This window comes from Rhizobium sp. FG96, assembly GCF_057808655.1.
The window spans coordinates 1-56,309 of sequence record NZ_JBMDIL010000016.1; the positions used below are offsets into that span (position 1 = coordinate 1).

Here is a 56,309-nt window from a genome sequence, read left to right on the forward strand (position 1 = left end):
CCGTCCAGCAGATGGCCAAGGACTATGTCTCGCTCAACGTCGCCATCGGCGGTGGCTATGCGCCTGATGGTGCAAAGCCGGCTGCTGTAGCAAAGGTTGAGACCGTTTCGGTCAAGAAGAAGTAACGGTCGCTCCAAACGATCCGAGAAAAGCCCCGCTTTCGCGGGGCTTTTTTTATGTTCGCAACCTCTAATCCAGTGCGGAAAACCCGCATTGCGCTAAGATTCGATTCGACAACGCCACATGCTTCCTGTACACGCTGATTAAACGATTAATCAAACCGCACGGCAAACCATGGCTTCGTCACGCCCGGGACCGAATTTGAGCAGGATCGCGACGGCGCTCGGCGTCTCCGTAGCGACCGTTTCGAATGCCTTGTCGGGCAAGGGCCGCGTTTCCGAACAACTGGCGGAAAAGATCCGCGAACATGCCGCCGAGCTCGGCTATATCCCGAGCCAGGCGGGCCGCGCCCTGCGCACCGGCCGCAGCGGTGTCCTTGGCCTCGTGCTGCCCGATATCGCCAACCCGCTCTTTCCGAAGATCGCCCAGGCCATCGAATTTGCGGCAAAGTCCGCCGATTACGGCGTGCTGATCGCCGACTCCCGCGGCGACGTGACGGCGCAGACCGAAGCCATCAACCGGCTGATCGAGCGCGGCGTCGACGGCATGGTCGTGGTGCCGCGCCGCGCCACACGCATCTCCGCCTCCAGCTGCCCGGTCGCCGTCATCGACACGGCCTCCACCCCCGGCAATACCGTCGCCGCCGACCACTGGCAGGGCGGCCAGCAGATCGCCGCCCATCTCGCGAGCCTCGGCCACAAGCGCGTGCTCATCATCGGCAACAACCCGGAATCGAACGTCCAGAACGACCGCGCCGGCGGCATCCGCTCGGGTCTGACCGCAGGCATGAGCTCAGAAACGCTGTGGATCGAAAAGCTCGAGCAGACATCGGGAAGCGGCTGCCGGCTCGGCCTCGCCAAGAAGGCCGCCGAGGGCTTCACCGCCTTCGCCGCCCTCTCCGACCTCCAGGCGCTGCGTGCGCTCACCGAACTGCAGCAGGACGGCATCAATGTACCGGCCGACGTCAGCGTCACCGGCTTCGACGACCTGATCTGGTCGCCTGTTGTCACCCCGGCGCTGACCACGGCGCGCATGGACATGGACCGGATCGCCGAGATCGCCATTTCGGCGCTGCTGAAGGTGATCATGGAGAACGGCACCCGCGAGGGGATCATCGTGACTGCCGAGACCGATCGCGTGCCGATGCAATTGATCGTGCGCCAATCCTCTGGGCCTGTGAGCCCGGCAAAACAAAACCTGACAGATGGAGAACTCCTGACATGAAGACCCTCATCGCATCTGTAGCGCTGCTGGCGCTCTCCCCGCTCGCCGCCTCGGCGCAGGAACGTACGCTGACGATCTCCGTCTATGCCTTCGCTCAGGACGACTTCAAGACGATCGTCTACGATCCCTTCGAGAAGCAGTGCGGCTGTAAGCTGGTCGTCGAGACCGGCAACAGCGTCGAGCGCCTTGCCAAGATGGAAGCCAACAAGGCAAACCCCGTCGTCGACATGGCCGTCGTTTCGATGGCCGATGCGCTCTCCGCCACCCGCAAGGACCTGATCGAGAAGATCGACACCTCCAAGCTCACCAATTTCGCCAAGCTCTACGACATCGCCAAGGATCCGAACGGCGACGGCATGAGCGTCGGCTACACTTTCTATGCCACCTCGATCGCCTACCGTTCCGACAAGATGAAGATCGAGTCCTGGGCTGATCTCCTGAAGCCGGAATATGTCGGCCATCTCGCCTTCCCGAATGTCACGACCAACCAGGGCCCGCCGGCGCTCTTCATGCTTGGCCAGGCGCTCGGCAAGGATACGCCCGACCTGAAGGGCGCCATCGAAGCCGTCGGCGAGAAGAAGGACGACATCGTCACCTTCTACGAAAAGTCTTCGCAGCTCGTGCAGTTGATGCAGCAGGAAGAAATCTGGGCCGCCCCGATCGGCCGCTTCTCCTGGGCGGGCTTCACCAAGCTCGACGTTCCCGTTGCCTGGGCAACACCGAAGGAAGGCCAGACCGGCGGCATGAACGTCATGATCCTCACCAAGGGCTCGAAGAACCAGGACCTGGCGCTGCAGTTCATGGATTTCTGGCTCTCCACAGACATCCAGACCAAGCTTGCCGAAAAGCTGGTCGACAGCCCCGCCAACAAGGAAGTGAAGCTGTCGGAAGCCGCCGCCAACAATCTCACCTATGGCGAAGAGACGGCGAAAAGCCTGAAGCTCATTCCCTCGGCCGTGGCGCTCGACAACCGCGACACCTGGCTGAAGGAATGGAACAACACCGTCGGCCAGTAAGCCATCCATCGCCGGTCCCGGCCTGCCGGGACCGTTTCCTTCCCGCCTGAGAAAAGGCTCCCGATGTTTCAGAACAGAGCAGAATCTTTGGCGCTTGCGCTGCCGGCGGCGGTCTTCGCCGCCGTGGTCTTCCTGCTGCCCGTCGCCATTCTTCTCTCCGAAGGCTTTCATGCCGATGGCGCCTGGACGCTGTCGGCCTATACCGGCTTCTTCTCCGAGCAGCTGAACCGTACGGTCTTCATCCGCACCTTCAAGCTCGGGCTCGAAGTCACCGCCGTCTCCGCCGTCATCGGCTATGCCGCGGCCTTTGCGATCGTCAATCTGCCGCCGAAGGGCAAGGGCCGGATGATCGGCCTCGTCACGCTGCCGCTGATGATCTCGCCGGTCGCCCGCACCTATGCGTGGATCGTCATCCTTGGCCGCACCGGCATCGTCAACCAGGTGATCACCGGCCTTGGCTTCAGCGACGAACCGCTGCGCCTGCTCTTCACCGAGACCGCCGTCTTCATCGGCCTCCTGCAGCTCTTCCTGCCCTTGATGATCCTGTCGCTGATCAGCGCGCTCGAGAACATGCCGAAGGACGCGATCCCGGCAGCCCGCGTGCTCGGCGCCAACTGGTTCCAGGTGTTCTGGAAGGTGATCCTGCCGCTGACCAAGGAAGGTCTCGTCGTTGGCGGCACGCTCGTCTTCACCGGCTCGCTGACCGCTTACATCACGCCTGCCGTCCTCGGCGGCTCCAAGGTGCTGATGCTCGAGACCCTGCTCTATCAGCAGGTCTCTGTCTCCAACAATTTCGTCTCGGCCAGCGTCATCGCCTTCATGCTGATCGTCATGAGCTTTGCCGCCAACATCCTCTTGAAACGCCTGGCGACCGCGAGGAACAAGCGATGACATCCCGCCTCTTCCCGCTCATCGTCCTCGGATTGCTGCTGACCTTCCTGATCGGCCCATTCCTGATCATCATCGCCGCGTCGCTTTCGGCCGGCGATACGCTGGCCTTCCCGCCGCAGGGCCTGTCGCTGAAATGGGTCGCGAAGGTCTTCACCATCGACAGCTTCCGCGAGAGCTTCGCCATGTCGATGTTCCTCGCCGTCTTCGGCACGCTGTCGGCCCTCATCCTCGGCATTCCCGCCGCCTACGCCCTGTCGCGCTACAAGCTGCCTTTCGGCGAAACGGTCCGCACCATCGTTTCCCTGCCGATCATCGTCCCCGGCATCATCGTCGGCCTGGCGCTGCTGCGCTATCTTGTCGTGCCCTTCGGCTTCAACATCACGCTGGCGCTGTTCTTTGCGCATACGGCGCTGGTGCTGCCCTATGCCGTGCGCGTCGTTTCAGCGAGCCTCAACAATCTGCGCTCGGATATCGAGGAAGCGGCCGTGCTGCTCGGCTCCTCGCGCACCGGCGCCTTCTTCCGCGTCGTCATGCCGAATATCCGCGGCGGCATTCTCGCTGCCTTCATCCTCGGCTTCGTCACCAGCTTCAATCAGGTGCCGGTCTCGCTGTTCCTCTCCGGCCCCGGCGTGCGCACCCTGCCGATCGACATGCTGGGCTACATGGAAACCACCTACGATCCGTCGATCGCAGCGCTCTCCTCGCTGCTCGCCTTCCTGTCCATCGGCATCGTCTTCCTTGCCGAACGCTTCCTGGGATTCTCGCGTTATGTCTGATGCCTATCTTCAACTCGACAAGCTGACGCTGGCCTACGGCGATACGGTCGCAGTGAAGGACCTCGACCTCACGATCGAACAGGGCGAGCTCGTCGCCCTGCTCGGCCCCTCCGGCTGCGGCAAGACGACGACGATGCGCTCGATCGCCGGCCTGCTGACGCCCGCCTCCGGCCGCATCAATCTCGACGGCGACGACATCACCCGCGTTTCGGCCAACAAGCGCAATGTCGGCCTGGTCTTCCAGTCCTACGCCCTCTTCCCGCATCTGACGGTTTACGAAAACGTCGCCTTCGGCCTGCGCCTCAAGGGCGTCTCCGGTCAGGATCTCGACAAGCGGGTCACCGCGGGCCTGAAATCGGTCGGCCTTTCGAGCTTCGCGAGCCGCAAGCCCGCCGAACTCTCCGGCGGCCAGCAGCAGCGCGTGGCGCTTGCCCGCTCGATGGTGATGGAGCCGAAGGTACTGCTGCTCGACGAACCGCTGTCGAACCTTGACGCCCGCCTGCGCCTGGAAATGCGCGCCGAACTGCAGCGCGTCCAGAAGGAGACCGGCGTGACGATGATCTTCGTCACCCATGATCAGGTGGAAGCGCTGGCGCTTGCCGACCGGATCGTCGTGATGCTGAACGGCGGCATCGAGCAGATCGGCACGCCCGAAGATATCTACAACCGCCCCGTCTCCGCCTTCGTCGCCGATTTCGTCGGCTTCGAGAACGTCTTCAAGCTCGAAGGCGGCAAGCTCGTTACACCAAACGGTCCAGTCGATTTGCCGGCTCCTGCGCCTCAGGCGGCAGGGCTGGTCTGGCGGCCGCGCACGGTCATCCTTGGTTCCGGTCCTTTCCAGGGAACTGTGCGCGGCACCTCCTATGCCGGCAACACGCGGGAATACCTGCTGGACACGCCGCTCGGGCCGATCAAGGCGGAGGTCGATGCAGGCCTCGCGGCCCATGCGATCGGCACCGCACTTTCCTTCGACCTGCCGCTCGCCGCGGCAGCCAGCCTCTCGCGTTTCGGGTGATATGATGGGTGTCTGGATCGATACCGACATGGGCTTCGACGATATCGCCGCCATTCTGGTGGTGGCACGGTCGAAGCTTGACATAGACGGCATTTCGCTGGTCTTCGGCAACACGCCGCTGCCGCAGGTGAAGGTCAATGCGGCAGGCGCCACACAGGCTTTCGGCTGGACTTTCCCCATCCACAGCGGCCGCGCCAATCCGGTGATCGGCAAGATCGAGACCGCCCAGGCGATCCTCGGCGATACCGGCATCCCGACTGCAGGCAAGAGCCTCCCGGCCGCAGCACCTCTCCCAGAAAGCGACGCCTTCCTGGCGCTCTGCCGCTGGCTGGAAGGGGATGGCCCGCACCGCATTCTGGCGCTCGGACCGCTGACGAATATCGCCGCCCTCGCGCTGGCCCGCCCCGATCTCGCCGCCCGCATCACCGAGCTCACCTGGATGGGTGGTGGGGTAACGATCGGCAATCACACGGCCTCCGCCGAGTTCAACGCTCTTGCAGACCCCGAAGCGCTGGCGATCGTCATCAGCCACGGCCTGCCGCTGAAGATGATCGATCTCGATCTCTGCCGCAAAGTCCTGGCCCGCCCGGATGACGTCGCGCCGATCCGCCAGGCGGGCGGCGCCAACGCGGCGCTGATCGCCGACATGCTGGCTGGCTATATCGATATCGGCGTCAGCCGCGGCCGCGCGGCGATGGCGATCTACGATCCCTCCGCCGCCGTCGCCTTCGTGGCGCCGGAGCTCGTGACCTTCCGCGCCGCGCGCATCGATGTCGAGCTTGCCGGCCAGTTCACCCGCGGCCGCACCGTCGTCGAGACCCGCGCCACGCATGCCGCGCCCAATGCCGAATTCGCCGTCGATATCGACGTCGAGGCCGCGCGTGCGCTCATCCTCGGCGCGCTCGCAAGCGAGGCCGGCAGATGAGCTCTCCATTGCGACCGGAACCCGCCGACCTCAACGATCCCCAACTGCGCGCCCGCGCCGTGGCCGCCGCCCGCGGCGACCTGCCGTTCGACGTGCTGATCTCAGGCGGAAAGCTGCTCGATGCGGTCACCGGCCTGATCCGCGAAGCCGACATCGGCCTCACGGGACCGCTGATCGCCAGCGTCCACGCGCCGGGAAGCCGCGCTGACGCGCTTGAGATGATCGACGCCACGGGCGCCATCATCACGCCGGGCCTGATCGATACGCATATGCATGTCGAAAGCTCGATGGTCACGCCTGCTGAATATGCCCGGGCAGTGCTACCGCGCGGCGTAACGACGATCCTCTGGGATCCGCATGAATTCGGCAATGTCCACGGCCTCGACGGCGTGCGCTGGGCGATCGAGGCATCCTCCGGCCTGCCGCTCAGGATGATCCTGCTGGCGCCCTCCTGCGTCCCCTCCGCACCCGGCCTCGAACGAGCCGGTGCGGATTTCGATGCATCCGTGATCACCGAAATGCTGCGCTCGCCCGCCGTCGGCGGCGTTGCCGAAGTCATGAACATGCGCGGCGTCATCGAAGGCGATCCGCGCATGACGGCGATCGTCAATGCCGGGCTCGCATCCGGCAAGCTCGTCTGCGGCCATGCCCGCGGCCTCGAAGGCGCCGATCTCAAGGCCTTCATGGCCTCCGGCATCACCTCCGACCACGAACTGACCTCCGGCGCCGACCTCCTGCAGAAGCTTGCGGCCGGAATGACGATCGAGCTGCGCGGCTCGCATGATCACCTGCTGCGCGAATTCGTCGAGGCGCTGGATGGCATCGGCCACCTGCCGCCGACCGTGACGCTCTGCACCGACGACGTCTTCCCCGACGAACTGCTCGATAGCGGCGGCCTCGACGACGTGATCCGCCGCCTGGTGCGCTACGGCATGAAGCCGGAATGGGCGCTCCGCGCCGCCACCTTCAACGCCGCCCAGCGCCTGAAGCGCAGCGATCTCGGCCTCATCGCCGCAGGACGGCGCGCCGATATCGTGCTCTTCGACGACCTCACCGATTTCAGGGCACGGCTGGTGATCGCCAATGGCCGCACGATCGCGCGGGATGGCGCCATGACCGTGCCGCTGAAGCCGCTCGACACTGCGCCGCTGATGAACTCGGTCAAGCTTCCAGCGCTCGGCGAAGACGATTTCAAGGTCCGCTCCGAGGGCAACCGCGTCCGCGTCGCCACCATCGACCGCCCGCGCTTCACGCAATGGGGCGAAGCGGAAACCACCGTCGAGCATGGCTTCGTCGTGCCGCCTCAGGGCAGCACGATGATCTCCGTCGCCCACCGGCATGGCCTTGCCGCCCCTCGCCCGCGCACCGGCTTCCTGACCGGCTGGGGCGAATGGCACGGCGCCTTCTGCACCACGGTTTCGCATGACAGCCACAACCTCACCGTCTTCGGCGGCAATACCGCCGACATGGCCACAGCCGCAAATGCCGTGATCGCAGCAGGCGGCGGCATGGCGGTCGCGAGCGATGGCGTCATTCTGGCGCTGTTGCCGCTGCCGCTCTCAGGATTGGTGACCGAGGCCTCGCTTGCCGAGACGGCAAAGGGTTTCCGCGATATCCGCCAGGCGATGGAAAAGATTGTCACCTGGCAGCCGCCCTACCTCGTCTTCAAGGCCTGCTTCGGCGCCACGCTCGCCTGCAACATCGGCCCGCATCAGACGGATATGGGGATTGCGGATGTGCTGACTGGGAAGGTGATGGAGACGCCGGTGCTGGAGATAGTGTCGTAGGCTTGGAGGGTGTGGCCCCCTCATCCGCCTGCCGGCACCTTCTCCCCGCTGGGGAGAAGGGAAACCCGGAGCGGGCCGCACGTCCCTTCTCCCCTCGGGGAGAAGGTGCCCGAAGGGCGGATGCGGGGGCCGAGCCCGCAAACCTCACCCAGCCAGCTCCCGCTCCACCAGCTTCACCCAGTAGGCCGCGCCAAATCCCAGCGCCCCATCGTTGAAATCATAAGCCGTATTGTGGTGCAGCGCCCCATGCACGGCCGGCCCGTTCCCGAGCCACACATAGCACCCCGGCGCATTCTGCCCGAAGAAGGCAAAATCATCGCCCGCTGTCGACGGCGGAAAGCTGGTGCGGACCTTCGCGCCAAACACCTCGCCTGCAGCGCCAAGCGCCCGCGCCGTCGCATCGGCATCGTTGACCACAGGCGGAATACGCCGCTCGAAGCCGTAGTCTGCAGCAATGCCGAACATCTGCGCCGTGCCCTGCGCCAGTCGGCCGATCTCTTTTTCCAGCTGATCGCGCACCTCGGGTGAATAGGCCCGCGCCGTGCCGCCGATCTCGACCGTATCGGGGATGACGTTCAGCGCCTTCGGATCCCCCGCCTGCAGCGAGCAGGCGCTGACGACGGCCGGCTGCAGCGGATCGACGACACGGCCGACGATGGTCTGCAGCGATGAAAGAAAGGTGCCCGCCGCGGTGATCGGGTCGCGCCCGAGATGCGGCTTGGCGCCATGCGTGCCGGTGCCGCGGAAGGTGACACGCCAGCTGTCTGATGAGGCAAGCTGCGGCCCCTCGACGACGGCGATCTCATCGACATCGAGCCCCGGCATATTGTGCAGTCCATAGACGGCATCGCAGGGGAAGAGCTTGAACAGCCCCTCCTCGACCATCCGCCGCGCGCCGCCGCGTCCCTCTTCGGCCGGCTGGAAGATGAAATGCACCGTGCCCGAAAATCCCTTGGTTTCAGCCAGATAGCGCGCGGCACCGAGCAGCATCGTCGTGTGCCCGTCATGACCGCAGGCATGCATCTTTCCTGGGATCGTCGATTTGTAGGAGCGCTCGGCAATCTCCGGCATCGCCAGCGCATCCATATCGGCGCGCAGGCCGATGCTGCGCGTGCCATTGCCGACCTGCAGTGTACCGACGACGCCGCTGGTGCCAAGCCCGCGGTGAACCTTGATACCGGCCTCCTCCAGCAGCTTGGCGACGATGCCGCTGGTGCGCTCCTCTTCGAAGCCGAGCTCGGGATGCGCGTGAAGATCACGGCGAAGCGAGGTGAGGAAGGGTAGATCGTCCTTGATCCGGGCGGGAATGGTCATGAGCCGGGATGTCCTGTGCATGCGAAAACGGGCGCCAGAACGGCGCCCGTCTCAGGTATCCCTTTGTTCTACAAAGAGGCAGTGAGTTCAACCCCTCACGTTTCCTCGACGAAGACCTCCTCGCGCTTCTTCTTCACGCTCGGCAGGAAGACGATGATGAGAACGGCAAGCGCGATGGCGAGCAGCGTGGCGCTGATCGGCCGGGTGACGAAGGTCGTCGGATCGCCGCGCGACAGGATCATTGCGCGCCGCAGGTTCTCTTCGAGCAACGGCCCGAGCACGAAGCCGAGCAGCAGCGGCGCCGGCTCGCAGCGCAGCTTCGCCAGCACGTAACCGATCAGGCCGAAGAAGGCGACGGCATAGAGGTCGTAGACGTTGGAATTGACGCTGTAGACCCCGATCGAGCAGAAGGCCATGATGACGGGGAAGAGCACGTAATAGGGCACCGTCAGCAGCTTCACCCAGAGGCCGATCAGCGGCAGGTTCAGGATGACGAGCATCAGGTTGCCGATCCACATCGAGGCGATGATGCCCCAGAACAGCGCCGGCTGTTCGGTCGCGACATTCGGCCCGGGCACGATGCCCTGGATGATCATCGCGCCGACCATCAGCGCCATGACCGGGTTGGCCGGAATGCCGAGGGTCAGGAGCGGAATGAACGAGGTCTGTGCGCCTGCATTGTTGGCCGATTCAGGACCGGCAACGCCTGCGACCGCACCATGCCCGAATTCCTCCGGCTTCTTCGACGAACGCTTCTCCACCGTATAGGAGGCGAAGGATGCGAGGATCGCGCCGCCGCCCGGCAGGATGCCGAGCGCCGAGCCGATCGCCGTGCCGCGAAGGACCGGCGCGATCATCTCCCTGAATTCCTGCTTCGAAGGCAGAAGACCGGTCACCTTGTTCATCAGCACCGTGCGCGTCGACTCGCCTTCGAGATTGCGCAGGATTTCGGCGACGCCGAAGACACCGACCGCAAGCGCCACGAAGTTCAGCCCGTCGGCATATTCACGGATACCGAGCGTGAAGCGCGGGGTGCCGGTATAGATATCGGTGCCGACGAGGCCGAGCAGCAGGCCGAGCGCCACCATCGCCAGCGCCTTGATGACGGAGCCATGGGCCAGCGCGATCGACGAGACGAGGCCGACGATCATCAGCGAGAAATATTCCGGCGCGCCGAATTTCAGGGCGATCTCGGTCAGCGGCGGAGCGAAGATGGCGACGAGGAACGTTGAGACCGTACCGGCGAAGAAGGAGCCGAGTGCTGCGATCGCAAGTGCGGCCCCGGCCCTCCCCTTGCGGGCCATCTGGTATCCGTCGATCGCCGTCACCGCCGAGGAGGACTCACCCGGCATGTTGATGAGGATCGCCGTGGTCGAACCGCCATATTGCGCACCGTAATAGATGCCGGCGAGCATGATCAGCGAGGAGACCGGCTCCAGCTGGAAGGTGATCGGCAGCAGCATGGCGATCGTCGCCGTGGCGCCGATGCCGGGGAGAACGCCGATGAGCGTGCCGAGAAGGACGCCGATAAGGCAGAAGAGCAGATTTGCCGGCGTCGCCGCCGTTGCGAAACCGAGCGCGAGATTGCTGAAAAGTTCCATCGCCGTCTCCTTAGAACCGGGTCCACGGACCGAAGCGCTCGAACGGCAGGCCGAGGCCATAGCTGAACACCGCAACCGAGAACACCGTGAGCCCAAGCGACAGGATCAGCGCGTAGAAGACATTCATCTTCTGCGAGGCGAAACAGGCGACGAAGGCGGCGAGGAACAGCGACGGCGCAAAGCCGAGGCCGCGAACCGTGAGCCCAAACAGGACGGGTGCCGGAAGAATGAAGAGCATCCCGCGCCAGGCAAAGGGATCGATCGGCTCGCCCTCGACGCGCAGCGCCTGGATGAAGACGATACCGCCGAGGATGACCAGCACCGCCGAAAGCACCAGCGGGAAATAGCCCGGCCCCATGCGCAGCGCGGTGCCGAGCTCGAGCGTGAGGGACTGATAGGCGAAGAATGCGCCGGTCGCGACCAGAAGCGCGCCGCAGATCGCATTTGTGGTGTCGAATGTGACAGATTTCATGGTGTCTCCGTGGGGTTGGAGAGAGTTGGCGTCGAAGCGAGTAGCCCCCTCATCCGCCCTGACGGGCACCTTCTCCCCAAGGGGAGAAGGGAAGCCGCGTCCCCTCTCCCCAGCGGGGAGAGGGTTAGGGTGAGGGGGGCTCCGCACTCGACGTTGGCGGCCAATCAGTCGGCGTATTCGCCGGCAGCCTCGATCACCGGCTTCCAGCGGGCGATTTCGGTCTCGAGCTTGGTCTTCAGCGCAGCCGGCGTCGCGTCGGCATCCGGCGACGGCGCGGTGCCGAGTTCGGCGAAGCGCTTGACGACGTTCTCGTCCTTCAGCGCCACCTGCAGCGACTTCGACAGGCGCTCGTTGATTTCGGCAGGCGTGCCCTTCGGCGTGTAGACGCCGTGCCAGATACCGACCTCGAAGCCCGGCAGACCGCCCTCGACAGCGGTCGGAACGTCCTTGAGGACATCGAGGCGCTTCGGCGAGGTCACGGCATAGGCCTTGATCGTGCCGCCCTGGATCTGCTTCGTCGTGTTGGTGGTCTGGTCGCACATGATATCGACCTGGCCGCCGAGCAGATCCGTCATCGCCGGACCGGTGCCCTTGTAGGGAACGGTCGTCAGCGGCGTCTGGATGGCGCTCATGAACATCATGCCGCAGAGATGCGAGGCAGCGCCGATACCGGCATTGGCGTAGGTAACCTTGTCCTTGTTCGCCTTGACGTATTCGACGAGGCTCTTGAGGTCTGCCGGTTCGAAATCCTTGCGGGCAACGATCGTCATCGGAACGTCGGTGACGAGACCGACATATTCGAAGGCGTTCAACGTGTCATAGGCGAGCTTGCGGTAGAGCGTGGCCGATGTCGCCATGCCGATGTGATGCAGCAGGATGGTGTAGCCATCCGGATCGGCAGCGGCAACGCGGCCGGCGCCGAGCGTGCCACCGGCGCCGCCGACGTTCTCGACGACGATCTGCTGGCCGAGATCCTTCGACATGGATTCGGCTACGAGGCGCGCGACTGTGTCCGTCGGGCCACCGGCCGCGAAGGGCACGACCATGGTGATGGTGCGTTCAGGATAGCCCTGTGCGGATGCACCGGCAGCGAAAAGAGAGACGGCAGCGGCCGCCGTCATGCCAAGCATGGCCTTGAAGAGTTTCATCGTTTTCCTCCCTGATGAAAACAGGCTCCGCCGGCGCTTCCCATGCGCCGGTGAGATGCGGCCATTAACAGGTGGTAAACGCGCCGGCGGCAATCGGCTGGGCATGCCGCGAGGCATAGATTTCGCCTGCGTGCGATGCAGCATGGGTCGATTTGGAAACAAAGGCGGATAGCGATGGGTGGAAATCCACCCATCTGGCTATTCAGAAACCAGCAGCTTCTTGTCGAGCCCGTATTTCTGCATCTTCTCGTACAGCGTCTTGCGGGAGATCTGCAGCGACTCGTAGACCGGCTTGAGACTGCCGCCATGGGCAACCAACGCGCTGGCGATGACGCCGCGCTCGAATTCCGCGACACGATCGGCGAGCCCCGTCGCCTCGCCATTCGGCCGCTCGCCGCCATCGAGACCGAGCACGAAACGGTCGGCGGCATTGCGCAGTTCGCGGACGTTGCCCGGCCAGTCGCGCTGGGCGATATCGGAGATCAGATCCGGCGAAACCGGCATGTCGTCCCGCCCGTATCGCGCTGCCGCCTCGCGCACCAGCTGGAGGAAAAGCAGCGGAATATCCGGCCGCCGCTGCACCAGCGCCGGCACATGCAGTGTCGCGACATTCAGCCGGTAGAAGAGATCGGCGCGGAACCGTCCGGCGGCAACCTCCTCCTCCAAGTCCACCTTGCTGGTGGCGATGAAGCGCACGTCGAGCGGCACGATCTCGTTGGAGCCGAGGCGCGAGATCACCCGCTCCTGCAGCACCCGCAGAAACTTCGCCTGCAGATCGAAGGGCATCGAGCCGATCTCGTCGAGGAGGATCGTGCCGCCGCGGCCATGCTCGAACTTGCCGTAGCGTGGACGCACGGCACCTGGAAAAGCGCCCGCTTCATGGCCGAAAAGCTCGCTCTCGATCAGGTTCGCGGGAAGTGCCGCGCAATTGATGGCGATGAAGGGGCGGCTTGCCCGGGCGCTGATATCGTGCAGCGCCCGCGCCACCACTTCCTTGCCGGCGCCGGTCTCGCCGACGATCAGCGTATCGGCATCGCTCGCCCCGATCGCCCGGATGCGATAGCGCAGGTCGACCATCACCTGCGTGCGGCCCGGCAGCCGCGCCTCGATATCGTCTCGCTTGCCCGCGACCGCCTTCAGCAGCCGGTTTTCGAGCACGAGGCTCCGCCGCTCGAAGGCGCGCTTGATGACGCCCGCCAGCATCTGCGGCGTGAACGGCTTCTCGATGAAATCATAGGCGCCCTCGCGCATCGCCTTCACGGCGAGCTGCACGTCGCCATGGCCGGTGACGAGGATGACGGGCACTTCGGCGTCGATCTCGCGGATCCGGCTCATCAGCGTCATGCCGTCGGTGCCGGGCATGCGGATATCGCTGACGACGACGCCTGGAAAACTGTAGCCGATCAGCTCCAGCACATGATCGGCATTGGAGAAGGTCTCGACACTGAACCCCGAGAGCTCCAGCGCCTGCGCCGTCGAGCGGCGCAGTTCCTCCTCGTCGTCAACGAGCAGGATCTTCTGTTCACTCATTCCGCCGCCTCCGGCATGGCGCCTGCGGCCGATTGCAGCTCGATGCGGAACTCCGCCCCGCCATCCGGGTGATTGGCGACGGTCAGGCTTCCGCCGAAATCCTTGATGATATTGTAGGAGATCGAAAGCCCGAGACCGAGCCCCTTGCCGACGCCCTTGGTGGTGAAGAACGGGTCGAAGATGCGCTCGGCAATGGCGGCGGGTACGCCGGGACCGAAGTCGCGAACCGTCAGCACCACCTTGCCGCCCTCCTGCGAGGCGCGCACCTCGATCCGCCGGTCATCCAGCCCCTCGACGGCATCCGCCGCATTTGAGATGACGTTGACAAGCACCTGCTGCAGACGCACGGAGCCTGCCCGGACGACAGGCGGATGCAGGCCGAGATCGAGCCGCAGATCGGCGTCAGCCGCCTTCAGCCTCCAGGCGATGATTTCCAGCGTATCGCGGATCGCCTCGTCGAGCGGCACCGGGCCGAGCTTCTCGTTGGGCTTGCGAGCAAAGTTGCGCAGATGCTTGCTGATCGACGCCATCCGATCGATCAGACCGCCGATCCGGCGGATATTGTCCTGCGCCTCGTCCGTGCGCCCGCGATCGAGCAGAACGGTGGCGCTATCGGTATAGGTCTTGGCGGCCGCCAGCGGCTGGTTGAACTCGTGGGAGAGCGCGGCCGACATCTGGCCGAGACCGGCAAGCTTGCCGGCCTGAATGAGATCGGCCTGCGTCTGGCGCAGCTGCTTTTCCGTCAGCCGGCGTTCGGCGATCTCCTCCTCGATGCGGCTGTTGACGCGGGCGAGATCGGCGGTGCGCTCCTCGACGCGCCGCTCCAGCTCGTTGCGCGCTTCGGCCTGCAGATGCATGCGCTCGTTCAGCCGCATGCGCCGCTGGCGCAGCACCGCGAAGGCAAGCCCGGCAATGCAGAGGAACAGGAAGACCGCGGCAAGCGCCGTGCGCGCTTGCGCGCGGACGGAGCCGGTGTCGAGCAGCACGTTGACCGTCCAGTCCTCGGCCGTCATGTAGCTGGAAAGCACCAGATATTCCTTCTCGACGCCCTCCTCGACCAGCCCCATCAGATTGTGATCCTCGAAGCGGCTGCGGCTCAGCGGCAATGCAGCGAGCGTCGCATTGGCATAGCGCCGCGATGCCTCGGTGCGTTGCAGGCGATCGGTGGTCAGCGGCAGGATGCTGTTATAGAGCCATTCCGGCTTGCCGGACATGAAGATGATGCCCTCGGGGTCGGAGACGAAAATCCGGTATTCGCCGCCCGTCCACGAGGATTCGATCATGTCTATATCGACCTTGAAGACGATCACCCCGCGGATGTCATCGCCCACCCTGATCGGCGAACCGAAATAATAGCCGCGCTTCAGCGATGTCGTGCCGAGCGCGTAGAACCGCGATTGCTTGCCGGCGACCGCCTCCTGGAAATAGGGCCGGTAGCTGAAATTCTCGCCGACGAAACTGTCGGGCAGATCGAAATTGCTGGCCGCGATCGTCTCGCCGTCAGGAGTGATCACATAGATGTCGGAGGATTTCAGGAGATGGTTGATCTCCTTGAGATAGAGGTTGGCGGCATCCCGCAACCTCTTGTCTTCGGGGCGGGCGACCAGTTCCTTGATATCGTCGTGATCGGCAATCAGCGCCGGCAGCGCCTCATAGCGGTTGAGATGGCCGCTGAGCGCCGAGACGGCAAGACGCAGCGCCGTTCCCGCCTGGGCCGAAGCCTCGCCCATATAGGCGCGCGTCGCCACCGATCCGCCGTAGTAGAAAAAGGCGAAAACGACGAAAGGCACTGAAAACAGCGCGAATATAAGCCTGTGCCTCTGAGACACGACGGCTCCTCCCATTCTGCCTTCCTCCCCAGGAAGGCATCCCCGACAGCCTCATTCTAATGAGCCCGAAGAAGGATTCCAAGAGGTGTGGCCGCCTTGACAGCTGCGGCTCCCGATTGTCCTATCGCCGCACTGCGAGAGGACGAGTGCCATGACCGACGAGCAGACCCCCGACGACAGCAAATTGACCGCCTCCAAGCGCCGCTGGGCGGCCGAAGGCAAGTTCCTGACCGGCCGCATCGCCCGCCCGGAAACCGACCGCCTGCCGCCCGGCCAGCATCTGGTGAAGAACTGGCCGGTGCTCGATCTCGGCCAGCAGCCGTCGATAGCGCTCGACACATGGAAGCTGGAGGTCCGCGGCCTGGTCGAAACGCCGCTGACGCTTTCCTGGCGCGACTTCCAGGCGCTGGAGCAGAGCACCTTCGTCTCCGACATCCACTGCGTCACGACATGGTCGCGCTATGACAACAAATGGAAGGGCGTTTCGACCCGCGACCTGCTCGACCGCGCCATGCCGAAGGCGGAAGCGCACTATGTGATGCTGACGAGCTATGACGGCTACACCACCAACCTGCCGCTCGCCGATTTCGCCGCCGAGGACGCGATCCTGGCGACCGCCTGGGAAGGCCAGCCGCTGACGGCCGATCACGGCGGCCCGATGCGCCTCATCGTTCCGCATCTCTATTTCTGGAAAAGCGCCAAATGGCTGCGCCGCATCGACCTGATGCCCGCCGATAAAGCGGGATTCTGGGAAATGAACGGCTATCACATGTTTGGCGATCCCTGGCGGGAACAGCGCTACTCCGAAGACTGAACCTTCAGCCACCGGCGCCCGGCAAGGAAGACGCCGAAGATTGCGGCGAAGAACCCGGTCAGCGACGCCATGCTCGCCGTATGGAGCGGTATCTCGCTCCAGCGCGGCCGGATGATATCGGCCGTATTGAACGCCTCGCCGCTGAAGCGGCAGGTGATCAGCGACAGCCCGCGCCTGATCATATCGGCATCCGCCTCCGAAACGATCGCACTCGCCGCTTCGGCCTCCCGCGGCATTTCCCGCAGGGACATCAGCACCGCCTTCGTCGCCGCCAGATAGGCATGGGCGCACTCGTTGAACGGACTTTCCTCATCCGTCACGCTGCCGGGCATGCGGCCCCAGAGACAGTAGGAATACTGGATCTGCGCATAGTTCAGCACCCGGCGGAACGGCTCGTCGGTATCCGTGGCGGTGGATGCAAGCGCGATGATCCGGTCACGATAATCGGCCATCACGGCCATTTCGCCGTGGGAGATTTCGGGGACAGGGATGCCGGTGTGGTTGGCAGCGGATGTGCGGCTGTGGGCCATGGCACCGCCGCTCGACAGAGCGAGCGCAGCCATGCAGGTCATCAAATGGAACAGAGGCCTGTTCATCGCAGCCTTCACCAATCCCTCATTCCTGTGCTTGTCACAGGAATCCAGTGCGTCCATGTCCATGGACGCGGGAAACTGTAGAGTCATTCACCGCGCCGACGCGCGGTGGCTGGATTCCTGTGACAAGCACAGGAATGAGGGAAGCGTTTGGCTCCCCTCACCCAATATTCACCGAAACGCCGGACGCCCGACCGCACCCTGCGAGGCCAGCCGCTTCTCGGCCAGCATCCCGAAGACGACAGCCAGCACCGACCACAGCACGACATGCATGCCGAGCGAGGTGATGCGGAAGCGCCAGAGGACGATCGCGGAATAGTTTTCCGGCACCTCGTTGATCGGCGGCAGCAGATACTGCACGAGGCCGATGAAGACGATGTAGGCAATGCCGGCGATGATCGCGCCGTTCCAGATGCCGAAGCGGTGAGCGAGGCTGCGCGCAAAGGCGATCGCCGCGATCAGCGCCGCGACGGAGACGACGATCATCAAGAAGAACAGCTCGGTGCGAACGCCGATCGTATCGCCATTGCCGACAGCCGGCGGATTGGCCGGGTACTTGATGCCGGGAACGAGGATGATGGCAACGAAAGCGGCAAGCGCGATGACGGCAGCGGTGCCGCGGGCGCTAAGCGTGCTGAACCGGCCATGCACGAAGGCAAAGGTCAGCGCGAAGAGACCGCCGACGGCGATGCCATAGGCCATGGCGCCGGTGAAGAGACCGATGCCGGCCTGCGTGGCGCGGCTGACGATCTCGGGCTCTGCGGCTTCGCCGGCTGCCTGTGCCGCGGCTTCCTCGAAAGCGATCGCCTGGTCGACGAGCGGCTCACCGAAGAAGTGGGCGAAGACAAACACCAGGACGCCAGCAATCGCCCCCGCGATCATGCCGCGAAGTAGAAGATTTCCAACCATGTCAGTCGTCCTTTAGTGGCAGGGGAAGCCGAGAAGGTGGCGGGCGTCATGCACGAATTCGTGGACGTAGCCGCCGGAGAACAGCGCCATGGCGCCCTCTTCCGTGCCGACGAAATAGATGGCGATGATCATTAGCAAGCCGCCGAAGATCGCCCAGGGCAGGATCTCGCCAACCGGAATCGGCTGCGGTGCTGCGATGGGCTTGAAAGTGATGTCAGACATGTATTCCTCCGGGAATGACGCGTTCAGTCGAAAGAGTGTTACGGCAAGGTCTGACTTCCAGTTCGCTTTCGCATCCTGGTCACAGTGGCGCGACCGCGCCGGATTTACACCGGCTTCCAAACCCGCAACGTGACCGTTATATCTCTAGGCTTCGAACTGTCAACGAAACTTCATCTGCCGAAGAGGCAGGCCAGAGGCTCACCTGTGCATACCCGGCTGACCTGGATCTGCCACGGCCCGACAAGCGCCAACCGCGAAGGCCGTTTTCCGCTGAACGAGCCGCTCGAACAGAGCGCCGTCGCTGATACCGCAGCTCTCGCGGAAAGGCTTCAGCGTGCCGATCACGTCAAAAGCAGCCCGGCGCTCGCCGCGCTGCAGACCGCCGAAATCCTGAACCTGACGGCCGCGGCCGATCCGAAGCTCGCCGATATGGATTACGGTCGCTGGAAGGGCCGCCCGCTTGCCGACCTGCAAGCCAAGGAGCCGGATGCGCTGATCCAGTGGATGACCGATCCGGACGCCGCCCCGCATGGCGGCGAGAGCCTGTCGAAATTTCAGGCCCGCATCTCCGGCTGGATGGAAGAACAGCAGACATTCGACGGCCATATCGTCGCCATCGCCAACGCCACCGTTATCCGGGCCGCGATCCTGCATGTGATGAAGGCGCCATCGAGCTCCTTCTGGCTGGCGGATATCGAGCCGCTGGCCCTGCTGCGGATGAGTTTCGACGGCCGTCGATGGGCGTTGCGCTTCAGCCGCTGATTGCAGCAAGCGTCTGTTTTCACCGCATAATTTAGATAAGCCTTACGCAAGCAAGTTGCGCCATACCTATTGAACCCGGCATGCCGGGCTCTAAGTGCATGCCCCGTGGAGACCAACCATGACGTATGATTGGAGTGGGGAGCGGACGCGGCGTGTGCGCCTTCTGAAGGTCGCAACCGCCATTGTTCTCATAGCTATCGTCATCGGCATTCCGCTGCTGATGCGCTGAACGAAGGGCGAGCAGGATGACTGCTCGCCTTTTCTCGTTACTGCTGCGGAATCTGGATCACCGCGAAAAACAGGCCAAGCTGGCGGATCGCATGGGCGAAGCCGTCGTAATCGACGGGCTTGGTGATGTAGACATTGGCGCCGAGATCGTAGCAGCGCTGGATTTCGCGCTCGTCATCGGTGGTCGTCAGGATGACGACAGGCATGCGCTTGGTATGCTCGTTGTTCTTGATCTGCTCGAGAATATCGATGCCCGACGTATCCGGCAGATTGAGATCGAGCAGCATCAGCAGATAGCGGTCCTTGCTGACGGTGCCGCTGCGGTCGGGGCCGAGGATGAAGTCGAGTGCGCTCTTGCCGTTGGTGAAGGGCACGATCTCGTTGTTGACGCCGGCCCGGCGCACGTTCTTCTCGATGAGGCGGGCATGCCCCTCGTCGTCCTCGATCATGACGATCGTGACTTCCTGGCCTGTGGCTTTCATGACTCTGTACCCTTTACGATGGTGGTGAGATCCGACGGCAGAAGCAGCGTGAAGGTGCTACCGGTGCCCTCTGTCGAAGCGACAGTAATGTCACCTCCCAAATTTCGTATTAACGATCGCACATATGCGAGGCCGATGCCTTCACCCGGCTGATCCTGTTCGCCGGCACGGCGGAAGAGTTCGAAGACGCGCTCGCGATCGGCAACTGCGATGCCGCGGCCATTGTCCTCGACATCAATCCTGATCCGGCCCTTGCCGGCCGGCATGGCCCGCACGGCGATCCTGACAGGACGGCCAAGATAGCGGTATTTGACCGCGTTGTCGAAAAGGTTGCCGAAGATCTGGTCCAGCGAGAAGCGGTCAGTGATCAGTCCGGGAACGCGGATATCCATCTCCACTTCCCCATCGGCCTCGGCGACCTGATGATGCACGTTCGCCGCAGCCGTCTCGAGCATGGCCTTGAGGTCGATCCTCTCCGGCACCAGCTTGCGGCGTCCGTCGCGGGAAATCTTCAGGATGGCGTTGATCAGCGAATCCATCTTGCGGGTCGACGAGCGGATGAAGCTCATCGCCTCCGGCAGGTCTTCCTCGACTGCGAGGCGCGCTTCCTTGATCTCATCCTCGCTCGGCTTCTTCTCGTCAGCCATGACATAGGCCGTGACCGCCGTCAGGCTGGCCTCGAGCTCGCTGAGGAAGCCCATGATATTGACGAGCGGCGCCCTGAGATCGTGGGTGACGATATAGGCGAAGCGCTGGATTTCCTGGTTGGCCTGCATCAGGTCTTCGGTGCGCTCGTTGACGCGCTCCTCCAGGCCGAAATTCAGCGATTGCAGCTCCTCGCGCGCCCGCGACAGGTCGCGCACGTGCTGGACGATAATGAGGATTGCCCCGCCGACGACGATGGCAATCGCCAATGCGCCGCCGATCGTCACCCATTGCAGATTGCTTGCCGCGGTGAGCTGTTCGCCGACGATCACCCGCAGGCGGTCGTCGGTCTGGCTGATGAAGCCGACGAGAACGCCGCGGGCGTCGTCCATCAGCGCCTTGCCGCTGTCGTTGCGAACGATCGCCAGCGCTTCCTGCATCCGGCCGGCCTTGGCAAGCGCGACCGTATTGTCGATTTCCGCCATCTTGCCATCGACCGCCTGATCCAGCACCGGCAGCCGCTCAGCATAGTCAGGATAGTTCTGCAGCACGTCTGCCAGCCGCTTGCGCCGCTCGGGCAAGTTCTTCACCGCTTGAAAGTAGGGTGCCAGATAGCTCTCGTCATTGGTCAGCAGAAAGCCGCGCTGCCCGGTTTCGGCATCCTGGAGCGCGGTCAGCAGATCGACCGAACCGGTGCGGATGCGGCGCATCTCGGCAACCGTATCGGAATAGATGCGGTTCGCGCTCGTCAGCCAGAGCGACGTTCCGACGATACCGGCCAGAAGCAGCACGCCGAGCCCGAGCATGAAAAGCGTCGAGCGGACAAAGACGGCGTTGGAAGAGGACATGAGGATTCTCTGAAAAGGATTTTCTTAAATACAAGTGACGGAAAAGATCCCTGCGATCAACCCAATGACCGCGGGGAACCACACGATCCCACGACTATAAATGGGATTTGCGTCAATGCTTGGTCGGCTCGCCGGGAACCGAGCTTCGCGTCACCGACACCGGATCGCTGGCCGGAAAGCTGTCCTCCAGCCCCTGGTCGAGCTGCTCTTCGAGCGCCGCACGATCACCGGAAGCACGCGCGCTGAGATGCACGCTCATATCGCCGCCTTCGCTCGCGTCGACGGATGCCATCGCGCTCATCAGCGACTGCGCCTTCATGATGGCGTTCTGCCGGTTCAGCCCTTCTTCGCCGCGCATCTGTACCGAAACGACGGCGCCGTCATCGCTCACGAATTCCACGGTAAACCCGTCCTTGCCGCCTCTCGCGGCAATGATCTGCGTGCCAACGACCTGCATCAGCCTTCCTCCGTTTTCATCTCTTCATGATTTGAAACGAGACTGCCGCCGCTTGGTTCCCGCTCAGTTGCGCGCCTGCGGCAGATAGGAAATCTTCAGTTCCAGCTGCAAGCTGACGATCGGCAGCCGCTCGGAATTCTGAACCTCAATCGACAACCGCCGCTCCGGCGCCGACGGCAGCCCATCGAGCGCCATCTCCGCCAGCACATGCTTGGCCTCCTCGATTGCCGAAAACAGATCCGGAAATTCAAACGGCAGATCGGCCGCGGCCGTGCCGTCATTGTCTTGCGTCTTGAAATAAAAAGCGGACATCAGTTCCCACTCGCCTTTTGATGCATAAAGCGGGAAGTGCACTAATGGTTTCAATGCACACGGAAAAACTTGGGAGGGAGGTCAGGCGACGGCGAACCCTCTGTACGATAGCGGACCGAGGATTGCAGCAAACAATCACTACCCGTTTTCAACGAACATTTCAGACTTCGATGATATTGCTATGTCTTATCAGGGGTGAGGAAATGTGAATGCCGGGGTTCTTTCGCAGCCGTGCCGGACGGCAGTGTCTATCGGTCATGATGCTCGGGGGGCTCCTCTGGCTGCTGGGAATCCTGTTGGAATTCGGCGATGGGCTCTCGGCCTTCGTTCAGATGTTCGATGATTACGGCGCCGAGAAACTGGTGTTCGCCTTCGTCATCGCTGGTGCCATGAGCTTCATCTATTCGATCCTGCGCATTGCCGATCTGCGCCGCGAGATGGAGCTGCGCGCCGCCGCGCAGTTCAAGGCCGACTGGACCGCCACCCACGATCACCTGACCAAACTGCCGAACCGCTATGCCTTCGAGCGCAAGAAGCTCGCCCGCCCGGACGCTTCCGACGAGGAGCATAACGCGGCAGCTCGCAACGTCACGGTCTTCTCGGTCGATCTCGACGGCTTCAAGAAGGTCAATGATCTCGTCGGCCACAAGGGCGGCGATATCCTGCTGATCGAGGTAGCGCGGCGCATCTGTTCGCTCGGCAATGCCGATTGCGTCTATCGCTTCGGCGGCGACGAGTTCGTCATCATCGGTGCCGGCATGACCGAGGAGCGCGAGAAGCATTTCGCCCGCGTGCTGATCCAGGCCGTCACAAGACCGATCAGCATCGAAGGCTTTGCCGTCGAAGTCGGCGCCAGTGTCGGCTACGAGCGCTGGACCGAAGGCAGCGAACCGCTTGAGAACGCCGCCCACCGCGCCGATCTGGCGATGTATGAGGCGAAGTCACGCGGCCCGAACCATGCGCTCGCCTTCGAGGCATCGATGCAGGACAAGGTGGCCGAGCGCGCCTCTCTGGAGACGAAGCTGCGCACCGCCATCCAGCAGAAGGCCATCCGTCCCTTCTATCAGCCGCTGATCGATCTGAAGACCGGCGATATCTGTGGCTTCGAGGCGCTGGCCCGCTGGTCCGACGATACCGGCGTCAATATCCCTCCCCCCGTCTTCATCGGCATTGCCGAGGAAACCGGGATGATTACCGAGCTCTTTGAGAACCTGCTGTCGCAGGCCTGCCGCGACGCGCTCGGCTGGCACGCCCATATCGTCCTCTCCTTCAACATCTCTCCGGTGCAGATGGAAGACCGGTTGCTCGCCTCGCGCATCCTGAAAGTGCTCGCCGCCTCCGGCCTGCCGCCCGAGAGGCTCGAGATCGAGATCACCGAGAATGCCCTCATCCAGGATCCGGCGATCGCCGCCGTCATCCTCGACGAACTGCATGCGGCAGGCGTCCAGATCGCCCTCGACGATTTCGGCACCGGCTATTCGAGCCTCGCCCAGCTTGCCCGCTACCGCTTCGACAAGATCAAGATCGACAAGAGCTTCGTTGCCACTTACCAGGAAGACGAACGCCAGGAAAAGATCGTCCGCGCCATGCTCGGTCTCGGCCACAGCCTGAATATTAAGACGACCGCAGAAGGCATCGAGGAACACAGCCAGCTCGGCTACCTGACCCGCCTCGGCTGCGACATCGGCCAGGGCTACCTCTTCGGCAAGGCGATGCCGGCGAATGAGGCGGCGGCGTTTATCGAAGAGCGGATGCAGACGCTGTCGGCGGCGGGTTGAGGCTGGCGAACTCTTGGAAACACAACCTTAACTTTAAGTTTAATCATCCGGCCTCAAGGCTTCGATGAGGGTAAAAACCCCCTCTGCTGTTTCCATAATTTGTAGGCTGTCGCCGATAGTTTGCCACTTGAGCAACACATCAACGAGCCTCTGTTCCATGAAAACGATCGCCCTCACCTCGACCGCGCTAGCCTCTTTGCTGGTATTGTCTGCAAATGCGTCTCTTGCGCAATCATCATCCTCGAACGCGAATTTGGTCTCGGCTCAAGCTAGTCCAACCACAGCTGCCGATCTGATCCCCCAGCCACCTATCGATGAGAAACTCGCGATTGCAGCCAAAGCGGCTTATGCGACGATCTTCGAATGGTCCGATTTCGGAGGAGCTAAAGCCCACGCCTCCGCCCGGGTCACCCGGGACGACGCAAAAGAATGGTGTGGAGCATGGCAGCCTAACGACGCGGACTGCACAGATGACACAGCCAAGGACAATAGTGATCGTGTCTATTCGTTATCGGCGAACTGTCAGACAGGTGAACTCTGGTCGGTGCTCGGTGACAAGTACGTCTTCGAAGGCGCCGTCTTCGATCACAAATTCTGGAACCAGTTCGCTGGATACGGCTACCTCGCCTTCAAGGACGACAAGACCGGAAAACGCGTCGGAATGGACAATGCATCCGGTGGGGGCATTCTTGCCCAGCAGTGGCTAACCCTCTGCCCCCTTGGAACACCTTACAACCGGCAGCCTGTCCAGCGCACCAACGATCCAATCGGGAAAACCAAAGAGCTCGAGATGGCGGGCTCCTCGCTGGTGCTCGATATCGCCCGCAACACGATTTCTTATGACAAGCCCAGTGCGGAGCTGGGCGACGCTGTCAAGAAAGGTGACATCCTTTTCCGCGGCTGGCTGGTGAAGGAGGGATATATTACCGGGGTAGCTTATGCCTATGCAAAGGATTGCAAGCCGGCACCTTATCTCGTGAGCGGTTATGACCAATACTCTGATAGATACAGCCTGAGCGGCAATGTCCCTGTTTTCAAAGGCTGCGAGATCGTCGGGCATTCCAAGACGACGCTGGAGATCAGCAAATCGAAAAAGGTGCCAAAGGAAACAGAGACGGCAGCAATGTTCGATCACAATGGCTCGAGAATGAACCTCGATATGGCCGGCGGAACCATAACCTATGTTAAACCCAAGAACTCGATATCCGGAACAATCAAACCCGGCGACATTCTCTTCGACGGAAGCCCTTGGACAGAGCATGGCGCAATGACGGGAACCGCCTATGTCTTCAAGAAGGGTTGCACGCCTGCAGCCTATCATGTCGAGGGCGGTTATGACGCCTCCATTCCGGGCTATGTATTGAAGGGAAAAGCGCCTATTCGCGCCAAGAAAGGTTGCGACGTAACAGGCTTTTCAGCTGACAGTGCAAACGCGTGGCTCGTTTTCGCGGAAGGGCGCGGGCGCGCAGGCAAGAGCAAGCAAAATGAAAAGTTCGACCAAGAAGCTTACATCCGTCAGGTCTATGAAACCGAAAGCGACCCGAACTGGGAGGACGGCTTCATCGACGATGAAATCAACAAGCGGACCAAGAAACGCTGATCACTGATTCACCGATCGCGTGCTGGTCGCGGCCAATTCGAAGCGCCAGAGCTGAAGATACGGTCGCGGCAGCTAAAATCAACCTCCAGGATGCGGCGGCCGCAACCGTTTACTAAGAATTGTACGATTTATGATCGATTGAAACCACTTTCAATCGGCGTATTTGTGTATGACGTTATTCAACTCGCTTTGCCAGAGCCTTATCGACACCTGGCTTCAGTCGGACGATACATTACCGGCCGAGCGCCTCTATGCGGATGCGGAAAGCAAACTCAGCATCAAGATGGCCCTCTCTATAGTGACCATGGAAGCTGACGATCCCTATGCTTGGCGGTTCCGCAGAATCAAGGACTTCGGCTATAAAAGTCATCAGCTCGATTGGATGAAACTAGAGTTTCCCGATAGCAGCCTGCAAAGGCTGGACAGGGCATTCGTGGACGACGCAATCATACCGGCCTACACTCGTGCGCGAGAGGTGGGTCGGCCAACAGTAGACTTTGTGAGAACGAAACTGCTTGGAGTTCGACTGGGCTATGAACGCCTCATATTGCCGCAAAAATGCGACGGCGCGCCGGCCTGGTGTCTGAGTCTGATCGAAGGCCGCTTTTTCATCCCGCCCGCCCAGCAAGCCAAGACTGACATAACCGACGACAACATTATTCAGTTGTTGATCGAGGGGCAGACAACAAAAGAGATCGCGGGACTACTGAGCCTCTCCCCCCGCACGATCGAGCACCGAATCGACAAGCTCAAAGATCGATTTGATGCCAACAACCTAGTTCACCTGGTCGCCAAACTCGTTGCCATCCAGGTCGGTGCCAAGACTCCGATGCGCCCTCTGGCCGGTTGACACCATCACCGATCAGTCCATGTCTCCGAGCATCACTGGAGAACGCAGATGGCGCTCGTAATAGCAATTGGCACTGCGCTAGGCGCAGCTGTCGGCCCCTTGATCTTCGAAGATACCGCAATCGGCATCGCCGTCGGCATTGCGCTTGGCGCGGCGGCCGGAGGCTTTATGCGGAGAGGCCGATAGGTAGACATAGCGAAATCGGCCGGTGCCAGCCGTCAATGCCGATAGCGTCTTTGATTGGAGAAGATTGGTAGCGGGGGGCGGAATTGAACCGCCGACCTCAGGGTTATGAATCCTGCGCTCTCACCAACTGAGCTACCCAGCCACAACTCGAACAAGCCATTCGCAAAGCGCTCGGCCCGTCGGTGAGCGGGTTATTAAGAGCGTCTCGGCTTTGTGTCAAGCACATGAAAGAGAAAAAGGCTGCACCGCAGCATCGCCTTTCCCAAGAATTTTATGCAGCCACCGGCTGGCTCAGAAGTGCCTTCAGCGAGGCCTCGGCGGCGGGCTCACGTTCGGAGCGCTCGATGAAGCCGCCGCCGAAAACGCGGGCGTCGTCGCCGGGCGCCGAATAGAGCGCGCAGGCCTGGCCGGGCGCGATGCCGGCTTCGCCGACGGTCAGATCGACATAGATGCCCGAGGCGTCGGCGCGCAGAACGGCGGGCTCCGGCACGCGGGTGGAGCGCACCTTGGCATAGCAGGCAAAGCCTTCGCCGGAGGCCGCCTGCAGGAGATCTTCGTCGCCCAGCCAGTTGACGTCGCGCAGATAGACGCGGTGCGTTTCCAGCGCTTCCTTGGGGCCGACGATGACGCGGCGCGAGCGGGCGTCGAGATAGACCACATAGAGCGGCTCGCCGGTGGCGACGCCGATGCCGCGGCGCTGGCCGATCGTGTAATGCAGGATGCCGTCATGCTGGCCGAGCACACGGCCGTCGAGATGGACGATCTCGCCGGCCAGCGCCGCATTCGGCTTCAGCTTGTTGATGACATCGGAATACTTGCCCTGCGGCACGAAACAGATGTCCTGGCTGTCGGCCTTCTTGGCAACGACGAGGCCCATCTCTTCGGCCAGCTTGCGGGTCTCGGCCTTCGGCAGGCCGCCGAGCGGGAAGCGCAGATAGTCGATCTGCTCCTGCGTCGTCGCAAACAGGAAGTAGCTCTGGTCGCGATCGGCATCGGCCGGGCGGTAGAGCGCACGGCGGCCGGGATTGCCGGGCGCCGGGTTGGGCCGCGAGCGGATGTAGTGGCCTGTCGCCAGCGCATCGGCGCCGAGTTCCTTGGCGGTCTCGAGCAGATCGGCGAACTTGACCGTCTGGTTGCAGGAGACGCAGGGGATCGGCGTCTCGCCCGCCACATAGCTTTCCATGAACGGATTGATGACCGTGTCGCGGAAGCGCTTTTCGTAATCCAGCACATAATGCGGAATGCCGAGCGTCTCGCAGACGCGGCGCGCGTCGTCGATGTCCTGGCCGGCGCAGCAGGAACCGGCGCGGTGGACGGCAGCGCCATGATCGTAGAGCTGCAGGGTGATGCCGAGCACATCGTAGCCCTGGTGTTTCAAAATCCCGGCCACGACGGAACTGTCCACGCCGCCGGACATGGCGACGACGACACGGGTGTCTTCGGGCTTCTTGTCAAAATCCAGTGTGTTCACGAGGTACTGCCAACTCTGCGCTCAGGAAATTCGATTGTAGCGATCCGTGCCTTGCCCTGCAAATGCGGCGGATTGTGCTGCCGCCGGCGGGGTCGGCCGCCGGTCTTTCATTGGCGCTGGATATAGAAAGGAACGCCCCGTCACGCAAGGGGCGCGTAGAACGGCTTCACTCCGCTGCCTCCCTGCGCGGCACACCGTTGCCGCCACCCATCACCGCCCTCACCTGCGGCAGCGCATGCGGATAGTCCTGCTGGATGAAATCGATCAGCTTCTCGCGGATCTCGCAGCGCAGGTCGAAGGTGCGGCCGGAATTGGAGGCCGACGCGAGGATGCGGATCTCCATGACGCTCTCCTTGAAATCGGTGACGGCGACATTGACCACCCGCTTGTCCCAGAGTTTCGAGGCGGCCAGGATCTCCTCCACCTTCCTGCGGATGACGGGCACCGGTACGCTGTAATCGAGATAGAGCATGACATTGCCGATCAGCGAAGCGCTTTCGCGGGTCCAGTTCTGGAAGGGGTTCTCGATGAAATAGCTGAGCGGCAGGATCAGCCGCCGCCAGTCCCAGATCTTCACGACGACATAGGTGGAGGTGATCTCCTCGACATTGCCCCACTCGCCCTCGACGAGCAGCGCATCGTCGATGCGGATCGGCTGGGTGATCGCCAGCTGGATACCGGCAAACAGGTTCTTCAGCACCGGCTGCAGCGCCAGACCAACGACAATGCCGGCAACACCGGCCGAAGCCAGCAGGCTGACGCCATATTGCTTGACCGCATCGAAGGTCATCAGGCAGGAGGCGATCGCCACCATGACGATCAGGAGATCGGCGATCCGCTCGATGATGCGCGACTGGGTGACGTGTTTGCGGGCGAGAAGATTGTCCTCGGCATCCAGCTTGAAGCGCCGGAGATAGACGGTCATCCAGATATGCTTGGCGGTCCGCGCCATCGCCGCAACGAGAATGATGAAGGCGATCAGCAGGATGTGGCGCAGCGTCGAGGCCTGATATTCCGTCAGCGGCGAGACGGTGGCGGCAAAGGACAGCGCCGCCGTCAGGATCGCCAGCCGCGCCACCCGCTCGAGGCGCGATACAAGGGAGCGCCAGAAGAGATCCCGCTCGGCAACGATGCGTGTCAGCAGGCGGAAGGCGAGCCGGTGGATGAAGAGCGCCAGCGCCACGACGACGGCAAAGATGACGGTGCTTGCCAGCCAGTCCGGAAGCCAGAAGCCTTGGGCGCGAATTTCGTTCACAAGGTCGGTCATGCCCCGGGAGCTAGGGTGCAGCGCAGCATAGAAAAGAGCCGGAGATCAAAAAGACTGCTCCGGCTCCCGATATCATTCAGGTGTCGAGGCAAGGATCGACGAACAGGAAGCCCTTCAGCGCGCCCGACAGCGTCTTCAGGCTGACGACGATCCAGATCATCGCGAGAGCTGCAACCAGCGCTGCGCCAAGCCACGTCAGCAGCGGAAATGCGAGAAGCTGGCCAAGGCGCAGTGTAGCGACCGCATAGACCCCGATCGGGAAGGTGAAAGCCCACCAGCCGAGATTGAAAGGCAGTTGGCCGCCGCGGGCATGGCTTGCGGTCGTCGCAATGGCGATCGCCAGCCACCAGAGCCCGTAGCCCCAGAGAAGCACGGCACCGAGCAGGCTTGCACCGGCCATGGCGGAGGCCAGGTCGCCAAGCCCTCTTGCCGCCAGCACGCCGCCGCTATTGGCGGCAAAGAGCGCGAGACCGAAAGCACCGGTGCCGATCGGACCGAGCGCGAGGAACCCGGTCGCGCCCATGCTGGCCGGCGGCAGCTTGTGCAGCGCCATGCGCAGGAAGAGGATGACGAGGATACCGAGCGCCAGCGGCACCGAGCATGCCCAGAGCACATAGCTGGTGAACAGCATGGTGAACTGCGCGCCATCCCCCGCAAGATGCGGGATCAGCAGCGCGCCGCTGCCTGCGGTGACCTCCGAGGCAACGACCGGCAGCAGCCAGACGCCGGTCATCTCATGGATTGCGTGCTGCTGGCGCGTGAACATCGCAAAGGGGATGGAGAGACCAGCGAGCACCGCCAGCACCGCATCGAGCCACCAGAGCACTTGCGCGATCTCGATCGCCGTATCGCCCATCAGCGGCACGCCGAAGATGACGAAGCCGTTGATGATGGTCGCAAGCCCCATCGGAATGCAGCCGAAGAACATCGACAGAACCGGATGATTGAGGACGCGCCTCGCATCCGCGGGGTAGAGAATCCATTTCGCGGCATAGATCGCGGTCAGCCCCGCAAAGAGCAGGATGTTCAGGATCCACAGTACCTCGCCCACGCTGTGGAGCGCGGGGACTGACGGAAACTGCGCCAGACAGACACCAAGTATCCCGGTGCCCATTGTCGCCGCAAACCAGTTTGGGGTGAAATGGCGGATGATCCGCAGGCCCTCGCTGGAGATACCGTCGGTTTCGATTTTCATGAGAATGGTCATGCCGCTTGCCTCGTCTTTCTGGCATCACGAATAAACGCCTCAATTAATCGCTTCCAACGAATTGTAATTGTCATTTCATTCGATAAAATCGAACATATGACCTTGGAGCAGCTCCGTATTTTCGTCGAAGTCGCCGCCCGCCAGCATGTGACGCGGGCTGCAGAGCATCTGAACATGACGCAATCGGCCGTCAGCGCCGCGATCACCGCGCTGGAAACGCGCCATGGCGTGACGCTGTTCGATCGCGTCGGCCGCTCGATCGTTCTCAACCAGACCGGCCAGCTGTTCCTGAAAGAAGCGCAACAGGTGCTGGCGAGCGCCCGGGCGGCGGAAGCGGCACTGATGGATCTCTCGGGCCTGATGCATGGCGAGCTCTCGATTGCCACCAGCCAGACGGTCGCCGCCCATTGGCTGGGCCCGAAGCTCGCGGCCTATCGCAGCCGCTATCCCGGCATCAGGCTCAATGTCGGCATCGGCAACACGGCGGACACCGCCGATGCGGTGATGAACGGCAAGGCGGAGATCGGGCTGATCGAGTGGCGGGAGGAGAGGCGCGGCGTTTCGGCCCGGCAGGTGGCGATCGACGAGATGATCGTCATCGTCGGCCGCGATCACCCCTGGGCAGATGGCAAGCCGCGCCATGTGCGCGATTTCAAACAGACGTCCTGGGTGGTGCGCGAGGCGGGATCCGGCACCCGCCACGCCTTCGAGAGCATGATCGAGGCGAAGGGCATGACGCTTGCAGCGCTCGACGTGGCGCTGACGATGCCCGCCAACGAGCCGATCATCGGCGCCGTCGAGGCGGGATTGGGCGCGACGCTGATGTCGCGCAGCATCGCAGCGCCGTTTCTGAAGAGCGGATCGATCGCCGAAGTCGCGGTAACGCCGCTGCCGCGCCCGTTCTTCCTGCTGCGGCATGAGGAGCGCTATCGCAGCAAGGCGGCGGATGCCTTTGATGCGATGATCTCAACCGTGGGCGGCGCGCTTTAGCGGCGCTTCGGCATCGATCAGCCGCTCGGCCTCGCGCTGCGGCATCGGCTTGCCGAGCAGATAGCCCTGTACCTCGGCAAAGCCTTCCTGGCGCAACCTGTCCAGCTGCTCCTCGGTCTCGATGCCTTCGGCCAGCGTCACCGCGTTGAAGCCGGAGCCGATACCGGCAACGGCGCGGATGATCGCAAGATTGCCCGGATCGCTCTCCATGCCGGCGACGAAGCTGCGGTCGAGCTTGATCTTGTCGAAGGCGAAGGCGCGCAGATAGCTGAACGAGGAATAGCCGGTGCCGAAATCGTCGATGGCGATGCGGATGCCGAGCTCCTTCAGCGCCCTGAGCAGCGGCAGGCTCTGCTCGACATCGGCGAGGAAGACGGATTCGGTGATCTCGATTTCCAGCCGCTGCGGCTGCAGGCCGCTGTCGCTGAGCGCCGAGACGACGGTTGCCAACAGCGTGTTGTGGCGGAACTGGCAGACCGAGAGATTGACGGCGATCTTCAGGTGCTCCGGCCAGGACGCGGCGGCCCGGCAGGCCTCGCGCAGCACCCACTCGCCGATCGGCACGATTAGCCCGGTATCCTCGGCAATCGGGATGAATTCCATCGGCGCCACGAGCCCGCGGGCCGGATGACGCCAGCGGATCAGCGCCTCGAACCCGGCAAGCCGCCCGGTCGCGGCCTGGACGATCGGCTGGTAGTACAGCTCGAACTGATCCTTCTCCAGCGCGTCGCGCAACTCCGCCGTCAGCTGGTGGCGCCGTTCCGCCTCCAGCCGCATCTCGGCCTCGTAGAAGCGATAGGTCGAGCGGCCGCTTTCCTTGGCGGCGTAAAGCGCTAGGTCGGCATGGCGCATCAGCACATCGGCATCGCCGGCCTGCTGCGGCGCGAGCGCCACGCCGATCGAGCAGGTCACATGCTCGTTGCTGCCATCGAGATCGAAGGGGGCGCTGAGAACGGCAAGCAGCTGCTCGGCAAACCGCTTGGTGCGGCCGCAATCGCCGCCCTTGAGTACAACGGCAAATTCATCACCGCCGAGCCGGGCGACGAGATCGCCATCCTCGACCAGCATCTGCAGCCGTTTCGCCACCTCGCAGAGCAGAGCATCGCCGGCCGCATGACCCTTGCTGTCATTGATGAGCTTGAAATGATCGACATCGAGATAAAGCAGCGCCACTGGCGCCTCGGCAGTGGCCGCAACCGCGTGGCTCTCGATGAAATCCGCGAAGGCAGCGCGGTTCGGCAGCCCGGTCAGCGCGTCATGCATGGCGAGATGCGCGAGCTTCGCCTCGAAAGCGCGCTCCTCGGTCACGTCCTGCGAGATGCCAAGCAGATAACGCCGCGCCCTGCCCTCCGCCGCCGGCAGCGCCCGCTTCACCGTCTTCAGCAGACGGTGTCCGCCGCCGCGCTTCGGCACCGTCTCTTCGAAGGTCACGGTGATATCCTCATCCAGCACCTGCCGGTCCTGCTCGCGGAAGAAGCCGGTCTTGTCGCGAAACACCATGCGATCGGTCTTGCCGACGATCTCGCGCCCTGGCATTTCGGCAATCGCCGCGCTCTGCCGGTTGAACAGCACGTAACGGCCGTCGTCTTCCATATCCTTGACGAAGACGCCGACCGGCAGGTTGTCGACGATGCTGTCGAGCAGCGAGCGGGTATCGGTGACCTGCCGCCGCGCGGCATTCACCTCGCTGCGATCCTGCACGATGGCGAGAATGGCATCGCCGCCGTCGAACCGCACCTCCCGGCCATATGTCAGAACCTCGAATGCCTCGCCGGTCGCCTTCAGATGCGTCCAGCGCTCGGCGCGCTCGATATCGGTACGCCCCTTAACGGCAGTCATCATCCGCTCGCGCTCGGCCGGCGGGCGGATGTCGAGCACGGTCATTTCCCGGAACTGCTCGGCCGAATAGCCGTAGAGATCATGGGCGGCATTGTTGACGATGAGGAAGCGCAGCGTCCGGGGATCATAGACCCACATCGGTGACGGATGGGTTTCGAACAACGACCGGAAGTCGTCGTTCGGAACTTGAAATTCATCGGTCTTCGTCGTGGTGGGGGCCATGAAGTCTTTTCGGATACAAACAGCGGACCGCGATGTTGTAACGCAAAAAGCTGAATAAATTCAAAATGATAGGATGCATAAACTTTGTGCGATCGCTTATTTAATAAGCAGCCTCGGATAGATTTATGCCGCCGGATCGCGCAAAAGATGCATAGAGGAAGTTCGATCTCTACTTTGCGCCGCTTGGCACCCGGTCAATGCTGGTGATGCGTGCACTGGCCGTGATCGGCAAGGATCTCGATCACCCGGCACTGATCGACGCGGCCGTGCCCGCAGCCCTCGACCATGACCTCGAGCTCCGCCTTCAGCGCCGTCAGGCTGCGGATGCGCTGCTCGACCTCCGCCAGCCGCGCCTTGGCAATCGCATCGGCCGAGGCGCAGGATTGATGCGGATCGTCCTGCAGCGTCAGCAGCGTTCTGATCGCATCGACCTCGAAGCCGAGCTCGCGCGCATGGCGGATGAAGGCGAGGCGCCTGACATCCTCGGGCTCATAGGAGCGCTGGTTGCCCTCGCTTCGAACAGGCGCAGCAAGCAACCCGATACCCTCGTAGTACCGGATGGTCGGCACCTTGACGCCGCTCTGGCGCGCTGCATCTCCGATGGTGATTTTTTTCATGATCGCCTCTTGCACCTCTAGTCGCTAGAGGATGTAGGAAGAATACCGGTAGATGACAAGGAACCGGATCATGGCTGACACATCCCAGGCAAAATACCGCGTCGGCGGCATGGATTGCGCCTCCTGCGCGTCGAAGATCGACACGGCCGTTCGCCGCCTTCCCGGCGTCGAGGATGTCTCCGTATCCGTCACCGCGGGCACGATGACCGTCAGCCACGACGGCAGCAGCGATCTCGGCGCCATCGAAAAGCGGGTAACGGGGCTCGGCTATTCCGTCGTTCCCATGCCGCTCGGCAAGCAGAGCGCCCCTGCCCCATCACCTCAGGCGCATCACGATCATGACCACGCCGGGCACGATCACGCCCACCATGACCACGACCACGCGGAGATAGAAGGGCTGCATGGCCACGACCATGCGCCGATGGACGGTCCATGGTGGAAAAGCCGCAAGGGCCAGCTCACCATCCTGTCCGGCATCGCTTTCGCAGTCGCCTATGCGGCCGGCCATCTCCTGCCGCAGATTTCTGCCTATGCCTTCACTGTCGCCATGCTGATCGGCCTGATCCCGATCGCGCGGCGCGCGGTCATGGCAGCGCTTGCCGGCACACCCTTCTCGATCGAGATGCTGATGACCATCGCCGCCGTCGGCGCCGTCATCATCAATGCCGCCGAAGAAGCAGCGGCCGTCGTCTTCCTGTTCCTCGTCGGCGAATTGCTTGAGGGGGTCGCGGCGGGCCGCGCCCGCGCCAGCATCCAGTCGCTGACGACGCTGGTCCCGAAGAGCGCATTGCTGGAGGAAAATGGCGCGACACGCGAGGTTCCCGCCGAAGCGCTTGCCGTCGGCTCGATCATTCTCGTGCGCCCCGGCGATCGCATCTCCGCCGATGGCACCATCGTCTCCGGCGAAAGCGCCATCGATGAGTCGCCGGTGACGGGTGAAAGCGTTCCGGTTCGCAAGAGCCCCGACGAGACGGTCTTCGCCGGCACCGTGAATGGCGATACGGCGCTCCGCATCCGCGTCACCGCTGCAGCGGCCGACAATACCATCGCCCGCGTCGTCAAGCTCGTCGAGGAAGCCCAGGAATCCAAGGCGCCCACGGAGCGCTTCATCGACCGCTTCTCGCGCTACTATACGCCGGGTGTCGTCGCTGTCGCCGCCCTCGTCGCCATCCTGCCGCCGCTCGTTGCCGGTGGCGCCTGGAGCGAATGGGTCTACAAGGGCCTCGCCATCCTGCTGATCGGCTGCCCCTGCGCGCTCGTTATCTCCACCCCCGCCGCCATCGCCGCCTCGCTCTCCTCTGGCGCCCGCCGCGGCCTGCTGCTGAAGGGTGGCGCCGTTCTGGAAGGTCTCGGCAAGATCACCGCCGTGGCCCTCGACAAGACCGGCACCCTGACCGAGGGAAAGCCGAAGGTCACCGACATCCTCGCCTTCGGCAGCTTCACAGAGGCGCAGGTCCTCTCGCGCGCCGCAGTGCTGGAGCGCAGCTCCAGCCACCCGCTGGCGCTGGCGATCCTCAACCGCGCGGCGGCAGACAAGGTGCCGGTGCCCCCGGCATTCGAAGTCGCCGCCATTGCCGGCAAGGGCATGACTGGCCGCGTCGGAGGCGAGCAGCTCGATCTCTTCTCTCCCGCCGCAGTCCGCGAACAACTGAGCCCGGAACAGGACAGCGCGATCCAGGCGCTGAACGACCAGGGCAAGACGGTCTCGATCCTGCTCGTCAACGGCGCGATCGCCGGCGTCATCGCCATGCGCGACGAACCGCGCGACGATGCGGCGGCCGGGCTCAGGGCGCTGACAGCGCGCGGCGTCAAGGTGGTGATGCTGACCGGCGACAATGCCCGCACCGCCAAGGCGATCGGCGAACAGCTCGGCATCGAGGTGCGCGCCGAGCTGATGCCTGAAGACAAGCAGCGGATCGTCGGTGAACTGAAGCGCCAAGGCTTCACCGTCGCCAAGGTCGGCGACGGCATCAACGACGCCCCTGCCCTTGCGGCTGCCGATATTGGCATCGCCATGGGCGGCGGCACCGATGTGGCGCTGGAAACCGCCGATGCCGCGATCCTCCACGGCCGCGTCGGCGATGTAGCCTCGATGATCGCGCTCTCGCAGCGGACGATGCGCAACATCTTCCAGAACATCACCATTGCCCTCGGTCTGAAGGCTGTGTTCCTAGTCACCACGATCATCGGCATCACCGGCCTCTGGCCCGCGATCCTTGCCGACACCGGCGCAACGGTTCTGGTAACAATCAACGCGCTGCGTCTGTTGCGCCCGGCGCGTTGAAAAATCCGGAGCCGCGGAACATTTTGCCCTGTCGCGCATTCACGCTCGCGGGCGGACTGCGCCCTGGCGATTTCAGCGGGAGGACACCATGGATCGCAAAAGTCTTATGGCATTGCTGGGCATTTTGGCCGTTGCGGGCTACCAGAACCGCGACAACATCACGGCGACGCTGCGCGAGATGACCGGCGGCGGGCAGCCGCAGGGCTCCGGGGCGCAACCCGGCGGCGCCGCTCCGCAGGCCGATGGCGGCCTCGGTGGCCTGCTCGGCGGCATTCTCGGCGGCGGGGATAGTGGCGGGGCCGCACAATCCGGCGGCCTTGGCGGATTGGGTGGCCTGCTCGGCGGCCTCGCCAGCACCGGCCTCGGCGATCTGCTCAAGGGCAATTCCGCCGGCGGCATCCTGAGCGGCGGCCTTGGCGGGCTGCTCGATCACTTCCAGCAGAACGGCTTCGGCGACACGGCAAACTCCTGGGTTTCCTCCGGAGAGAACAAGCCGATCGACAACGGCCAGCTTTCCCAGGCGCTCGGCCCCGACATTCTGGACGAGCTCGCCAAGGCGACCGGCCTGAACAAGGACGACCTCCTCGCCCGGCTTTCGAAGACATTGCCGCAGGCCGTCGACGGTCTGACGCCGCAGGGCCGCGTACCTGACGCGGGCAGCATCAGCGCCTGATCCCGATCGCACGAAAAAGCCCGGCGCAGTCTTCCGCGCCGGGCTTTTCTTTATCTTCCTGGGAGGAAAATCAGTCGACCGCGAAGACCAGCGGCTTGGCCTGGCGGATCGCCGCATTGGCCGTCAGCTTCGCCAGAACTTCATCGCTCAGCGGACCATCGACATAGAGCAGCGCAATCGCATCACCGCCCTGCTTGTCACGGCCGAGCTGGAAGTTGGCGATGTTGACGCCGGCGGAGCCGAGCGTCGTGCCGATGAAGCCGATCATGCCGGGAACGTCGGTATTGGTGATGTAGACCATGTGCGAACCGACATCGGCGTCGAGGTTGATGCCCTTGATCTGGATGAAGCGCGGCTTGCCATCCGAGAAGACGGTACCGGCAATCGAGCGCGTCATCGTGTCGGTCTTCACCGTCAGCTTGATATAACCGTCATAGACGCCGGTCTTGTCGCGCTTGACTTCGGAAAGGACGATGCCCTTTTCCTTGATCATGACGGGAGCCGAAACCATGTTCACATCGGCAACCTGGCTGCGGATCAGGCCGGCCAGCGTCGCAGAGGTGAGTGCCCGGGTGTTCATGCCGGCGGTGACGCCGTCATAGAGGATCTCGATTTCCTTAATCGGCTCGTCGGTGACCTGGCCGACAAAGGCGCCGAGAACGTCGGCGAGCTTGATGAACGGCTTCAGGATCGGCGCTTCTTCAGCGGTGATCGACGGCATGTTGATGGCGTTGGAAACGGCACCCTTGACCAGATAGTCGGACATCTGCTCGGCAACCTGCAGAGCGACGTTCTCCTGGGCCTCGGTGGTCGATGCGCCCAGATGCGGCGTGCAGACGACGTTCGGCAGACCGAAGAGCGGGCTTTCCTTGGCAGGCTCGACTTCGAAGACGTCGAAACCGGCACCGGCGACATGGCCGGACTTGATGGCTTCGGCAAGGGCAGCTTCATCGACCAGGCCACCACGGGCGCAGTTGATGATGCGCACGCCGGGCTTGGTCTTGGCGAGGTTTTCCTTGCCGAGAATGCCGCGGGTCTTGTCGGTCATCGGCACGTGCAGGGTGATGAAATCGGCCTGGGCCAGCAGCTCGTCGAGCTCGACCTTGGTGACGCCCATTTCCTGGGCGCGTTCGGCCGAGAGGAAGGGGTCATAGGCGAGGACATGCATGCCGAGGCCAATCGCCTTCTTGCAGACGATGCCACCGATATTGCCGGCGCCGATAACGCCGAGCGTCTTGCCGGTGATTTCGACACCCATGAACTTCGACTTTTCCCACTTGCCGGCCTGCGTCGAGGCATCGGCCTGCGGCAGCTGGCGGGCAACGGCAAACATCAGCGCGATGGCGTGTTCGGCCGTGGTGATCGAGTTGCCGAAAGGCGTGTTCATGACGATGATACCGCGGCGCGATGCGGCCGGGATATCGACATTGTCAACGCCGATGCCGGCGCGGCCGATGACCTTCAGGTTGGTCGCCGAAGCGATCAGCTTTTCGGTCGCCTTGGTGGCCGAACGGATGGCAAGACCATCATAGTTGCCGATGATTTCGGCGAGCTTGTCCTTGTCCTTGCCGAGCTGCGGCTGGAAATCGACTTCGACGCCGCGGTCACGGAAAATCTGGACGGCGGTTTCCGACAGTTCGTCGGATACGAGAACGCGAGGTGCCATTGGGGGCTTCCTTCAAAAACTTCAGCGATGGATGAAATCAGGGATGCTGGGCTCCGCCATCAAGACGGAGCCTTATGCGATCAACTCAGGCAGCAGCCTGGGAAAGCGTAGCTTTCTGCGTTTCGAAGGCCCAGGAGAGCCACGGCATCAGCTTCTGCATGTCGGATGCCTCGATCGTCGCACCGGCCCAGATGCGCAGGCCCGACGGGGCATCGCGGTAAGCGCCGATATCATAGGCGACGCCTTCCTTTTCGAGGAGAGCGACGAGGCCCTTGGCGAAATTCGCCTGGCCGTCCGCGTCGAGAGCGACGACATCCTTGTCGACGATCTTCAGGCAGATGGAGGTGTTGGAAGCCGTCTCGGCCTTGACCGCCAGGTTGGCGATCCAGTCATTGGCAGCGATGAAATCGGCAATGACCTTGGTATTGGCATCGGCACGCGCCATCAGCGCCTTCAGGCCACCGAGCTTCTGAGCCCAGAGCAGCGCATCGATATAGTCTTCGACGCAGAGCATCGACGGCGTGTTGATGGTCTCGCCGGTGAAGATGCCCTCGATCAGCTTGCCGCCCGAGGTCATGCGGAAGATCTTCGGCAGCGGCCAGGCCGGTGCATAGGTCGTCAGGCGCTCGACGGCGCGCGGCGACAGGATGATGACGCCATGAGCGCCTTCGCCGCCGAGAACCTTCTGCCAGGAGAAGGTGACAACATCGAGCTTGGCGAAGTCCATGTCCTGGGCAAATGCCGAGGAGGTCGCGTCGCAGATCGTCAGACCCTTGCGGTCGGCAGGGATGAAATCGGCGTTCGGAACGCGGACGCCCGAAGTGGTGCCGTTCCAGGTGAAGACGACGTCGCGGTCGAAATCGATGGTCGAAAGATCGGGCAGCTCGCCGTAGCCGGCTTCGATCTTGCGCACGTCCTTCAGCTTCAGCTGCTTGACGACATCGGTGACCCAGCCAGCGCCGAAGCTTTCCCAGGCGACCATGTCGACGCCGCGCTCGCCGAGCAGCGACCAGAGCGCCATTTCGACGGCGCCGGTATCGGAGGCAGGAACGATGCCGATGCGGTAATCCGCCGGCACTTCCAGAATTTCACGGGTAAGATCGATGGCCTGCTTCAGCTTCGTCTTTCCGACTTTCGCACGGTGCGAGCGGCCGAGAGGCGCGTCGGAGAGAGCATCGAGCGACCAACCGGGGCGCTTCGAGCAAGGGCCAGAAGAAAAATGGGTGTTATTCGGACGTACGTCCGGCTTCGCGGTGGCAGTGGCCATATGTATACCCTTCCAGGTAATTAGCCTCTCGTTGGGGAGAGGTGTCCCGCCGCCGTAGATACAGACGTCGCCCGTCATGGTCAACGGAGAAGTGTCGCAGCCTGAGGATTTTTTGACGCAGGCGCGACGGATGGCCGCAAACGCAAAAAAGCCGCCCGAAGGCGGCTTTCGCAGATCAGTCTCGATCCGATTACTTGTAGACCGGCTGCTGCAGCGGAATTTCCGGCTGCGGCTCGTAGGCAACGGGCTGCTCGCAACCACCGAAGAGATAGCGTGCGCCAGCGCGAACTTCGTGAACGTTGAAGCCCTTGTCACGGCCCGGGCCGCCGTTCAGTGCGTAGCCGAACATGTCACCACCATCGACATGTAGGAAGCGATAGCCGACATCGGCCTTTACGTTGCAAGTGACATCGATCGAAGTGCCCGCCATGAGAGCATAGCTGAAGCGCCAATCGCCTTTTCCGTCATGCGTGACCGTGTCGTCGCAACTCGCCGGGTTGGCAGCATCGCAGGACGTATTCTTCAGGTTTTTCCAGTTCACGTAGGTGCCGCCAATACCGCCACCCATATAAGGAGTGAACACGCCGTAGGTGCCGAGATCGACATAGGCGTTGGCCATTAGATTCCATGCAGTGAGCGAGGAGCTATCGCGGGAGATACAATCACCTGCAACACCGCAGGAGCCGCGCGTCGAGCCATGGAAGTCTGCCTTGCCCAGATAGTCCAGCGTGAGGTCGGTACGCAGATAACTATTGACCTGATAACCAACACCGCCGCCAATAGTGAAGCTGTCGTCGAGCTCAGCGCTTCGGAAGCCGACTTCGTTGCCGTTGCTGCCCTGGAAGTAGCGCGCACCACGCAGATCGTTGAAGCCGTAGCCAACGTCACCGCGTAGGTACCAGCCGGTAGCCTCGGTAACCGTCACTTCCGGCGGCATTTCCGGAACCGGCTCGACAGGAGCGAGATCGGCCGCCAGTGCATTCGATGTCATCAGCAGTGCGGCGAAAATGCCGGCCAAGCTTCTTTTCATGATCCACTCCAAAGAAGTTAGATGCAGGGCAAAATCCCTGCCGTTTTGATACGCTTTCTATGGATAATGAACTCGAAACGTTAAAAGCCGCTTAACTATGATTATTTACCGCGTTGCCTTCAGCTACGACACAAAGGCTGCCGCTTCTTGGCGTCGCCTGTCTTGCAGAAAACGCCACGAGATTTTAAATCTGGCCGATCCAGCGGAGCGATAGGCATCGCATTTTTGGCAAGAGAACATTCGCATTTAGGGTTGCGATAAACTGGAGCATGTCTTTCGTGCAGGAAATGCCACGTATCTTGATCATCAGCATGGTGTCATCGACGGACAGGCGTGCACTACAAATCTCGCAGGCGCGGCATCTTGACCTTGCCTTCGATTTCATGGACGCAACACCCGTCGGCGATATATCACCTGAAGACATGGGGCACCTGCAACGCCGATGGGCTCGCCGATTGCGCGATACAGAGGTCGCATGCGCTCTCAGTCACCGGAAGGCTTGGGAAATCGTCGCGAAAGGGTGGAAGCCAGTCCTCATTCTTGAGGATGATGCTATTCTCTCATCGGAGACGCCGGCGATATTGGCTGCATTAGCGGCCCTGCGTGACATCGACTGCGTTAACCTGGAGACTTTTGGTCAGCGAAAGACGCTTGGCCGCGCAGCGCCTCTCGATCTCACCAATCACACCTTGGCGCCAATATTCCGCGACAGTGCTGGCGCAGCCGCGTATGTGCTTTGGCCGCAAGGGGCACAGAAGCTCTTGGGAAGCCTGAACATGATGCTTCCTCTCGCTGACGCCGCAATCAATTTGACGCTGAGTTTGCGCAAGATGCAGCTGGAACCAGCCTGTGCTATACAAGTAAGTATATTGCACAAGTCCGTGCCGATTTCGCACACAGTCAGGAAAAGCCTGATTGCCAGCTCAAAGAAGCTGACTGCCCGCCCACCTATTGCGGAATGGCTAGGCTACAAGCTGAGACGGGTATGGATATCGGCAATACTTGCCTTACAGATCGTGAGGGGCTTGGGCAGAAGCAGCCGACGAACGGTCGAATATGCCGACAAGGCCAATGCGCACTCGGCACTGAAGCAAGCATTTCCGGAACTTGCGAATCCACCGGCGTAGCCGGCTACGATGCGCGGTGACAGCCACCGCACATCGTCTTAATATTACGCCGCGCTGCGCACGTTCGAAATCGTCCCGATCAGGTCGTTGACGATGCGTTCGATTTGGGCGCGGTCGTCGCCTTCCGCCATCACCCGGATCAGCGGCTCGGTGCCGGAGGGGCGGATGACGAGGCGGCCGTTCTTGGCGAGCTCGGCTTCCGCATCGGCAATCGCCTTCTGCACCTGGATATCCTCGAGCGGCTTGCCGCCGGAGATGCGGACGTTGCGCAGCAGCTGCGGCACCGGCTCGAACCGGCGGCAGATCTCGCTGACCGTCTTGCCGGTCCGCTTCACGGCCGCCAGGATCTGCAGGGCAGCCACGAGACCGTCGCCCGTCGTGCCGTAGTCGGACATGACGATATGGCCGGACTGTTCGCCGCCGACATTGTAATTGTGCTGGCGCATATGCTCGACGACATAGCGGTCGCCGACCTTGGTACGGGCAAGGTTCATGCCCTTGTCTTCCAGGAAACGTTCCAAGCCGAGATTGGACATCACGGTGGCGACGATGCCATTGCCGCGCAGCTGCTGGCTGTCGGCCCAGCTTTCGGCGATGACGGCCATCAACTGGTCGCCGTCGACGATTGCGCCGTTTTCATCGACGATGATCACGCGGTCCGCATCGCCATCGAGCGCGATGCCGATATCCGCACGCACTTCGTCGACCTTCTTCTGCAGGGCGACCGGGCTCGTCGAGCCGCAATTGAGATTGATGTTCGTACCGTTCGGTTCGTTGCCGATCGTCACGACATCGGCGCCGAGTTCCCAGAGCGCGGCCGGGGCGACCTTGTAGGCGGCGCCATTGGCGCAGTCGATGGCGATCCTCAGGCCCTGTAGCGTGACGTCGCGCGGCAGCGTGCGCTTGGCATGCTCGATATAGCGGTCGTGAACGCCGTCGATGCGCTTGGCGCGGCCAATATCGTCAGACTTGGCGAGCTGGCCGGAAAGGTCCTTCTCGAGCAGCTCTTCGATCTGCTGCTCGATGTCGTCGGAAAGCTTGTAGCCGTCAGGGCCGAAAAGCTTGATGCCGTTGTCTTCATAAGGGTTGTGCGAGGCCGAGATCATCACGCCGATATCGGCGCGCAGCGAGCGCGTCAGCATGGCGACGGCCGGCGTCGGGATCGGGCCGAGAACGAAGGCGTCGATGCCGGCGGCGGTGAAGCCCGCGACCATCGCGTTCTCCAGCATGTAACCGGAAAGGCGGGTGTCCTTGCCGATGACGACGCGGTGGCGGTGGCTGCCGCGGCGGAAGATGGTACCGACTGCGATGCCGACCCGCATCGCCAGATCCGGCGTCATCGGGAAGATGTTCGACTGGCCGCGAATGCCGTCCGTGCCGAAGTAACGTCTTTTCATATGTACCCCTATGCTTCGGGCGCGCCAAGAAGACGGCGCCATGTGCCAAGCAATTCCCGGCTGCGGGAGCGAATCAACTCGCTCGAAATCCACTGATGCAGCCTGCTCATGATAGCGGCATGCCACAAAACGCAGGCGCCATCACGTCAATTACGACGAAAACCGATTATATCGCGTTACTGCACAGAAAAGGCCGGATTTCCTGGGGAAACCCGGCCTCTCTTAAGCTTAGTCCGTTGTACTTTCGGTCAATGCGGCTGCGGCTCGAGGCCACCTTCGGCCTCATCGCCCCTCGACGCCGGACGGGCGCCAGCCTTCGGAACAGCCGAACCACGGCTCGGCGGCGTATCGTCGCCAAGATCGCGCGCCGGCTTTTCGCCGCGGATAAGCGCCTTGATCTCTTCGCCGGTCAGCGTTTCGTATTCCAGCAGGCCCTCGGCAATCGCGACGAATTCGTCATGATTGTCGGTCAGGATCTGACGGGCCTCGGTATAGGCGTCCTCGATCAGGCGGCGCACTTCGCTGTCGATCTTCTGGGCCGTCGCTTCGGAGACGTTCTTCGACTGCGAAACCGAATGGCCGAGGAAGACTTCCTGCTGGTTTTCACCATAGGCGACCTGGCCGAGCACGTCGGAGAAGCCCCACTGAGTGACCATGGCGCGGGCAAGCTTGGTGGCCTGCTCGATGTCGGAGGACGCACCCGAGGTGATGTTCTCCTTGCCGAAGGTCAGTTCCTCAGCGATACGGCCGCCCATCATGATGACGAGGCGCGAGACCATCCACTTATAGCTCATCGAGTAGCGGTCGCCCTCGGGAAGCTGCATGACCATGCCGAGAGCACGGCCGCGCGGAATGATCGTTGCCTTGTGCAGCGGATCGGCGACGGCAACCTTGAGGGCCGTGATCGCGTGACCGGCTTCGTGATAGGCCGTGAGCTTCTTCTCCGCCTCGGTCATTGCCGAAGAGCGGCGCTCGGCGCCCATCATGATCTTATCCTTGGCGTCTTCGAATTCCTGCATGGTGACGACGCGCTTGTTGCGGCGTGCGGCCATCAAGGCAGCTTCGTTGACGAGGTTCATCAGGTCTGCACCGGAGAAACCGGGCGTACCGCGCGCCAGCGTCTTCAGATCGACATTCGGAGCCAGCGGAACATTGCGGGCATGAACCTTCAGGATACGTTCGCGGCCGACGATATCGGGGTTCGGAACCACGACCTGGCGGTCGAAACGGCCCGGACGCAGCAGCGCGGGATCGAGAACGTCAGGACGGTTGGTCGCTGCGATCAGGATGATGCCTTCATTGGCTTCGAAGCCGTCCATCTCGACGAGGAGCTGGTTGAGCGTCTGTTCGCGTTCGTCGTTACCGCCGCCGAGACCGGCGCCACGATGGCGGCCGACGGCGTCGATTTCGTCGATGAAGATGATGCAGGGCGCATTCTTCTTGGCCTGCTCGAACATGTCGCGGACGCGGCTTGCACCGACGCCGACGAACATTTCGACGAAGTCGGAACCCGAGATCGTGAAGAACGGAACGTTGGCTTCGCCCGCGACGGAGCGCGCCAGCAGCGTCTTACCGGTACCCGGAGGGCCGACGAGCAGAACGCCGCGCGGGATCTTGCCGCCGAGACGCTGGAACTTCTGCGGGTCACGCAGGAATTCGACGATTTCCTCAAGGTCCTGCTTGGCTTCGTCGACGCCTGCGACGTCTTCGAAGGTCACGCGGCCATGCGCTTCGGTCAGAAGCTTGGCCTTGGACTTGCCGAAGCCCATCGCGCCGCGGGAACCACCCTGCATCTGGCGCATGAAGAACAGCCAGACGCCGAGGATCAAGAGCATCGGCAGCAGCGTGCCGAGATAGCTCAGGAAGCCGGAAGAGCCGTCGGTTTCCGGACGGGCCGAAACCAGGACGTTCTTGGTCTGCAGGCGGTCCAGCAGGCTGTCGTCGATCACAGGCGAATAGGTCTGGAAGGTGGTGCCATTTTCAACATAGCTGCCCGAGACACGGTTGCCCGTGACCACGACTTCCTTGACACGGCCCGCATCCACCTCACGCAGGAACTGCGAATAAGGGATTTCGCGCGAGCTGGTCTGTGCCGGCGTCGTCTGGAACATGCTGAAAAGGGCGATCAGCAGAAGCGCTATGATCGCCCACAAGGCGAAATTACGTAAGTTAGGGTTCATTGAACTCCCCAGCACTGGAACAGCCGCCGTTTGGCGGCCGTCTTATTTGAACTCTAACATAGGGTTGCGCTGTGCCGTTGCCAAGGCGATCCCCTGCGTCAGGTGGTTTTTCCGTCAATAAGTCCTAAAGGCGGCGTTGGATAGGGGCGTGTTCCAAATGCCGCCGTCAGGCGCCCGGCGAAAATGAAGTCGAATCGTGTCAAAAAGCGGTCGAACGGCGCAAAATACGGTTCGAGCGCCACGGCGCCCAAAAATGCTCCGGACACATTTGCGTCATCCGCCGCGCAGATCGCCGGCTGGGCGGCAAGGGCACGCTTCAACGCCGATTTCGGCAGGCGGCTTTCGGACGGCGTTTCGGCAGCGATACCGCCGATTTTTTCGATCCTGACCGGGAAGCTCGCGCCGTTGAAGACGCGGAACCGCCCATCCCAGATGCCGCTCGCGCCGGGAGACAGAGAGAGTGGCAAGATGCCGCGGTCTTCGCGGCTGAGATAGAGGCCATCACGGCGCTTGTCGAAGACGACGCGGCCTGCCGTCACCCTCCCCGGCTCGCCGGTCCCAAGGAAAGTCAGAAGCCGCTGCAGCGATTGCGCGCCCATCACGAAAGACTGCCCGCCGAAGACCGCGCCGAGACGGCCGAGTGCATAGGCGAATGCCGGATTGCCGATCGCGATGCCTTCGATTGCGATACGCCCGAGACCTGGGGCGCAAAGGGTGAAATGCTTCGTCAGCCAATCCGCCGCTGCATCTGCGAGCGCTGCGCGGCCTTCCGGCTGCGGCAATTGGCGAGCCACAGCATCGGCAGGCATCGCCGCCCGCGTTTGAACCCGCTCATACTTCATGTCGTCATTGCTGGGATCATCCGACCAGCCGACACCGCGAGACGTGAGAAAGCGTCGGATATCGCCCCGCGTGCTCGCAAGCAGCGGCCGGGCGATCCAGATGGAGCGGTCGAACAGCACCGCATCAGCAATGCCCGTATCTAGGTCACCGGCGGAACCGCGCTTACTGCGCATGATCAGGGTTTCCCGCTGATCGTCGAGCGTATGGGCCGTGACGACGAGATCGGCGCCGAACCCGGCAGCGGTTTCGGCGAGCAGCGCATACCGCGCCTCGCGGGCGGCAGCCATGATGCCGGATTTCGGCTTGGCGCCGTGCCAGACAGCGATCCGGTGGGAGATGGAAAGCGATTGGCAGAGAGCAGCGACATTGCGCGCCTCATCCGCCGATCCGGCGCGCAGGTTGTGATCGACCGTTGCGGCGCAGAGGGAAAATTTCGAATGGGGATCGGCTTTGACGGCTTCGGCAAGCGCGACGAGAAGCCCGGTGGAATCGCTGCCCCCTGAAATCGCGACAAGAATGCGCGCGGGTTCGGCAAGCGATTGGAGAAAGCGGCTGACCGCTGCCTCGGGCGACAGGGGGATTTCCGGAGACAAGCCGGAAACCCTTAGCAGGCGAGACGCTTCTGCTCGCTCGCGACCTTGCTTATGACAGCGCGCGAAGCCTTCGGATAACGGCGGGTCACTTCCTTGAGCGTTGCGCAGGCCGTGTCGGTATTATCCAGAGCGGCAAGCGACATGCCGAGCTTCAGCAGCATTTCCGGCGCCTTCTCGGAAGAGCCGTATTTCTGATGCGCGTTCAGGAAGGTCTTGGCGGCCTCGTTGAACTTGCCCTGCGAATAGAGCGCTTCGCCAAGCCAGAAGTTGGCGTCGGCAGCGCGGGCGCTGCCTGGGTACTGGGCGATATACTGCGTGAATTCCTGTTCGGCCGTCGCATAGTCGCCGGAGAGAACATGGCCGTAAGCGGCCTTGTACTGGTCGTTCTCGCTGCCGAGCGATGCCGTCTGCTGCGACGACGTGCCAGCGCCCGGAGGCGGCAGCGGCGCGGAACCGACTTCAGCGCCCGGATTGACCGTTCCGCCGACCGGGTTGCCGTTCTGGTCGAAATCCATCGAGCCGAGCTGCTGCGGCGGCTGGCCGAGACCGCTGTTCGACGGCACGTCGTTGGAGGGAGCCGTTTCGGCTCCCTGCGGTGCTTGGATGATCGTCGCGACATCATCGCCGCCCTGCCCCTGCGAACCGGCCTGCGCCTGGTTCGTGGATGCGGGAGGAACGTCGGCTTCGCTCTTCTTGGTGCCCTTGGTGCTGCCGCCCATCGAGCCGCCGCCACCACCGCCACCGCCGCCCTTTTCGAGCTGCTGGAAGCGGAATTCGTTGTCTTCCTGCGTCTTGCGGAGCGATTCCTGCATCTGCAGGATCTGGTAGCTCATCTCTTCGATGCGGCCGTTCAGCTGACGCAGCTGGTCTTCGAGCTGCTGCACACGCATTTCCGTGCCGCTGCTCTGCACGTTGACGACAGGCGGCATCTGCGCCTGGGTCTGCGCGGGCTTGCCGCCAAGATTCAGACCGAGAAACGATGCAGAGTAAGCCGCTCGCTCGGTTCCCGTCACAGCCGCGAGGCAGAGCACCCCTGCCACGACATATTTCTTCATAGGTATCGTCCTGTCCCAGTGATTCTTCGCGCCCCGATGGCACGAACAGGAGATTTTGCCAATTGCTTTCAAAAAGCAACGGAGTCTGGCCAAAGTGTGTTCAAAAAGAAAAGGCGGCCCGCGAACGGACCGCCTTTCCAAAATGTAATGCGATATCCGCAGATTACATGCCAGCGCCGCCGAGAACGGTAACGGCGCGGCGGTTCTGCGACCAGCAGGAAATGTCGTCGCAGACGGCAACCGGACGTTCCTTGCCGTAGGAGATCGTCTTCATGCGCTGAGCCGGGACGCCGCGCGAAGCGAGGTAGTCCTTGGTGGCAGCCGCACGGCGCGCGCCGAGAGCAAGGTTGTATTCGCGGGTACCGCGTTCGTCGGCATGGCCTTCGACGGTGATCGCGTAGTTCGGGTAGCGGGCGAGCCACTGAGCCTGACGGTCGAGCGTCTGGGCAGCGTCTGCACGGATCGAGGTGGAGTCGGTATCGAAGAAGATACGGTCGCCGACATTGACGGTGAAGTCCTGAGCCGAACCCGGGGTCGCCGCACCGGCGCCGAGGCCGAGATCGCCGGCGCTGTTGGCCATGTTCTTCTTGTTGGCGCAGCCAGCAAGAGCCAGACCAGCGACGAGAGCGATCATGACGGGATTGCGGGCGAGATTCTGCATGCGGCTCATAGCCGGGGTATGAATGCGGCTCATGGCCGGGTCTCCTTGCGACTTCATCAGGGTTGCCGGACTGTAACCGTACTCGGTTAACCGCCGCTCAATAAGTATGGTTAACGATTTACTGATTTGTCCCTACATTGCCCATTTTCAGGACTTTGCGGCGACATGAAGGCGTATTCCAGGCTCTCCACTACTCGAGCAGCGGCGACCATGCCGGGTCGGAAGCGTAGGTCGGAGTCTTGATGAGCTGCTCGTTGTAGCCCGTCAGGTCGATCGAATAGAGCTGCGGACCACCGGCACCCGCCGCCTGGCGGAAGAACATGATGACGCGGCCGTTCGGTGCCCAGGTCGGGCCTTCGTTGTGGAAGCCCGTTGTCAGGATACGCTCGCCCGAACCGTCCGGCTTCATCACGCCGATCGAGAACTTGCCGCCCGACTGCTTGGTGAAGGCGATGAGATCGCCACGCGGAGACCAGACCGGCGTCGAGTAGTTGCCGTCGCCGAAGGAGATGCGCGTCTGGCCGGAGCCGTCGGCATTCATCACGTAGATCTGCTGATGGCCGCCGCGGTCGCTTTCGAAGACGATGCGGTTGCCGTCAGGCGAATAGGACGGGGACGTATCGATCGCCGCCGTCGAGGTCAGGCGCGTCGTCGTGCGCGAACGCAGGTCCATCGTATAGATGTTGGCGTTGCCTTCCTGCTGGAGGCTCATGACGACCTTCTGGCCATCGGGAGAGAAGCGCGGGGAGAAAGTCATGCCCGGGAAGTTGCCGACCACTTCGCGCTGTCCGGTCTCCAGCTGCAGCAGGTAAACGCGCGGCTGCTGGTTGGCGAAGGACATGTAGGTCACTTCCTGGCGGTTCGGCGAGAAGCGCGGCGTCAGAACGAGGTCGCTGCCATCGGTCAGGGTGCGGACGTTGAAGCCGTCCTGGTCCATGATGGCGAGCTGGCGCTTGCGCTGCTGCTTGGTGCCGGATTCCGAAACGAAGACGACGCGGGTGTCGAAATAGCCTTCTTCACCGGTGATCTGCTTGTAGATCGCGTCAGCGATGATGTGGGCCACGCGGCGCCAGTTTTCCGGCTGCGTGTAGAACTGCTGGCCGGTCATCTGCTGGCCGGCGAAGGTATCCCAGAGACGGAACTCGGCGCGAAGGCGGCCGTCGGCCTCCTGCGTGACGCGGCCGGTGACCAGCGCCTGTGCATTGATGACCTTCCAGTCCTCGAAGCGCGGAGCGGCATCGGGGTTCGAAATCTTCTCGATGAAGGCGTTCTTGTTGACGGGCGCGAAAAGACCCGAGCGCTGCAGGTCGGCGGCAATCACCTGAGAGACCTGGGCGCCCATGTCGCCCTGCAGGAAGTCGGTGACGGCGATCGGCAGCGGCTGAACGTTGCCCTTGTTGATGTTGATTTCGACGAGCGCGTTCGCAGGCGTCGTAAACGCACCCGCGGTGACGAGACCCGCCACCATCATCAAGGCGCGGAGAAGGGAAGACTTTCTCATATGACAGAGGCCTTTCAGCATTTAAATCCCTAGATCGCTGGGATCGAAGTTCACGACGACTTCGTTCCAGGCATCGTATTTATCTTTTGGAAGAGTGGAGAACGGCGCGGACTTCATGATCGCGCGATAGGCACCGCCTTCGAGAGCGCGGCGTGTCGCATCGTTGTCGCCACCGGTCGCCTCGACTTCGGGCTGGCCGATGATGTTGCCGTCTTCATCAAGCTTCATGTGCACCTTGATGCGCACTTCGTTCATGCCTTCCATGCCCGGAATGACATTCCAGTTGCCGGCAATCGCGCTCTTCAGCGCATCCATTTCGCTCATCGACAGCTTCGAAGCGCCCTGGGTCGCCTTCTTGGCGCCGAGCGAAGCTTCCTGCGTCGAGCGCTTGGTACCGCCTGCGGAAGGATCGGTCTTGTTCAGAAGGGCGGCGATATCGTCGGCATTGAAGTCGCTCTTCATCGACGAAGCGGACTTGGCCACTTCGCGCTTCTGATCGTCCTTCTTCTTGTCGGTCGGCTTTTCGGCCGTCTTCGGCTGGTCCTGAGGCTTTTCCGGCGGCTTCTCGGCCTGCTTTTCCTCAGGCGGCTTCACCTGCGGCTTGGCAACCGGGGTCGGCACCTTGTCCGGCAGCGCTTCGGCATCAGGCTTCGGCGCTTCCTCGGGCTTCGCCTCCTCGACCGGCTTTTCCTCGGGCTTCGGCGGCGTCGGCGCGACGTCAGGCTTTGTCTGCGGAATGGAAGCGACTTCCTTCGGCTGTTCGACCTCGGTCTCTTCCTTGTTGACTTCCTTCACCTCGTTCGGGATCGGATCAATCTTCTGCGCCGGCTTCTCGCTGGAATTGGCGGCAGCCGCATCCGTATTGCTCGGCTTGGCGTTCGGAACCGGCGTTGTCTTGAGGTCGACCTTGTTGTCGCCGACATTCTCACCCTGGTCGGGCGTCGGCGGACGCGTCGTCGGCTTCGGCGCCGACGTTTCCTTCATCGGCGCCTTCTTGTCGCCCTGCTGCATCTGGGTGATCGATTCGACCGGCACCAGATCGACTGGCATCGCTTCGAAATCATCGACCTTGAAATGCTCGGGCGAGCCGATGCTGACCAGTGCCGCAGCGAGCACCAGTCCATGCAGAACAGCAGATGTGACGACGCTGGTCTTCATCTTGCTTTCTACTGGTCCTTCTTCTGCTGCGTGACGAGGCCGATATTCTTGAAGCCCGCACCCTGGATGCGTGCCATCACGTCGGCGATCACGCCGTAGGGCGCAGTTGCATCACCGCGCACGAAGATGCGCTCGTTGTAGCCGGTCGTGGCGATCGCTTCGAGTTTCGCAGCAACCTCGTCGACCGGGATCGGCGTTTCCTGAAGATAGACTTCGCCGCTGTTCTTGACCGAAATCGTGATCGGCTGCGTCTCGGAATTCAGCGCCTTCGCCTGCGTTTCCGGCAGGTCGATCGGAACGCCGACCGTCATCATCGGTGCTGCGACCATGAAGATGATCAGCAACACGAGCATGACGTCGACAAGCGGCGTCACGTTGATTTCGGAAATTACGTTCTTGTTCCGGCCACCGCGGCGGCGGCGTCCGCCACCGCTTCCGGAATTGCCTCCAACAGCCATACCCATGGTCGTTACCCCGCCGTTCCGTTACTGCGCGGCCTGGCGCGGCTGCAGCTTCTCGTCGATCTGGCGCGAAAGGATGGCGGAGAATTCATCCGCAAAGCCTTCCATGCGCGCCGAGAGCTTGCCGGCATCCGCGGAGAACTTGTTGTAGGCGATAACCGCCGGAATAGCGGCAACAAGGCCGATGGCGGTTGCGAGCAGCGCTTCGGCGATACCGGGAGCAACGACCGCGAGATTGGTGGATTTCGAACCGGCAATAGCCTGGAACGAGGTCATGATACCGACGACGGTACCGAACAGACCGATGAACGGACCGGCCGAGCCGATCGTCGCCAGCGAACCGAGACGGGCCGAGAGGCCTTCGGATTCACGCGACAGCGTCACGTCCATGGCGCGGTCGATACGCATCTGCAGACCGATCGGCGACCGGGCGCCGCGCTCGAAGGATTTCTTCCACTCGCGCATGGCAGCAACGAAGATCGCCGCAAGACCGGTATTGTTGCGCTCGGACAGCGTCCTGTAGAGCTCTTCCAGCGACTGGCCCGACCAGAACACCTGTTCGAACTTGTCGAACTGGCGACGGGCGCGGCCATAGGCCAGATATTTGTCGATGACGATCGCCCAGGTCCATACCGAGGCTGCCAGCAGCCCGAGCATGACCAGTTTTACGACGATGCCTGCCTGCATGAACAGCGACCAGAGGCTGACGTCGGCCGTTGCTGCTGCCAATCCTGCTTGTTCCATTGATCCAAAATCCCCGAATCCAAACGCCCGGCGCTTGACCGGGCGGCACAAAAAGTGATCTCGCAAGAAATGTCTGGCGACCGCCGCCTTAAGCCCTGGTCAAGCTCGAAGCTTTCCTTGCCGTCAAATTTGGTCAAAGGAAGGCGTGCACCGCACAAACTCTGACTTTCAGAGTAAGACACTATTATGGTTAATAGTTCGTTAGTGTCCGAGTGCGGCGGCAAGCTTATTAAAGCTGATGTTTTTCTAGCCGGTTTTAACCTGATTCAACGGTTCCGGCGGCGGAGCACCGCGCATTTCCTGCAGCGCGGCAATTCCTTCACATGAAACTCATGTTTTTGCAAGGGCGCAATTCCGGCTTTTAAGCTGCCGGAATGCCCTGCTTTACAGCGTCTCGATCAGCATCTGCTTCGCCAATGCCTCCGGCAGACGGCGCGGGCGGCCCTTGGCGTTGATGACGGCGATGATGACCTTGGCGGCGATTAGCGGCGTTTCGCCGCGGCGGATTTCCTGCGACAGAACCATCTTCGCACCACCCGCCTTTTCGGTCCGCGTCACGATGGTGAGAATATCGTCCATCCGGGCCGGGGTCTTGAAGTCGATCTCCATGCGGTGGACGACGAAGACCAGCCCTTCCTCATCCGCGGTGATCAGCTCGCGCTGCTCGACGCCGAGGCAGCGCAGGTAGTCGGTGCGGCCACGCTCGAGGAAATGCAGGTAGCGGGCGTGATAGACCAAGCCTGAGAAATCGGTGTCCTCGTAATAGACGCGCTGGGTGAGCCGATGGCCCTCCTCCGTCAGCGCCCCGGCAATCAGAAAACCGTCTTCCGCCATCATCGTCTCCAAATGGTCATGCCTCTTTGCCGCGGCCGCAGCACCGGCCGGAGGCATTGAACAATCGTCATAATCTCTAAGTATTCCCGATAGTGGATGAGGACGCAGGAGGCAATGCGATGAAAATTGCAGTGATGGGCGGAGACGGATTCATTGGCTGGCCCACCTCGCTGCATCTTTCCGAGGCGGGCCACGACATCCACATCCTCGACAATCTCTCGCGGCGATGGATCGACACCGAACTTGGCGTGCAATCGTTGACCCCGATGGACTCGATCCAGGAGCGCACCCGCATCTGGCATGCCGAGACAGGACGGCGCATCCATTTCAATCTCATCGACCTCTCGAAAGACTACGAGCTCCTGAAGAAATGGCTCGGCGAGAACCGCCCTGACGCCATCATCCATTTCGCCGAGCAGCGCGCCGCGCCCTATTCGATGAAGAGCGACCGCCACAAGAACTACACCGTCAACAACAATGTCAGCGCCACCCATAACCTGTTGAATGCCCTCGTCGAGCTGCAGCTCGATGCGCATCTGATCCATCTGGGCACGATGGGTGTCTATGGCTATTCGACGGTGGGCGCCGCGATCCCCGAGGGATATCTCTCCGTCGGCATCGAGACCTCGGCGGGCGAGACGGCGAGCCAGGAAATCCTCTATCCGTCCAATCCCGGCTCGATCTATCACATGACCAAGTGCCTGGATCAGCTGCTCTTCCAGTTCTACGCCAAGAACGACGCGCTGCGGATCACCGACCTGCACCAGGGCATCGTCTGGGGAACCCACACCGAACAGACCCGCCGCCACCCGCAGCTGATCAACCGCTTCGACTATGACGGCGACTACGGTACGGTGCTGAACCGCTTCCTGATCCAGGCCGCGATCGGCTATCCCCTCACCGTCCACGGCACCGGTGGCCAGACCCGCGCTTTCATCCACATCCAGGATTCCGTCCGCTGCATCGAGCTCGCCCTGAAGAATCCGCCCTCGCGCGGATCACGCGTCGAGATCTTCAACCAGATGACCGAGACCCACCGCGTGCGCGACCTCGCCGAGATGATCGCCAGGATGAGCGGCTCCGAAATCATCCGGCTGCCGAACCCGCGAAAGGAAGCGCCTGAGAACGAGCTCATCGTGAAAAACGAGAAATTCCGCGCGCTCGGCCTCGACCCGATCACGCTCGAGGCTGGGCTGCTGACCGAGATCGTCGACGTCGCCAGGAAATTCGCCTACCGCGTCGACCGCTCCCGGGTACCCGCGGTATCAGCCTGGACGAAGGATATTGCCGCGACGATCAACCATGATCCCGAGGGTAAGCGGTTGAAGTCGGTGTCGTGACGTTGGCCATGAGGCATCCCGTCCACCTCCAACACTCCCTCATTCCTGTGCCCTTAGGGCTACGCCCACGGGATGTCACAGGAATCCAGTGCGCCCATGTCCATGGGCGCGGAAGAGTCATTCACGGCGCCGACGCGCCGTGGCTGGATTCCTGTGACAAGCACAGGAATGAGGGCGTTGGCTGGAGGGGTGACCACCGATGACCAACGCCTACATCACCCTCGTCACCAACCCCGACTACGCCAAGGGCGCCACCGCCCTCGTCAACTCCCTGCACCAAACCGGCACGAAAGCCGACCTCGTCATCCTCCACACCGGTGCCGTCCCCCGCGCCGATCTCGCCCCATTCCTGGACAAGGGCTGCCGCCTCATCGAAGTCGCCCACCTCCCGCTCTCGGATACCTTCAACCAGCGCCACGCCCGCGGCAACGTCCACGCCTCCGCTCCCTTCACCAAGGGCCGCAAGCCCGATTTCCACACGCCGCTCGACAATTTCTGCAAGTTGCGCCTATGGGAGCTCACCGAGTACGACCGCGTAGTCTTCATCGACGCCGATGCCGTCGTGCTGCGCAATATCGACCGGCTCTTTTCCTATCCGGAATTCTCCGCCGCCCCCAATGTCTATGAATCGCTTGCCGATTTTCGCCGGATGAACTCGGGTGTCTTCGTCGCCACCCCTTCGAAGGAGACCTTCGCCCGCATGCTGCAGGCGCTCGACGCACCCGATGCCTTCTGGCCGCGCACCGACCAGACCTTCCTGCAGCAGTTCTTCCCGGATTGGCACGGCCTGCCCATCTATTTCAACATGCTACAATATGTATGGTTCACCATGCCCGCGCTTTGGGACTGGAACAGCATTTCGGTGCTGCATTACCAATATGAGAAACCGTGGGAGACCGATCATCCGAAGGCGGCACAATTGCAGCCGCTGATCGATCTCTGGCACGAACTCCATGCCGGCAAGGCGCTGCCGGATCTGGCGACCATGAACAACCCGGAGGTGGCATGAAGGTACTGGTATCGGGCGGCACGGGTCTCGTCGGACGCTATATCGTCGAGGAACTGCTCAATGCCGGATATCAGGTCATCATCGGCGGACGCCACGCGCCGCTGCCGCGGCTGTTTTCCCGCCCCGTCGATTTTGCACCGCTCTCGCTCGATCCTGATACGGACCATATCGAAGCCTTCGACGACGCCTATTTCTTCGTCCACGCCGCCTTCAGCCATGTGCCCGGCAAATACCGCGGCGGCGAGGGCGATGACCCCAAAGGTTTCAAGCGCCTCAATCTCGACGGTACGGTAAAACTCTTCGAGGCCGCCAGGCGCGCCGGAACCCGCCGCTGCGTCTTCCTCTCCAGCCGCGCGGTCTACGGCGATGCCGCTACCTCTCATTTGCAGACCGAAGACCTGCTGCCGAAACCCGATACGCTCTACGGCGAGGTCAAGCTCGATTGCGAACGCGCGCTTGCCCATCTCGCCGGCCCCGGCTTTGCCGCGGTGAGTCTGAGGGCAACCGGCGTCTATGGCGATCTCCTGCCCAACAAGTGG

The 56,309-nt window shown here is 62.4% G+C and carries 51 protein-coding genes, 1 tRNA gene and 1 pseudogene (1 of these 53 running past the window's edge); 21 read left to right on the forward strand and 32 right to left on the reverse strand.

Features of this window, described 5'->3' with window-relative positions; all coding sequences use genetic code 11:
• Positions 1-294: 294 nt before the first annotated feature.
• From ACODR6_RS26300 to ACODR6_RS26335, 8 genes and pseudogenes are all read left to right on the forward strand, one after another.
• The gene (locus ACODR6_RS26300) at positions 295-1,344 is read left to right on the forward strand and encodes a LacI family DNA-binding transcriptional regulator (protein WP_489025273.1); all 1,050 of its coding nucleotides are present in this window, start codon (positions 295-297) and stop codon (positions 1,342-1,344) included.
• A complete protein-coding gene (locus ACODR6_RS26305) occupies positions 1,341-2,360 on the forward strand; it encodes an ABC transporter substrate-binding protein (RefSeq protein WP_489025275.1) in 1,020 nt (339 codons plus the stop codon). Before ACODR6_RS26300 ends, ACODR6_RS26305 begins: the two co-directional genes overlap by 4 nt.
• A 63-nt stretch (positions 2,361-2,423) precedes the next feature.
• Complete coding sequence (locus tag ACODR6_RS26310) at positions 2,424-3,251, forward strand: ABC transporter permease (RefSeq protein ID WP_489025277.1); 828 nt, start codon at positions 2,424-2,426, stop codon at positions 3,249-3,251.
• Positions 3,248-4,027 carry an ABC transporter permease gene (locus tag ACODR6_RS26315; protein ID WP_489025279.1) on the forward strand — a complete coding sequence of 260 codons (780 nt, stop codon included), beginning with the start codon at positions 3,248-3,250 and terminating at the stop codon, positions 4,025-4,027. The genes ACODR6_RS26310 and ACODR6_RS26315 overlap by 4 nt, the downstream gene beginning before the upstream one ends.
• Positions 4,020-5,042 carry an ABC transporter ATP-binding protein gene (locus ACODR6_RS26320; protein WP_489025281.1) on the forward strand — a complete coding sequence of 341 codons (1,023 nt, stop codon included), beginning with the start codon at positions 4,020-4,022 and terminating at the stop codon, positions 5,040-5,042. Before ACODR6_RS26315 ends, ACODR6_RS26320 begins: the two co-directional genes overlap by 8 nt.
• A gap of 4 nt (positions 5,043-5,046) precedes the next feature.
• Positions 5,047-5,967 (forward strand): nucleoside hydrolase, encoded by a 921-nt coding sequence (locus ACODR6_RS26325; RefSeq protein ID WP_489025282.1) that lies wholly within the window; start codon positions 5,047-5,049, stop codon positions 5,965-5,967.
• Positions 5,964-7,754, forward strand: coding sequence for an adenine deaminase (locus ACODR6_RS26330; protein ID WP_489025284.1), 1,791 nt, complete (start codon positions 5,964-5,966; stop codon positions 7,752-7,754). Before ACODR6_RS26325 ends, ACODR6_RS26330 begins: the two co-directional genes overlap by 4 nt.
• A 2-nt stretch (positions 7,755-7,756) precedes the next feature.
• Positions 7,757-7,894 (forward strand): annotated as a pseudogene (locus ACODR6_RS26335) (endonuclease domain-containing protein); the annotation flags it as partial.
• A gap of 4 nt (positions 7,895-7,898) precedes the next feature.
• Here ACODR6_RS26335 and ACODR6_RS26340 read toward each other — a convergent pair.
• From ACODR6_RS26340 to ACODR6_RS26365, 6 genes are all read right to left on the reverse strand, one after another.
• Positions 7,899-9,068 (reverse strand): M20 aminoacylase family protein, encoded by a 1,170-nt coding sequence (locus ACODR6_RS26340; protein WP_489025286.1) that lies wholly within the window; start codon positions 9,066-9,068, stop codon positions 7,899-7,901.
• A 95-nt stretch (positions 9,069-9,163) separates the two neighbouring features.
• Positions 9,164-10,669, reverse strand: a complete 1,506-nt coding sequence (locus tag ACODR6_RS26345) for a tripartite tricarboxylate transporter permease (protein WP_489025288.1) — start codon at positions 10,667-10,669, stop codon at positions 9,164-9,166.
• Between the two features lie 10 nt (positions 10,670-10,679).
• Positions 10,680-11,141: a tripartite tricarboxylate transporter TctB family protein gene (locus tag ACODR6_RS26350; RefSeq protein WP_489025289.1), complete on the reverse strand. Its 462-nt coding sequence runs from the start codon at positions 11,139-11,141 to the stop codon at positions 10,680-10,682.
• 164 nt (positions 11,142-11,305) lie between these two features.
• Positions 11,306-12,289 carry a tripartite tricarboxylate transporter substrate binding protein BugD gene (locus tag ACODR6_RS26355; protein ID WP_112718897.1) on the reverse strand — a complete coding sequence of 328 codons (984 nt, stop codon included), beginning with the start codon at positions 12,287-12,289 and terminating at the stop codon, positions 11,306-11,308.
• A gap of 198 nt (positions 12,290-12,487) precedes the next feature.
• Positions 12,488-13,819 (reverse strand): sigma-54-dependent transcriptional regulator, encoded by a 1,332-nt coding sequence (locus ACODR6_RS26360; protein WP_489025291.1) that lies wholly within the window; start codon positions 13,817-13,819, stop codon positions 12,488-12,490.
• The gene (locus ACODR6_RS26365; protein ID WP_489025293.1) at positions 13,816-15,663 is read right to left on the reverse strand and encodes a sensor histidine kinase; all 1,848 of its coding nucleotides are present in this window, start codon (positions 15,661-15,663) and stop codon (positions 13,816-13,818) included. Before ACODR6_RS26365 ends, ACODR6_RS26360 begins: the two co-directional genes overlap by 4 nt.
• A gap of 136 nt (positions 15,664-15,799) precedes the next feature.
• Here ACODR6_RS26365 and ACODR6_RS26370 point away from each other — a divergent pair, with 136 nt between their 5' ends.
• Positions 15,800-16,462 carry a sulfite oxidase-like oxidoreductase gene (locus ACODR6_RS26370; protein ID WP_489025295.1) on the forward strand — a complete coding sequence of 221 codons (663 nt, stop codon included), beginning with the start codon at positions 15,800-15,802 and terminating at the stop codon, positions 16,460-16,462.
• Here the strand turns inward: ACODR6_RS26370 and ACODR6_RS26375 are convergent.
• The 3 genes from ACODR6_RS26375 to ACODR6_RS26385 form a co-directional block, all read right to left on the reverse strand.
• Complete coding sequence (locus ACODR6_RS26375) at positions 16,447-17,058, reverse strand: hypothetical protein (RefSeq protein ID WP_489025297.1); 612 nt, start codon at positions 17,056-17,058, stop codon at positions 16,447-16,449. The two genes, ACODR6_RS26370 and ACODR6_RS26375, sit on opposite strands and share 16 nt — an antisense overlap.
• Before the next feature lie 168 nt (positions 17,059-17,226).
• Positions 17,227-17,964, reverse strand: a complete 738-nt coding sequence (locus tag ACODR6_RS26380) for a CbtA family protein (protein ID WP_203428117.1) — start codon at positions 17,962-17,964, stop codon at positions 17,227-17,229.
• 12 nt (positions 17,965-17,976) lie between these two features.
• On the reverse strand, positions 17,977-18,186 hold the full coding sequence (locus ACODR6_RS26385) for a CbtB domain-containing protein (protein WP_112718892.1): 210 nt from the start codon (positions 18,184-18,186) through the stop codon (positions 17,977-17,979).
• A 204-nt stretch (positions 18,187-18,390) separates the two neighbouring features.
• Between ACODR6_RS26385 and ACODR6_RS26390 the strand changes: the two genes are divergently transcribed.
• Positions 18,391-18,948 carry a histidine phosphatase family protein gene (locus tag ACODR6_RS26390; RefSeq protein WP_489025299.1) on the forward strand — a complete coding sequence of 186 codons (558 nt, stop codon included), beginning with the start codon at positions 18,391-18,393 and terminating at the stop codon, positions 18,946-18,948.
• Positions 18,949-19,214: 266 nt separating this feature from the next.
• Here ACODR6_RS26390 and ACODR6_RS26395 read toward each other — a convergent pair whose 3' ends face one another.
• The 4 genes from ACODR6_RS26395 to ACODR6_RS26410 form a co-directional block, all read right to left on the reverse strand.
• A complete protein-coding gene (locus ACODR6_RS26395) occupies positions 19,215-19,658 on the reverse strand; it encodes a response regulator (protein ID WP_112718890.1) in 444 nt (147 codons plus the stop codon).
• Positions 19,655-21,151 carry a sensor histidine kinase gene (locus ACODR6_RS26400; RefSeq protein ID WP_489025302.1) on the reverse strand — a complete coding sequence of 499 codons (1,497 nt, stop codon included), beginning with the start codon at positions 21,149-21,151 and terminating at the stop codon, positions 19,655-19,657. Before ACODR6_RS26400 ends, ACODR6_RS26395 begins: the two co-directional genes overlap by 4 nt.
• A 112-nt stretch (positions 21,152-21,263) precedes the next feature.
• Positions 21,264-21,608, reverse strand: coding sequence for a hypothetical protein (locus ACODR6_RS26405; protein WP_489025304.1), 345 nt, complete (start codon positions 21,606-21,608; stop codon positions 21,264-21,266).
• Positions 21,609-21,671: 63 nt separating this feature from the next.
• Entirely contained in the window at positions 21,672-21,920 is a 249-nt protein-coding gene (locus ACODR6_RS26410; RefSeq protein ID WP_112718888.1) for a DUF6894 family protein, read from the reverse strand.
• Between the two features lie 209 nt (positions 21,921-22,129).
• Here ACODR6_RS26410 and ACODR6_RS26415 point away from each other — a divergent pair, with 209 nt between their 5' ends.
• The 4 genes from ACODR6_RS26415 to ACODR6_RS26430 all read left to right on the forward strand — a co-directional run bounded on the left by ACODR6_RS26415 (position 22,130) and on the right by ACODR6_RS26430 (position 26,334).
• Positions 22,130-23,698: a putative bifunctional diguanylate cyclase/phosphodiesterase gene (locus ACODR6_RS26415; RefSeq protein ID WP_489025306.1), complete on the forward strand. Its 1,569-nt coding sequence runs from the start codon at positions 22,130-22,132 to the stop codon at positions 23,696-23,698.
• 157 nt (positions 23,699-23,855) lie between these two features.
• Positions 23,856-25,298, forward strand: coding sequence for a hypothetical protein (locus tag ACODR6_RS26420; RefSeq protein WP_489025308.1), 1,443 nt, complete (start codon positions 23,856-23,858; stop codon positions 25,296-25,298).
• Positions 25,299-25,467: 169 nt separating this feature from the next.
• Positions 25,468-26,148 (forward strand): helix-turn-helix domain-containing protein, encoded by a 681-nt coding sequence (locus ACODR6_RS26425; RefSeq protein ID WP_489025310.1) that lies wholly within the window; start codon positions 25,468-25,470, stop codon positions 26,146-26,148.
• A gap of 48 nt (positions 26,149-26,196) precedes the next feature.
• The gene (locus ACODR6_RS26430) at positions 26,197-26,334 is read left to right on the forward strand and encodes a glycine zipper domain-containing protein (protein ID WP_489025312.1); all 138 of its coding nucleotides are present in this window, start codon (positions 26,197-26,199) and stop codon (positions 26,332-26,334) included.
• Positions 26,335-26,399: 65 nt separating this feature from the next.
• On the opposite strand, the gene ACODR6_RS26435 is transcribed toward ACODR6_RS26430, so the two are convergent.
• From ACODR6_RS26435 to ACODR6_RS26450, 4 genes are all read right to left on the reverse strand, one after another.
• Positions 26,400-26,476 (reverse strand) — tRNA-Met (locus tag ACODR6_RS26435).
• A 129-nt stretch (positions 26,477-26,605) separates the two neighbouring features.
• On the reverse strand, positions 26,606-27,805 hold the full coding sequence (gene mnmA, locus ACODR6_RS26440; protein ID WP_489025314.1) for a tRNA 2-thiouridine(34) synthase MnmA: 1,200 nt from the start codon (positions 27,803-27,805) through the stop codon (positions 26,606-26,608).
• A 166-nt stretch (positions 27,806-27,971) separates the two neighbouring features.
• Complete coding sequence (locus ACODR6_RS26445) at positions 27,972-29,072, reverse strand: mechanosensitive ion channel family protein (protein ID WP_489025316.1); 1,101 nt, start codon at positions 29,070-29,072, stop codon at positions 27,972-27,974.
• A 76-nt stretch (positions 29,073-29,148) separates the two neighbouring features.
• A complete protein-coding gene (locus ACODR6_RS26450) occupies positions 29,149-30,279 on the reverse strand; it encodes a TDT family transporter (RefSeq protein WP_489025318.1) in 1,131 nt (376 codons plus the stop codon).
• Positions 30,280-30,375: 96 nt separating this feature from the next.
• On the opposite strand from ACODR6_RS26450, the gene ACODR6_RS26455 reads away from it, so the two are divergent.
• Positions 30,376-31,269, forward strand: a complete 894-nt coding sequence (locus tag ACODR6_RS26455) for a LysR family transcriptional regulator (RefSeq protein WP_489025319.1) — start codon at positions 30,376-30,378, stop codon at positions 31,267-31,269.
• On the opposite strand, the gene ACODR6_RS26460 is transcribed toward ACODR6_RS26455, so the two are convergent.
• Complete coding sequence (locus ACODR6_RS26460; RefSeq protein ID WP_489025320.1) at positions 31,246-33,330, reverse strand: putative bifunctional diguanylate cyclase/phosphodiesterase; 2,085 nt, start codon at positions 33,328-33,330, stop codon at positions 31,246-31,248. The two genes, ACODR6_RS26455 and ACODR6_RS26460, sit on opposite strands and share 24 nt — an antisense overlap.
• A 194-nt stretch (positions 33,331-33,524) precedes the next feature.
• Complete coding sequence (locus ACODR6_RS26465; protein WP_112718876.1) at positions 33,525-33,947, reverse strand: MerR family transcriptional regulator; 423 nt, start codon at positions 33,945-33,947, stop codon at positions 33,525-33,527.
• A 70-nt stretch (positions 33,948-34,017) separates the two neighbouring features.
• Here ACODR6_RS26465 and ACODR6_RS26470 point away from each other — a divergent pair, with 70 nt between their 5' ends.
• The gene (locus ACODR6_RS26470) at positions 34,018-36,231 is read left to right on the forward strand and encodes a heavy metal translocating P-type ATPase (protein WP_489025322.1); all 2,214 of its coding nucleotides are present in this window, start codon (positions 34,018-34,020) and stop codon (positions 36,229-36,231) included.
• A gap of 88 nt (positions 36,232-36,319) precedes the next feature.
• On the forward strand, positions 36,320-36,904 hold the full coding sequence (locus ACODR6_RS26475) for a YidB family protein (RefSeq protein WP_413710191.1): 585 nt from the start codon (positions 36,320-36,322) through the stop codon (positions 36,902-36,904).
• Positions 36,905-36,974: 70 nt separating this feature from the next.
• Here the strand turns inward: ACODR6_RS26475 and serA are convergent, their stop codons facing one another.
• From serA to ACODR6_RS26490, 3 genes are all read right to left on the reverse strand, one after another.
• Positions 36,975-38,570 carry a phosphoglycerate dehydrogenase gene (serA, locus tag ACODR6_RS26480; protein ID WP_112718873.1) on the reverse strand — a complete coding sequence of 532 codons (1,596 nt, stop codon included), beginning with the start codon at positions 38,568-38,570 and terminating at the stop codon, positions 36,975-36,977.
• An 85-nt stretch (positions 38,571-38,655) separates the two neighbouring features.
• Entirely contained in the window at positions 38,656-39,837 is a 1,182-nt protein-coding gene (locus tag ACODR6_RS26485; RefSeq protein WP_130281936.1) for a phosphoserine transaminase, read from the reverse strand.
• Between the two features lie 190 nt (positions 39,838-40,027).
• Positions 40,028-40,867, reverse strand: coding sequence for an outer membrane protein (locus ACODR6_RS26490; RefSeq protein ID WP_489025324.1), 840 nt, complete (start codon positions 40,865-40,867; stop codon positions 40,028-40,030).
• A 269-nt stretch (positions 40,868-41,136) separates the two neighbouring features.
• Between ACODR6_RS26490 and ACODR6_RS26495 the strand changes: the two genes are divergently transcribed.
• Positions 41,137-41,994, forward strand: coding sequence for a glycosyltransferase family 25 protein (locus ACODR6_RS26495; RefSeq protein WP_489025326.1), 858 nt, complete (start codon positions 41,137-41,139; stop codon positions 41,992-41,994).
• Positions 41,995-42,038: 44 nt separating this feature from the next.
• On the opposite strand, the gene glmM is transcribed toward ACODR6_RS26495, so the two are convergent.
• From glmM to ybgC, 10 genes are all read right to left on the reverse strand, one after another.
• Positions 42,039-43,391: a phosphoglucosamine mutase gene (gene glmM / locus ACODR6_RS26500; RefSeq protein WP_112718870.1), complete on the reverse strand. Its 1,353-nt coding sequence runs from the start codon at positions 43,389-43,391 to the stop codon at positions 42,039-42,041.
• Between the two features lie 248 nt (positions 43,392-43,639).
• Positions 43,640-45,571, reverse strand: a complete 1,932-nt coding sequence (ftsH, locus tag ACODR6_RS26505) for an ATP-dependent zinc metalloprotease FtsH (RefSeq protein ID WP_489025328.1) — start codon at positions 45,569-45,571, stop codon at positions 43,640-43,642.
• A gap of 98 nt (positions 45,572-45,669) precedes the next feature.
• Positions 45,670-47,007 carry a tRNA lysidine(34) synthetase TilS gene (gene tilS, locus ACODR6_RS26510; protein ID WP_489025330.1) on the reverse strand — a complete coding sequence of 446 codons (1,338 nt, stop codon included), beginning with the start codon at positions 47,005-47,007 and terminating at the stop codon, positions 45,670-45,672.
• A gap of 11 nt (positions 47,008-47,018) precedes the next feature.
• Positions 47,019-48,062, reverse strand: coding sequence for a tol-pal system protein YbgF (gene ybgF, locus ACODR6_RS26515; RefSeq protein ID WP_203428100.1), 1,044 nt, complete (start codon positions 48,060-48,062; stop codon positions 47,019-47,021).
• 163 nt (positions 48,063-48,225) lie between these two features.
• Positions 48,226-48,756 (reverse strand): peptidoglycan-associated lipoprotein Pal, encoded by a 531-nt coding sequence (pal, locus tag ACODR6_RS26520; protein WP_112718866.1) that lies wholly within the window; start codon positions 48,754-48,756, stop codon positions 48,226-48,228.
• Between the two features lie 157 nt (positions 48,757-48,913).
• On the reverse strand, positions 48,914-50,224 hold the full coding sequence (tolB, locus tag ACODR6_RS26525; RefSeq protein ID WP_112718865.1) for a Tol-Pal system beta propeller repeat protein TolB: 1,311 nt from the start codon (positions 50,222-50,224) through the stop codon (positions 48,914-48,916).
• A gap of 21 nt (positions 50,225-50,245) precedes the next feature.
• Positions 50,246-51,382: a hypothetical protein gene (locus tag ACODR6_RS26530; RefSeq protein WP_130281944.1), complete on the reverse strand. Its 1,137-nt coding sequence runs from the start codon at positions 51,380-51,382 to the stop codon at positions 50,246-50,248.
• A gap of 8 nt (positions 51,383-51,390) precedes the next feature.
• Positions 51,391-51,846: a protein TolR gene (gene tolR, locus ACODR6_RS26535; protein WP_112718863.1), complete on the reverse strand. Its 456-nt coding sequence runs from the start codon at positions 51,844-51,846 to the stop codon at positions 51,391-51,393.
• A 21-nt stretch (positions 51,847-51,867) separates the two neighbouring features.
• The gene (tolQ, locus tag ACODR6_RS26540; RefSeq protein ID WP_112718862.1) at positions 51,868-52,587 is read right to left on the reverse strand and encodes a protein TolQ; all 720 of its coding nucleotides are present in this window, start codon (positions 52,585-52,587) and stop codon (positions 51,868-51,870) included.
• Positions 52,588-52,971: 384 nt separating this feature from the next.
• Positions 52,972-53,421 carry a tol-pal system-associated acyl-CoA thioesterase gene (gene ybgC / locus ACODR6_RS26545; RefSeq protein WP_489025333.1) on the reverse strand — a complete coding sequence of 150 codons (450 nt, stop codon included), beginning with the start codon at positions 53,419-53,421 and terminating at the stop codon, positions 52,972-52,974.
• Between the two features lie 119 nt (positions 53,422-53,540).
• Between ybgC and ACODR6_RS26550 the strand changes: the two genes are divergently transcribed.
• The 3 genes from ACODR6_RS26550 to ACODR6_RS26560 all read left to right on the forward strand — a co-directional run.
• Complete coding sequence (locus tag ACODR6_RS26550; protein WP_489025334.1) at positions 53,541-54,761, forward strand: NAD-dependent epimerase/dehydratase family protein; 1,221 nt, start codon at positions 53,541-53,543, stop codon at positions 54,759-54,761.
• 199 nt (positions 54,762-54,960) lie between these two features.
• Positions 54,961-55,770 (forward strand): glycosyltransferase, encoded by an 810-nt coding sequence (locus ACODR6_RS26555; protein WP_489025336.1) that lies wholly within the window; start codon positions 54,961-54,963, stop codon positions 55,768-55,770.
• On the forward strand, positions 55,767-56,309 hold the 5' portion of the coding sequence (locus tag ACODR6_RS26560) for an NAD-dependent epimerase/dehydratase family protein (RefSeq protein WP_489025338.1). 363 nt of this gene lie beyond the right edge of the window; the window shows 543 of its 906 coding nt (coding positions 1-543); its start codon is at positions 55,767-55,769; its stop codon lies beyond the right edge, outside the window. Before ACODR6_RS26555 ends, ACODR6_RS26560 begins: the two co-directional genes overlap by 4 nt.

Excerpts from the sequence above, each read along its gene's own strand:
- ACODR6_RS26300 (WP_489025273.1), top strand. The coding sequence starts at position 295 with ATGGCTTCGTCACGCCCGGGACCGAATTTGAGCAGGATCGCGACGGCG.
- ACODR6_RS26305 (WP_489025275.1), top strand. The coding sequence starts at position 1,341 with ATGAAGACCCTCATCGCATCTGTAGCGCTGCTGGCGCTCTCCCCGCTC.
- ACODR6_RS26310 (WP_489025277.1), top strand. The coding sequence starts at position 2,424 with ATGTTTCAGAACAGAGCAGAATCTTTGGCGCTTGCGCTGCCGGCGGCG.
- ACODR6_RS26315 (WP_489025279.1), top strand. The coding sequence starts at position 3,248 with ATGACATCCCGCCTCTTCCCGCTCATCGTCCTCGGATTGCTGCTGACC.
- ACODR6_RS26320 (WP_489025281.1), top strand. The coding sequence starts at position 4,020 with ATGTCTGATGCCTATCTTCAACTCGACAAGCTGACGCTGGCCTACGGC.
- ACODR6_RS26325 (WP_489025282.1), top strand. The coding sequence starts at position 5,047 with ATGGGTGTCTGGATCGATACCGACATGGGCTTCGACGATATCGCCGCC.
- ACODR6_RS26330 (WP_489025284.1), top strand. The coding sequence starts at position 5,964 with ATGAGCTCTCCATTGCGACCGGAACCCGCCGACCTCAACGATCCCCAA.
- ACODR6_RS26340 (WP_489025286.1), bottom strand. The coding sequence starts at position 9,068 with ATGACCATTCCCGCCCGGATCAAGGACGATCTACCCTTCCTCACCTCG.
- ACODR6_RS26345 (WP_489025288.1), bottom strand. The coding sequence starts at position 10,669 with ATGGAACTTTTCAGCAATCTCGCGCTCGGTTTCGCAACGGCGGCGACG.
- ACODR6_RS26350 (WP_489025289.1), bottom strand. The coding sequence starts at position 11,141 with ATGAAATCTGTCACATTCGACACCACAAATGCGATCTGCGGCGCGCTT.
- ACODR6_RS26355 (WP_112718897.1), bottom strand. The coding sequence starts at position 12,289 with ATGAAACTCTTCAAGGCCATGCTTGGCATGACGGCGGCCGCTGCCGTC.
- ACODR6_RS26360 (WP_489025291.1), bottom strand. The coding sequence starts at position 13,819 with ATGAGTGAACAGAAGATCCTGCTCGTTGACGACGAGGAGGAACTGCGC.
- ACODR6_RS26365 (WP_489025293.1), bottom strand. The coding sequence starts at position 15,663 with ATGGGAGGAGCCGTCGTGTCTCAGAGGCACAGGCTTATATTCGCGCTG.
- ACODR6_RS26370 (WP_489025295.1), top strand. The coding sequence starts at position 15,800 with ATGACCGACGAGCAGACCCCCGACGACAGCAAATTGACCGCCTCCAAG.
- ACODR6_RS26375 (WP_489025297.1), bottom strand. The coding sequence starts at position 17,058 with ATGAACAGGCCTCTGTTCCATTTGATGACCTGCATGGCTGCGCTCGCT.
- ACODR6_RS26380 (WP_203428117.1), bottom strand. The coding sequence starts at position 17,964 with ATGGTTGGAAATCTTCTACTTCGCGGCATGATCGCGGGGGCGATTGCT.
- ACODR6_RS26385 (WP_112718892.1), bottom strand. The coding sequence starts at position 18,186 with ATGTCTGACATCACTTTCAAGCCCATCGCAGCACCGCAGCCGATTCCG.
- ACODR6_RS26395 (WP_112718890.1), bottom strand. The coding sequence starts at position 19,658 with ATGAAAGCCACAGGCCAGGAAGTCACGATCGTCATGATCGAGGACGAC.
- ACODR6_RS26400 (WP_489025302.1), bottom strand. The coding sequence starts at position 21,151 with ATGTCCTCTTCCAACGCCGTCTTTGTCCGCTCGACGCTTTTCATGCTC.
- ACODR6_RS26405 (WP_489025304.1), bottom strand. The coding sequence starts at position 21,608 with ATGCAGGTCGTTGGCACGCAGATCATTGCCGCGAGAGGCGGCAAGGAC.
- ACODR6_RS26410 (WP_112718888.1), bottom strand. The coding sequence starts at position 21,920 with ATGTCCGCTTTTTATTTCAAGACGCAAGACAATGACGGCACGGCCGCG.
- ACODR6_RS26415 (WP_489025306.1), top strand. The coding sequence starts at position 22,130 with ATGCCGGGGTTCTTTCGCAGCCGTGCCGGACGGCAGTGTCTATCGGTC.
- ACODR6_RS26420 (WP_489025308.1), top strand. The coding sequence starts at position 23,856 with ATGAAAACGATCGCCCTCACCTCGACCGCGCTAGCCTCTTTGCTGGTA.
- ACODR6_RS26425 (WP_489025310.1), top strand. The coding sequence starts at position 25,468 with ATGACGTTATTCAACTCGCTTTGCCAGAGCCTTATCGACACCTGGCTT.
- ACODR6_RS26430 (WP_489025312.1), top strand. The coding sequence starts at position 26,197 with ATGGCGCTCGTAATAGCAATTGGCACTGCGCTAGGCGCAGCTGTCGGC.
- ACODR6_RS26445 (WP_489025316.1), bottom strand. The coding sequence starts at position 29,072 with ATGACCGACCTTGTGAACGAAATTCGCGCCCAAGGCTTCTGGCTTCCG.
- ACODR6_RS26450 (WP_489025318.1), bottom strand. The coding sequence starts at position 30,279 with ATGACCATTCTCATGAAAATCGAAACCGACGGTATCTCCAGCGAGGGC.
- ACODR6_RS26455 (WP_489025319.1), top strand. The coding sequence starts at position 30,376 with ATGACCTTGGAGCAGCTCCGTATTTTCGTCGAAGTCGCCGCCCGCCAG.
- ACODR6_RS26460 (WP_489025320.1), bottom strand. The coding sequence starts at position 33,330 with ATGGCCCCCACCACGACGAAGACCGATGAATTTCAAGTTCCGAACGAC.
- ACODR6_RS26465 (WP_112718876.1), bottom strand. The coding sequence starts at position 33,947 with ATGAAAAAAATCACCATCGGAGATGCAGCGCGCCAGAGCGGCGTCAAG.
- ACODR6_RS26470 (WP_489025322.1), top strand. The coding sequence starts at position 34,018 with ATGGCTGACACATCCCAGGCAAAATACCGCGTCGGCGGCATGGATTGC.
- ACODR6_RS26475 (WP_413710191.1), top strand. The coding sequence starts at position 36,320 with ATGGATCGCAAAAGTCTTATGGCATTGCTGGGCATTTTGGCCGTTGCG.
- serA (WP_112718873.1), bottom strand. The coding sequence starts at position 38,570 with ATGGCACCTCGCGTTCTCGTATCCGACGAACTGTCGGAAACCGCCGTC.
- ACODR6_RS26485 (WP_130281936.1), bottom strand. The coding sequence starts at position 39,837 with ATGGCCACTGCCACCGCGAAGCCGGACGTACGTCCGAATAACACCCAT.
- ACODR6_RS26490 (WP_489025324.1), bottom strand. The coding sequence starts at position 40,867 with ATGAAAAGAAGCTTGGCCGGCATTTTCGCCGCACTGCTGATGACATCG.
- ACODR6_RS26495 (WP_489025326.1), top strand. The coding sequence starts at position 41,137 with ATGTCTTTCGTGCAGGAAATGCCACGTATCTTGATCATCAGCATGGTG.
- glmM (WP_112718870.1), bottom strand. The coding sequence starts at position 43,391 with ATGAAAAGACGTTACTTCGGCACGGACGGCATTCGCGGCCAGTCGAAC.
- ftsH (WP_489025328.1), bottom strand. The coding sequence starts at position 45,571 with ATGAACCCTAACTTACGTAATTTCGCCTTGTGGGCGATCATAGCGCTT.
- ybgF (WP_203428100.1), bottom strand. The coding sequence starts at position 48,062 with ATGAAGAAATATGTCGTGGCAGGGGTGCTCTGCCTCGCGGCTGTGACG.
- pal (WP_112718866.1), bottom strand. The coding sequence starts at position 48,756 with ATGAGCCGCATTCATACCCCGGCTATGAGCCGCATGCAGAATCTCGCC.
- tolB (WP_112718865.1), bottom strand. The coding sequence starts at position 50,224 with ATGAGAAAGTCTTCCCTTCTCCGCGCCTTGATGATGGTGGCGGGTCTC.
- ACODR6_RS26530 (WP_130281944.1), bottom strand. The coding sequence starts at position 51,382 with ATGAAGACCAGCGTCGTCACATCTGCTGTTCTGCATGGACTGGTGCTC.
- tolR (WP_112718863.1), bottom strand. The coding sequence starts at position 51,846 with ATGGGTATGGCTGTTGGAGGCAATTCCGGAAGCGGTGGCGGACGCCGC.
- tolQ (WP_112718862.1), bottom strand. The coding sequence starts at position 52,587 with ATGGAACAAGCAGGATTGGCAGCAGCAACGGCCGACGTCAGCCTCTGG.
- ybgC (WP_489025333.1), bottom strand. The coding sequence starts at position 53,421 with ATGGCGGAAGACGGTTTTCTGATTGCCGGGGCGCTGACGGAGGAGGGC.
- ACODR6_RS26550 (WP_489025334.1), top strand. The coding sequence starts at position 53,541 with ATGAAAATTGCAGTGATGGGCGGAGACGGATTCATTGGCTGGCCCACC.
- ACODR6_RS26555 (WP_489025336.1), top strand. The coding sequence starts at position 54,961 with ATGACCAACGCCTACATCACCCTCGTCACCAACCCCGACTACGCCAAG.